This window comes from Vibrio amylolyticus (assembly GCF_023145695.1).
Classification (GTDB): Bacteria; Pseudomonadota; Gammaproteobacteria; order Enterobacterales; family Vibrionaceae; genus Vibrio; species Vibrio amylolyticus.
In genome coordinates this window covers 173,014-230,684 of sequence record NZ_JAJHVV010000003.1, presented here as the reverse complement: position 1 = coordinate 230,684, position 57,671 = coordinate 173,014, and the positions used below count along the sequence as shown (strand labels likewise).

Annotated in this window: 48 protein-coding genes (2 of these 48 only partly in view); 23 read left to right on the top strand and 25 right to left on the bottom strand. The window is 42.8% G+C overall.

All coding sequences use genetic code 11. The annotated features are described in order from the left end of the window. Together KP803_RS06130 and KP803_RS06125 are read right to left on the bottom strand one after the other, a co-directional pair. On the bottom strand, positions 1–1,106 hold the 5' portion of the coding sequence (locus KP803_RS06130; protein ID WP_248007964.1) for an inosine/guanosine kinase. 199 nt of this gene lie to the left of the window's left edge; 1,106 of the gene's 1,305 nt are visible here — the first part of the coding sequence; the start codon lies at positions 1,104–1,106; its stop codon lies beyond the left edge, outside the window. 100 nt (positions 1,107–1,206) lie between these two features. Next, positions 1,207–1,476: a hypothetical protein gene (locus KP803_RS06125; protein WP_248007963.1), complete on the bottom strand. Its 270-nt coding sequence runs from the start codon at positions 1,474–1,476 to the stop codon at positions 1,207–1,209. A gap of 172 nt (positions 1,477–1,648) precedes the next feature. Between KP803_RS06125 and mnmA the strand changes: the two genes are divergently transcribed. From mnmA to purB, 3 genes are all read left to right on the top strand, one after another. Next, entirely contained in the window at positions 1,649–2,758 is a 1,110-nt protein-coding gene (gene mnmA, locus KP803_RS06120; RefSeq protein WP_248007962.1) for a tRNA 2-thiouridine(34) synthase MnmA, read from the top strand. A gap of 26 nt (positions 2,759–2,784) precedes the next feature. Then, positions 2,785–3,402 (top strand): high frequency lysogenization protein HflD, encoded by a 618-nt coding sequence (gene hflD / locus KP803_RS06115; protein WP_248007961.1) that lies wholly within the window; start codon positions 2,785–2,787, stop codon positions 3,400–3,402. A 193-nt stretch (positions 3,403–3,595) separates the two neighbouring features. After that, on the top strand, positions 3,596–4,966 hold the full coding sequence (purB, locus tag KP803_RS06110; RefSeq protein WP_248007960.1) for an adenylosuccinate lyase: 1,371 nt from the start codon (positions 3,596–3,598) through the stop codon (positions 4,964–4,966). 182 nt (positions 4,967–5,148) lie between these two features. On the opposite strand, the gene htpX is transcribed toward purB, so the two are convergent. Beyond that, a complete protein-coding gene (gene htpX / locus KP803_RS06105) occupies positions 5,149–6,024 on the bottom strand; it encodes a protease HtpX (RefSeq protein ID WP_248007959.1) in 876 nt (291 codons plus the stop codon). A 237-nt stretch (positions 6,025–6,261) separates the two neighbouring features. On the opposite strand from htpX, the gene KP803_RS06100 reads away from it, so the two are divergent. Next, positions 6,262–6,429, top strand: a complete 168-nt coding sequence (locus KP803_RS06100) for a hypothetical protein (protein ID WP_248007958.1) — start codon at positions 6,262–6,264, stop codon at positions 6,427–6,429. 82 nt (positions 6,430–6,511) lie between these two features. Here the strand turns inward: KP803_RS06100 and bioD are convergent, their stop codons facing one another. Genes bioD through bioB form a run of 4 tightly spaced genes read right to left on the bottom strand, consistent with a single transcriptional unit; the run spans position 6,512 to position 10,262 of the window. After that, the gene (bioD, locus tag KP803_RS06095; protein WP_248007957.1) at positions 6,512–7,192 is read right to left on the bottom strand and encodes a dethiobiotin synthase; all 681 of its coding nucleotides are present in this window, start codon (positions 7,190–7,192) and stop codon (positions 6,512–6,514) included. After that, positions 7,189–8,010: a malonyl-ACP O-methyltransferase BioC gene (bioC, locus tag KP803_RS06090; RefSeq protein ID WP_248007956.1), complete on the bottom strand. Its 822-nt coding sequence runs from the start codon at positions 8,008–8,010 to the stop codon at positions 7,189–7,191. Before bioC ends, bioD begins: the two co-directional genes overlap by 4 nt. Continuing rightward, a complete protein-coding gene (gene bioF / locus KP803_RS06085) occupies positions 8,004–9,176 on the bottom strand; it encodes an 8-amino-7-oxononanoate synthase (RefSeq protein WP_248007955.1) in 1,173 nt (390 codons plus the stop codon). Before bioF ends, bioC begins: the two co-directional genes overlap by 7 nt. Before the next feature lie 33 nt (positions 9,177–9,209). Next, positions 9,210–10,262: a biotin synthase BioB gene (bioB, locus tag KP803_RS06080; protein WP_248007954.1), complete on the bottom strand. Its 1,053-nt coding sequence runs from the start codon at positions 10,260–10,262 to the stop codon at positions 9,210–9,212. 142 nt (positions 10,263–10,404) lie between these two features. On the opposite strand from bioB, the gene bioA reads away from it, so the two are divergent. After that, positions 10,405–11,682 carry an adenosylmethionine--8-amino-7-oxononanoate transaminase gene (gene bioA / locus KP803_RS06075; RefSeq protein WP_248007953.1) on the top strand — a complete coding sequence of 426 codons (1,278 nt, stop codon included), beginning with the start codon at positions 10,405–10,407 and terminating at the stop codon, positions 11,680–11,682. A gap of 79 nt (positions 11,683–11,761) precedes the next feature. Here the strand turns inward: bioA and KP803_RS06070 are convergent, their stop codons facing one another. The 4 genes from KP803_RS06070 to KP803_RS06055 all read right to left on the bottom strand — a co-directional run bounded on the left by KP803_RS06070 (position 11,762) and on the right by KP803_RS06055 (position 16,099). Next, entirely contained in the window at positions 11,762–12,424 is a 663-nt protein-coding gene (locus tag KP803_RS06070; RefSeq protein WP_248007952.1) for a DUF2057 family protein, read from the bottom strand. Positions 12,425–12,568: 144 nt separating this feature from the next. Then, positions 12,569–13,555: a porin gene (locus tag KP803_RS06065; protein WP_248007951.1), complete on the bottom strand. Its 987-nt coding sequence runs from the start codon at positions 13,553–13,555 to the stop codon at positions 12,569–12,571. Positions 13,556–14,247: 692 nt separating this feature from the next. Next, on the bottom strand, positions 14,248–14,964 hold the full coding sequence (locus KP803_RS06060; RefSeq protein ID WP_248007950.1) for a YccT family protein: 717 nt from the start codon (positions 14,962–14,964) through the stop codon (positions 14,248–14,250). Positions 14,965–15,121: 157 nt separating this feature from the next. After that, the gene (locus KP803_RS06055; RefSeq protein ID WP_248007949.1) at positions 15,122–16,099 is read right to left on the bottom strand and encodes a porin; all 978 of its coding nucleotides are present in this window, start codon (positions 16,097–16,099) and stop codon (positions 15,122–15,124) included. 508 nt (positions 16,100–16,607) lie between these two features. On the opposite strand from KP803_RS06055, the gene dinG reads away from it, so the two are divergent. From dinG to KP803_RS06030, 5 genes are all read left to right on the top strand, one after another. After that, positions 16,608–18,680, top strand: coding sequence for an ATP-dependent DNA helicase DinG (gene dinG / locus KP803_RS06050; protein WP_248007948.1), 2,073 nt, complete (start codon positions 16,608–16,610; stop codon positions 18,678–18,680). Between the two features lie 75 nt (positions 18,681–18,755). Continuing rightward, entirely contained in the window at positions 18,756–19,535 is a 780-nt protein-coding gene (locus KP803_RS06045) for a sulfite exporter TauE/SafE family protein (protein ID WP_248007947.1), read from the top strand. Between the two features lie 51 nt (positions 19,536–19,586). Further along, entirely contained in the window at positions 19,587–20,135 is a 549-nt protein-coding gene (locus tag KP803_RS06040; protein WP_248007946.1) for a primosomal replication protein, read from the top strand. Positions 20,136–20,151: 16 nt separating this feature from the next. Next, positions 20,152–20,319 (top strand): pleiotropic regulatory protein RsmS, encoded by a 168-nt coding sequence (gene rsmS, locus KP803_RS06035; RefSeq protein WP_248007945.1) that lies wholly within the window; start codon positions 20,152–20,154, stop codon positions 20,317–20,319. 65 nt (positions 20,320–20,384) lie between these two features. Continuing rightward, positions 20,385–21,533 (top strand): ribosomal protein uL16 3-hydroxylase, encoded by a 1,149-nt coding sequence (locus tag KP803_RS06030; protein WP_248007944.1) that lies wholly within the window; start codon positions 20,385–20,387, stop codon positions 21,531–21,533. A gap of 98 nt (positions 21,534–21,631) precedes the next feature. On the opposite strand, the gene KP803_RS06025 is transcribed toward KP803_RS06030, so the two are convergent. Continuing rightward, positions 21,632–23,749, bottom strand: a complete 2,118-nt coding sequence (locus tag KP803_RS06025) for a methyl-accepting chemotaxis protein (RefSeq protein ID WP_248007943.1) — start codon at positions 23,747–23,749, stop codon at positions 21,632–21,634. Between the two features lie 233 nt (positions 23,750–23,982). Between KP803_RS06025 and xthA the strand changes: the two genes are divergently transcribed. Continuing rightward, positions 23,983–24,789 (top strand): exodeoxyribonuclease III, encoded by an 807-nt coding sequence (gene xthA / locus KP803_RS06020; RefSeq protein ID WP_248007942.1) that lies wholly within the window; start codon positions 23,983–23,985, stop codon positions 24,787–24,789. Between the two features lie 117 nt (positions 24,790–24,906). On the opposite strand, the gene KP803_RS06015 is transcribed toward xthA, so the two are convergent. From KP803_RS06015 to KP803_RS06000, 4 genes are all read right to left on the bottom strand, one after another. Beyond that, the gene (locus KP803_RS06015) at positions 24,907–25,584 is read right to left on the bottom strand and encodes an ABC transporter permease (RefSeq protein WP_248007941.1); all 678 of its coding nucleotides are present in this window, start codon (positions 25,582–25,584) and stop codon (positions 24,907–24,909) included. A 3-nt stretch (positions 25,585–25,587) separates the two neighbouring features. Continuing rightward, complete coding sequence (locus tag KP803_RS06010; RefSeq protein WP_248007940.1) at positions 25,588–26,328, bottom strand: ABC transporter permease; 741 nt, start codon at positions 26,326–26,328, stop codon at positions 25,588–25,590. Between the two features lie 138 nt (positions 26,329–26,466). Beyond that, the gene (locus tag KP803_RS06005; protein ID WP_248007939.1) at positions 26,467–27,237 is read right to left on the bottom strand and encodes an ABC transporter substrate-binding protein; all 771 of its coding nucleotides are present in this window, start codon (positions 27,235–27,237) and stop codon (positions 26,467–26,469) included. 149 nt (positions 27,238–27,386) lie between these two features. Further along, on the bottom strand, positions 27,387–28,157 hold the full coding sequence (locus KP803_RS06000; RefSeq protein ID WP_248007938.1) for an ABC transporter ATP-binding protein: 771 nt from the start codon (positions 28,155–28,157) through the stop codon (positions 27,387–27,389). Between the two features lie 595 nt (positions 28,158–28,752). Here KP803_RS06000 and KP803_RS05995 point away from each other — a divergent pair. From KP803_RS05995 to KP803_RS05985, 3 genes are all read left to right on the top strand, one after another. After that, positions 28,753–30,300 (top strand): DUF3360 family protein, encoded by a 1,548-nt coding sequence (locus KP803_RS05995; RefSeq protein WP_248007937.1) that lies wholly within the window; start codon positions 28,753–28,755, stop codon positions 30,298–30,300. A gap of 299 nt (positions 30,301–30,599) precedes the next feature. Beyond that, positions 30,600–32,876 carry a formate C-acetyltransferase gene (pflB, locus tag KP803_RS05990; RefSeq protein WP_248007936.1) on the top strand — a complete coding sequence of 759 codons (2,277 nt, stop codon included), beginning with the start codon at positions 30,600–30,602 and terminating at the stop codon, positions 32,874–32,876. Positions 32,877–33,066: 190 nt separating this feature from the next. Next, complete coding sequence (locus KP803_RS05985) at positions 33,067–34,044, top strand: lipid A deacylase LpxR family protein (protein WP_248007935.1); 978 nt, start codon at positions 33,067–33,069, stop codon at positions 34,042–34,044. Positions 34,045–34,099: 55 nt separating this feature from the next. On the opposite strand, the gene KP803_RS05980 is transcribed toward KP803_RS05985, so the two are convergent. Continuing rightward, positions 34,100–35,980: a methyl-accepting chemotaxis protein gene (locus tag KP803_RS05980; protein WP_248007934.1), complete on the bottom strand. Its 1,881-nt coding sequence runs from the start codon at positions 35,978–35,980 to the stop codon at positions 34,100–34,102. A gap of 228 nt (positions 35,981–36,208) precedes the next feature. Between KP803_RS05980 and pflA the strand changes: the two genes are divergently transcribed. From pflA to KP803_RS05955, 5 genes are all read left to right on the top strand, one after another. Further along, on the top strand, positions 36,209–36,949 hold the full coding sequence (gene pflA, locus KP803_RS05975; RefSeq protein WP_248007933.1) for a pyruvate formate lyase 1-activating protein: 741 nt from the start codon (positions 36,209–36,211) through the stop codon (positions 36,947–36,949). A 55-nt stretch (positions 36,950–37,004) separates the two neighbouring features. After that, entirely contained in the window at positions 37,005–37,505 is a 501-nt protein-coding gene (locus KP803_RS05970; RefSeq protein ID WP_248007932.1) for a YfbU family protein, read from the top strand. Positions 37,506–37,730: 225 nt separating this feature from the next. Continuing rightward, the gene (locus KP803_RS05965; RefSeq protein ID WP_248007931.1) at positions 37,731–39,665 is read left to right on the top strand and encodes a PrkA family serine protein kinase; all 1,935 of its coding nucleotides are present in this window, start codon (positions 37,731–37,733) and stop codon (positions 39,663–39,665) included. A gap of 96 nt (positions 39,666–39,761) precedes the next feature. Next, positions 39,762–41,033: a YeaH/YhbH family protein gene (locus KP803_RS05960; protein ID WP_248007930.1), complete on the top strand. Its 1,272-nt coding sequence runs from the start codon at positions 39,762–39,764 to the stop codon at positions 41,031–41,033. A gap of 9 nt (positions 41,034–41,042) precedes the next feature. Beyond that, positions 41,043–42,599, top strand: coding sequence for a SpoVR family protein (locus KP803_RS05955; protein ID WP_248007929.1), 1,557 nt, complete (start codon positions 41,043–41,045; stop codon positions 42,597–42,599). A gap of 84 nt (positions 42,600–42,683) precedes the next feature. Here KP803_RS05955 and kdsB read toward each other — a convergent pair whose 3' ends face one another. From kdsB to KP803_RS05930, 5 genes are read right to left on the bottom strand one after another with little or no spacing between them, the layout of a single operon-like run. Then, positions 42,684–43,436: a 3-deoxy-manno-octulosonate cytidylyltransferase gene (gene kdsB, locus KP803_RS05950; RefSeq protein WP_248007928.1), complete on the bottom strand. Its 753-nt coding sequence runs from the start codon at positions 43,434–43,436 to the stop codon at positions 42,684–42,686. Continuing rightward, positions 43,436–43,615, bottom strand: coding sequence for a Trm112 family protein (locus KP803_RS05945; RefSeq protein WP_248007927.1), 180 nt, complete (start codon positions 43,613–43,615; stop codon positions 43,436–43,438). The genes kdsB and KP803_RS05945 overlap by 1 nt, the downstream gene beginning before the upstream one ends. Position 43,616: 1 nt before the next feature. After that, positions 43,617–44,603, bottom strand: coding sequence for a tetraacyldisaccharide 4'-kinase (lpxK, locus tag KP803_RS05940; protein WP_248007926.1), 987 nt, complete (start codon positions 44,601–44,603; stop codon positions 43,617–43,619). A gap of 3 nt (positions 44,604–44,606) precedes the next feature. Continuing rightward, complete coding sequence (gene msbA / locus KP803_RS05935; RefSeq protein ID WP_248007925.1) at positions 44,607–46,355, bottom strand: lipid A ABC transporter ATP-binding protein/permease MsbA; 1,749 nt, start codon at positions 46,353–46,355, stop codon at positions 44,607–44,609. A 31-nt stretch (positions 46,356–46,386) separates the two neighbouring features. After that, on the bottom strand, positions 46,387–48,501 hold the full coding sequence (locus KP803_RS05930; protein WP_248007924.1) for a DNA internalization-related competence protein ComEC/Rec2: 2,115 nt from the start codon (positions 48,499–48,501) through the stop codon (positions 46,387–46,389). Between the two features lie 188 nt (positions 48,502–48,689). Here KP803_RS05930 and KP803_RS05925 point away from each other — a divergent pair, with 188 nt between their 5' ends. Then, positions 48,690–49,199 carry a DUF2062 domain-containing protein gene (locus KP803_RS05925; protein ID WP_248007923.1) on the top strand — a complete coding sequence of 170 codons (510 nt, stop codon included), beginning with the start codon at positions 48,690–48,692 and terminating at the stop codon, positions 49,197–49,199. A 144-nt stretch (positions 49,200–49,343) separates the two neighbouring features. Here KP803_RS05925 and lolE read toward each other — a convergent pair whose 3' ends face one another. Genes lolE through lolC form a run of 3 tightly spaced genes read right to left on the bottom strand, consistent with a single transcriptional unit; the run spans position 49,344 to position 52,478 of the window. Beyond that, positions 49,344–50,588 (bottom strand): lipoprotein-releasing ABC transporter permease subunit LolE, encoded by a 1,245-nt coding sequence (lolE, locus tag KP803_RS05920; protein ID WP_248007922.1) that lies wholly within the window; start codon positions 50,586–50,588, stop codon positions 49,344–49,346. Further along, positions 50,588–51,277 (bottom strand): lipoprotein-releasing ABC transporter ATP-binding protein LolD, encoded by a 690-nt coding sequence (gene lolD, locus KP803_RS05915; RefSeq protein ID WP_248007921.1) that lies wholly within the window; start codon positions 51,275–51,277, stop codon positions 50,588–50,590. The genes lolE and lolD overlap by 1 nt, the downstream gene beginning before the upstream one ends. Further along, a complete protein-coding gene (gene lolC, locus KP803_RS05910) occupies positions 51,270–52,478 on the bottom strand; it encodes a lipoprotein-releasing ABC transporter permease subunit LolC (RefSeq protein WP_248007920.1) in 1,209 nt (402 codons plus the stop codon). The genes lolD and lolC overlap by 8 nt, the downstream gene beginning before the upstream one ends. Before the next feature lie 229 nt (positions 52,479–52,707). On the opposite strand from lolC, the gene KP803_RS05905 reads away from it, so the two are divergent. The 3 genes from KP803_RS05905 to KP803_RS05895 all read left to right on the top strand — a co-directional run. Continuing rightward, positions 52,708–53,274: a PilZ domain-containing protein gene (locus KP803_RS05905; protein ID WP_248007919.1), complete on the top strand. Its 567-nt coding sequence runs from the start codon at positions 52,708–52,710 to the stop codon at positions 53,272–53,274. A gap of 10 nt (positions 53,275–53,284) precedes the next feature. Then, on the top strand, positions 53,285–56,746 hold the full coding sequence (gene mfd, locus KP803_RS05900; RefSeq protein ID WP_248007918.1) for a transcription-repair coupling factor: 3,462 nt from the start codon (positions 53,285–53,287) through the stop codon (positions 56,744–56,746). 104 nt (positions 56,747–56,850) lie between these two features. Next, positions 56,851–57,671, top strand: the 5' portion of a protein-coding gene (locus KP803_RS05895) for a peptidoglycan binding protein CsiV (RefSeq protein ID WP_248007917.1). The gene runs 37 nt beyond the window's last position; only the first 821 of its 858 coding nucleotides appear in the window; the start codon lies at positions 56,851–56,853; the stop codon falls past the right edge of the window.

Sequence of the window (57,671 nt, the reverse complement as noted above, 5' to 3'; positions counted from 1 at the left end):
GCCATATCATGAAGCAGCGCCGACAGTGCTGCATCCCCTGCCCCATTAGTATTTTTAATTTTCTCAGGGCCGCCCATATAAGGTGCAATATGCGAGTAGACCTTAACTGGATTTTCGCACATGCTTTTTGCTGCAGGACGGCTAAACTCATAGCGATTAAATTCAGCGATAGAGCCTGGTAACAAAGGCAAAGACGTTTCACGTTTTGCAGCGTCTTCAGTATAACCGGCCATATATAAGCCAACAGGGCCCGCAGTACACAAAACCAAATCAACCCAATTTAATGCAATATCAGAAGCAACTAAAGGATCGTGTTCACCTGTTAATGCTTCAGCTTCTTCTTCATTCATAGCAACAACTGATACGTGATCATTTATAAACTCTTGCCAGAACTTCGCATCATCTTGAATAACGAACTTCGTTCCTAACGTTAATACAACAGGTACATTATGCTTTTTAGCAAATTCAATGGCTTTCATCGTAGCTAAAGGCATTGGGTCACCTTCTTTACAGCGAACCAAATAAGCGGTCAATACTAATGCTGATGCATTTTCAAATATAGATTCTGGAATACTTTCTGGCTGAAGTTGGTTCATTTGACCTTCGCTAATAGCAAAAGTACGCTCACCATCTTCAGTAATTAGTGCAAAACATCGGCCAATTGCACCTTCTACACCTTGTAAATGATTAAGATCCATTCGGCTTGACGTATTACATAAGTAACGGTACCCATAACTGCCAATTTTTATATCTTGGCTCATTACACCTAATAACGTAGAACGATCATCGGCTAATACAGAGTAATTATGCAACGTATTTCCGATCGTTCCACCAGCGTGCTCATTCGTTATCAAGCACTCTTCTTTTAACTGCGTATAAAGTGCTTCAGCGGTATTATCATCAATAACTAATGAATGCCCTTTGCTCAGATTATATTTCTCAATAAGTTCTGAAGTTACTTTCGCTTCGATATCTACAAGCGTTTGATCAATGCCGATAATATGCGTTCGTGACATTTTCTTACTTTCTTGAGCTTGGCTCACTAAAGGGTCACGTGTATGAACAGGAAAATAATGCTTCGACTTGCGTTGGCCTGGAAATTTCATAAGCGTTAGTTCGTTATTAGTTGTGGGAAGCGGATTCTACCGCGCTCAATAACGCGCGGCAATCTACCAAACTATAGCAAACGTTTGCAGAGAGGATTTATTATTCACCTTCCATAAAACTAAGGTCTGGAAGCTGCTCTAAGTTCTCTGAATAACGCTTTAAATTAAACTCACCTTCATTTTTCATCACATCAAAAATCTCGATGGACATGCAGCAAGCCATCATAGCTACAGCATCATCTCTTGAAGTGCCCGTCATCATCAGGCGCATTAGGGTCTCTTTTACTTTCTTTGGCTCACCATCTTCTAATTGATTTTCAATCACTTCAATTAGCTCTTGCTCTTGCATAAATTCGTTTTGTTCTGACATGGTTTTCTCTCAATCGTTATCTTGGCTGCACTATGCCACAGGTAAACAAATAACTTCTATATTATTACGACAAAATTTATCAATATGGTTATGTGATTGACTTCTCGGATCTGTATCCATCAACATGTTTCTGGTAGAATCTGCGACCAGTTATAGTGAGTGGTATTAAGTAATGTCAAACAACAGCCAAAAGAAAGTCATTGTCGGTATGTCTGGCGGTGTCGATTCATCAGTTTCAGCCTATCTTCTTAAGCAGCAAGGTTATCAAGTCGAAGGCTTGTTCATGAAGAACTGGGAAGAAGACGATAACGAAGAATATTGTACAGCCGCAGAAGATTTAGCAGATGCTCAAGCTGTATGTGACAAGCTAGGTATCCATCTTCACACAATAAACTTTGCCGCAGAATATTGGGACAATGTATTTGAGTACTTCCTTGCTGAATATAAAGCAGGGAGAACACCAAACCCAGATATTCTCTGTAATAAAGAGATTAAGTTTAAAGCATTCTTAGACTTTGCAGATGATGTATTAGATGCTGATTACATCGCGATGGGACACTATGTAGATCGTACTTTCCCAGAAGGTAATGAGAAGCCTCAAATGCTACGTGGGCTTGATAGCAATAAAGACCAAAGCTACTTTCTGTATACATTAAGCCACGAGCAAGTGGCTCGCAGCCTTTTCCCTGTCGGTAATCTTGAAAAGCCGGAAGTAAGAAAAATCGCTGAAGAGCAAGGTCTGATCACGGCCAAGAAAAAGGATTCAACAGGTATCTGTTTTATCGGCGAACGTAAGTTTACTGATTTCCTTTCTCGCTACTTACCTGCACAACCTGGCAATATTGAAACACCAGAAGGTAATGTTATTGGTAAACACCAAGGTTTGATGTATCACACTTTAGGCCAGCGTAAAGGTTTACAAATTGGCGGCCAAAAAGGCGGCGGCGGTAACGAAGACCCATGGTACGTTGCAGAGAAAGATCTTAAACGAAATGTGCTTATTGCAGTACAAGGCGCTGATCACCCACTATTAAAATCACAAGGCCTTGTTGCCTCACAACTGCATTGGGTTGATAGAACACCAATAACAGAACCGTTAACTTGCACGGTGAAAACACGTTATCGTCAAACGGATATTCCATGTACCATCATCCCCATTGATGATGAAAACATTAAAGTTATCTTTGACCAACCTCAGGTAGCAGTAACACCAGGTCAGTCTGCTGTATTTTATCTTGATAATGTTTGCCTAGGTGGCGGCATTATCGAACAACGCATTTAACAATTCGTAATCAGGAGTACTACTAAGTGGCGAATTCTCTTTATGACCGTACTATCGCTTTTGCTGGTATCTGCCAAGCGGTTGCTTTAGTTCAACAAGTAGCAAAAGATGGTGAATGTGACCATGACGCATTTAAAACATCACTACATGCAGTCCTAAAATTAAGCCCCAATAGTACCTTAGATGTTTTTGGCCAAGAACAAGACCTAAAGCTGGGTCTCGAATGTTTAGTCAAAGGTATTGATAGTACGCCAGCTGGCAGTGAAATAACGCGCTATATCATTAGTCTAATGGCTCTTGAGAAAAAGCTCAGTGCACGTAACGATGCGATGTCTCAACTTGCTGATCGTATACAAATGCTCGATCGTCAACTCGATCATTTTGAACTGCTTGATGAGCAAATGCTGAGTAACCTTGCGAGTGTCTATCTCGATGTTGTGAGCCCTATTGGTCCACGAATCCAAGTATCAGGCACACCTGCTGTGTTACAACACACAACTAATCAACATAAAGTTCGCGCATTACTACTGTCAGGTATCCGTAGCGCGGTGCTGTGGCGTCAAGTTGGCGGTAAACGTCGTCACTTGATTTTCGGTCGAAAGAAGATGGTCGAACAAGCTCAAATTTTATTGGCGAGAATGTAATTGCCAAAGATAACAAAACAGCTCGCGATAAGTCGCGAGCTGTCTCTTTATAGCGATAAATCTATCTTTCATTAAGTAACGTCACTTTCGCGCAAACGATTGCGCAATATTCGTGACAATCATGATAGTTATTGGTATAAAGCTCACCATATTTTGAATATGTAAATTTTGAACCCCATTTCAGGAGAACACCATGAATTTGTCAGCATTAACTGCTGTATCACCAGTAGACGGCCGTTACGGTAGCAAAACGATTGCCTTACGCAGTATCTTTAGTGAGTTTGGCCTACTAAAGTACCGTACTATTGTTGAAGTTCGTTGGTTACAAAAGCTAGCTGCAACTGCAGGTATTGCCGAAGTACCAGCTTTTAGCGCAGAAGCGAACCAAGTTCTAAATGATATCGCAGCAAACTTCAGTGAAGAAGACGCAGCGCGCATCAAAGAAATTGAGCGTACAACTAACCACGACGTTAAAGCGGTAGAGTACTTCCTAAAAGAGAAAGTTGCTGGCAACGCTGAACTTCACGCAGTCAATGAGTTCATTCACTTTGCATGTACTTCTGAAGACATCAACAACACGTCACACGCGCTAATGCTTAAAGAAGCACGTGAAACGGTTATCTTGCCAGAAATCAAAAACATCATTGATGCAATTAAAGCGCTTGCTGTTGAATACCGTGATATTCCACTATTATCACGTACACACGGTCAGCCTGCTTCTCCAAGCACAATGGGTAAAGAGATGGCGAACGTTGCATACCGTATGGAACGTCAATATAAGCAAATCGAACAAGTTGAGATCCTAGGTAAAGTAAACGGTGCTGTAGGTAACTACAACGCACACCTTTCTGCTTACCCAGATCTTGATTGGCACCAATTCAGTGAAGAGTTCATCACAGAATCTCTTGGCGTAACTTGGAACCCATACACAACTCAAATCGAACCTCACGATTACATCGCTGAGCTATTTGATGCGATTGCACGTTTCAACACGATTCTTATCGACTTTGACCGTGACATCTGGGGCTACATTGCACTTGGTCACTTCAAGCAGAAGACAATTGCTGGCGAAATCGGTTCTTCAACCATGCCACACAAAGTAAACCCTATCGATTTTGAAAACTCGGAAGGTAACCTTGGTCTTGCAAACGCAATGTTTAATCACCTGTCACAGAAGCTGCCTATCTCTCGTTGGCAACGTGACCTAACTGACTCAACGGTTCTACGCAACCTAGGTGTTGGTGTTGGTTACGCTATCATTGCTTACACTTCAACGCTTAAAGGTATTAGCAAACTGGAAGTAAACCGTGCTGCACTTCTTGCTGATCTTGACAGCAACTGGGAAGTTCTTGCTGAACCAGTACAGACGGTTATGCGTCGTTACGGTATCGAGAAGCCATACGAGAAACTAAAAGAGTTAACTCGTGGTAAGCGTATTGACGGCGAAGCGATGCGTAACTTCATCGACGGACTTGAGCTACCAGAAGCGGAAAAAGTACGTCTAAAAGAAATGACGCCTGCTAACTACATCGGTCAAGCGATTGAGCTAACGGACAAGCTGTAACTCTAAAGGTATACGTTTTACCCGTTGATAGGTGACTCATTCATCACAGGTCACTTATCAATTGGCAGCAACGATCAATTAGCTGTAAGTAATCTTTGTCAATAAACGACAGACAGCAAAAAGGGCTCATATAGAGCCCTTTTTTAATACCTGGTATTTTACTTAACGATTAGTCCTAGCTATTAATCATAACTATAGCTACGTAGTGCATCGATACGCTTATCTAATGGCGGGTGGCTCATAAGAAGTTCTGTCATTGAACGCTTACCATTAATACCAAATGCCATCATAGAACCTTCCAGCTGAGGCTCATGACTCACCTTCAAACGCTCTAATGCCGCAATCATTTTATGACTACCCACCATTTTGGCAGCGCCATAGTCTGCATGAAACTCACGGTGACGGCTATACCACATGGTCAGGAAGCTCGCTAGGAAACCAAACACGAGTTCAAGTGCCATAGAGACGCCAAAGTAAACCATCATGTTGCTACCTTGCCCTTCTTCATCGCTATTGTTAGAAGCAACAATGTTTGCAATAAAGCGAGACAGGAAGATAACAAACGTGTTCACAACACCCTGCATGAGGGTCATTGTCACCATATCGCCGTTAGCAATGTGGCTAACTTCGTGTGCAAGTACCGCTTCCGCTTCGTCACGGGTCATATTGTGCAACAAACCTGTTGATACTGCTACCAATGAGTCATCTCGTTTAGCACCTGTTGCAAAGGCATTAATATCTGGCGCATCGTATATAGCGACGGTCGGCATGCCAATACCAACTTGCTGTGCTTGACGCTCAACCGTTTCCAGTAACCAATGCTCTGTTTCGTTACGTGGGCTCTCTATTACGACACCACCAACCGACTTTAGCGCTATTTTCTTAGACATCAGCAAAGATATAAAAGAGCCACCAAAGCCAAATACCGCGGCCATCACTAATAAACCAGACAAACTACCTGGTTGCATTCCCGTAACGGCATAAACAATATTAAGCACAACACTTAATACAAGTACCACTGCAAGGTTAGTGGCTAAGAATAACATTATCCGCTTCATTACTTTTCTCCGATGGGAAGCTTACTTAACGTGATGATCAATAGGTTTCATCAAGCGTAGTTCTATACATATAGTTTATAGGTTAATAAAACAAGGTTAAGTGTTAAATTGAAACATTTGTTTTCTATCATCTTGAGTAAGTTACAACTAGATTAGACTTTGGTCTTATTGTACTTAAGTAGTAAAAATATTAGATTTTATAGAGAACAAAGTGGCCCTCCAAAAAAAGGAAGCATTATGGTGGAAGCTAACAACTATCAAATGGCTATCGATTTACTTTGCTGTCATCTAGGGATTTCAGAGGATGAAGCAAAACAACAACTTGGCATAAACGCAGAACAAGAAGCGGCGAGAAAAGTGATCGACACTCAGCAAGCTTTGATGGGTTTAGTTCAAGAAAAGTAACATCGAATAAATAGAATACAAATAAAAGGGGCTACACATTGCAGCCCCTTTCTGGTTCGTATCCGTTTTACTTCAACACCGGTTAAGAAGGTAATAAATCAAGATTGATGTATTTACCTAAATCGGTTCTTTTAGCAGATGGAATATAAGGGATCTCTCCAAGCTTTGGAGCGCCGAGTTGAGATTCCAACGTCTCTATTAGCTCAGGATAGTATTCAGTACCAGGGTTGACACGATTGGCTACCCAACCAACAAGATTCAAACCGTCAGCTCTGATGGTTTCCGCGGTTAATACCGCGTGGCTTAAACAACCTAACTTGATACCAACAACCAAAACCACTGGCAGTTGCTCTTGCTTAACCCATGTTGATAAGTAATCACTATCAGAAACAGGTACACGCCAACCGCCTGCACCTTCAACCAACACAACATCTGCATTTTTCTTATGCTGCGCGAGTTTTTCACTTAGCACCGCATAATCAATGTCAATATTTTCACGTTTAGCTGCAATATGAGGGGAAGACGCTAACTCTAACGCGTAAGGGTTAATATCGTCATAACTTGTTTCAAGTGTCGCCGCTTTTTGTAGATGAAGCGCATCAGAATTACGCATTCCTTCATCAGTTTTGTCACTACCAGCAGCTACGGGTTTGTAGCCGATGGTGTTAAGTCCTTGAGTAGCCAAAGCGTGTAAAATTGCTTTAGATGCTACTGTTTTGCCTACGTCGGTATCCGTACCAGCGATAAAAATTGCATCAATCATCGATGAATAGCCCCTAAACATACCTGATAAGTTACAGGCAGTTGATTTTGATGGTTTTTAAAGACTTGGTACTCTTGTTCTACTTGAATCAAAGTCTTGCGACTTGTTAGTCCTTGTGAGCGCCCGCTTACGTGATTGGCTCCAATGCCTTTAAGATCACGCATCACTGAAAACGCAGAGTCGTACCAAACGGTAATTGCGGCAAAGTCTAGTTGATGGTTGTTAAAATGAGATTGCGCTAACGCAATTTTTAACTGATTAGATGAAATAAACGTGTTGATATGTTGATTTTCATCAACCTTTTCCCATGATTTTTTTAACTCGTGTAACGAACCCTCTAACAACGTTGAGAAATAAGCGCTACTTTCCGTTCGTAATATTCGATTGACCTCTTGCATAGGAACCGAGAGATCTTGACACCACTGCAGAGCGAGGCTTGAGAATACGTAATCTACACTTTGAGAACGAAAAGGTAAGCTCTCGGCATCGGCCATGTAATACTCGACAGATTCATTCCCACACCGAATACGAGCTTGCTCTAGCATAGATGAAGAGATATCGACACAAATAACAGAAGCGCCACGCTCCAATAATTTTTTTGAAAAGTAGCCTGTGCCACACCCTAAATCAACAACAGTCTTGCTACTTAAGTCTAACGGCATGAGCGCAAGTAAACGGTCACCCACCTCTCTTTGAAATGCGGCATGTTTATCATAGCTAGACGCGGCCTTACTAAATGCGGCAGCGATATCTCGTTTATCATCAATCTGTTTGTTTATTAAAGCAGTATCTATTTCTGCCGTTGCACTGTTTAACATCCGTTTATTTCTCCCAGTACATCTTCTAAGCTGGAGGATAATCGTTTGAGCTGTTCAAATGAATGAGCAGCCGTAAGGGTAATACGTAGGCGTGCCATATTCATAGGCACCGTAGGGGGGCGAATTGCCGTCACTCCCAACCCTAAGTGATTTAAGCGCTGAGCGGCCACAGATGCTTTTTCACTTGAACCAATAATAATTGGGCAGATTGGTGTTTGGGTCTCAATGACTTCAGTGTGTTTCTTTAAACTCGAGTTAAACGCTTCTTTCAACTCTGCGAGCTTATCCCTTCGCCATTGCTGACTCTTAATCATGCTTAACGCATGAGACAGCGCATACGCTTGAGAAGGCGGAATCGCAGTAGAATAGACATGATGACGTGCAAACTGAGTTAAATAGTCGCCAGTGTCACGGTCACATAAAATCGCTGCGCCAGATAACCCAAACGCTTTTCCAAACGTCACTACTAAGATATTGGGTTGAACGCCTTGAGCATTACAGCTTCCTCTGCCTTCGCCCCCTAACACCCCTATACCATGAGCGTCATCAACAGCAAGCCAAGCTCGATTTCTAACAGCATCGGATAGAGCACTTAACGGTGCCGTATCACCATCCATACTGAAAACGCCTTCTGTTACCACTAATTGATTCAGTTGGTCTTTACTGTTGGATGCCAGCATCTGGGAAAGCTGATCTACATCGTTATGCTTGAAACGACGCATTATGGCTGGCGATAACATTCCAGCCTCAATTAACGATGCGTGATTCAGTTTATCCTGATAAAGAAGGTCGCCCTTTTCTAGCAACGTAAAGAGAAGTGCTTGGTTCGCACTAAAACCAGAAGAGAATAATATCGCTCTTTCAAAGCCTAGCCATTCACACAGCTCACTCTCAAAGTTTTGATGCGCAGGTGAAAACCCCGTAACTAAAGGCGAAGCTCCGCTGCCACACCCGTAAAGGTCTAAACCTTTTTGCCAGGCTTTAAGTAACGCTTTGTCGTTTGCTAACCCCAAATAATCGTTACTTGAGAAATTAACCAAACGTTGCCCATTACGGATTAACTCACTGGAGTTTCCACTTTCAGCGGCCACTAGTGAGCGAGTTAACTCTTTCGAGCGCCGCTCTTCTAAAGCTTTACTGATTCGATGGCTAAAGCTGTTCGTCATATGAAGCGATACCTACGTAGAAGCTGAGCGTGATTACACTGACGCTTCATAAAATAGGTCGTCTTTGGTTGGACGAGCCGCAACACGTTCTGTTACCTGATCCAAAATTTCACTCTCTTGGATTTCATCTGGTTTTTGAACCACTTGCTGACTGTTGATTCCCAACTTAGCAAATAGCTGCATATCTTTATCTTCACCAGGGTTAGGCGTCGTTAACAGCTTACAACCGTAAAATATTGAGTTAGCACCCGCCATAAAACACAGCGCCTGCATCTGCTCATTCATGCCTTCACGCCCTGCTGATAAACGAACCGCGGATTTAGGCATCATAATGCGGGCAACAGCAATCAAACGAATAAAGTCGAATGGGTCAACATCATCCACATTCTCTAGTGGCGTACCTTTAACTTTAACCAACATATTGATTGGCACACTTTCAGGCTGAACAGGTAAATTAGCCAGCTCTACGAATAAACCTGCACGGTCATTCTTACTCTCACCCAGACCGATAATTCCACCTGAGCAGATTTTCATACCCGCGTCGCGTACATGTGACAGCGTATCTAAACGTTCTTGGTAAGTACGTGTGGTAATGATATTTCCGTAAAATTCTGGGGACGTATCTAGGTTATGGTTGTAGTAATCCAAGCCCGCATCCGCCAACTTTTTAGCTTGCTCTGGCTCAAGCATACCCAAGGTCATACACGTCTCTAGGCCCATATCTTTCACGCCTTTGATCATGTCCGTTAGATGAGGCATGTCTCGCTCTTTCGGGTTTTTCCATGCCGCTCCCATACAAAAACGTGTTGAACCTGCATTTTTGGCTTTTTGAGCAGCATCAAGTACGCGATCAACTTCCATCAAGCGTTCTTTTTCTACGTCAGTGGTGTAACGCGCACTTTGTGGGCAGTACTTACAATCCTCAGGGCAAGCGCCTGTCTTAATCGAAAGTAACGTGCTCACCTGAACGTGGTTGTGCGGTTGGAACTCTCTATGAACCAATTGTGCTTCAAACAACAAGTCCATAAACGGTTTTTGCATTAATTGCTGAACTTCGGCATGAGTCCAATCGTGACGTATTTGCACAGAGCATTCCTTATTAAGTCATTCATCATTATTATTCTGGATACTTGGCTAGTGTACGGATAAGAGATAGACTGTCAACACCACGAAAATCAACAAGTTTACAGTTGATTAAAAAATAAACAAACACACTACGAGCTTGATAATGGATTTAGATTTTGACAAAAATCATATATGGCACCCTTATACCTCAACTATTAACCCACTCACCTGTTATCCCGTTATTGGTGCACAAGGTGTCCATTTAGAGCTAGAGACAGGTGAGCAGCTAATAGACGGCATGTCATCTTGGTGGTCAACGATCCATGGTTATAATCACCCGCATTTAAACGCAGCAGCACATAGCCAAATAGATAAAATGTCGCACGTTATGTTCGGTGGGATCACCCATAATCCAGCCATCGATTTGTGTAAAAAGCTGGTAGATCTCACTCCCTCTAACTTAGAAAAAGTCTTTCTAGCTGATTCAGGCTCAGTGGCTGTAGAAGTCAGTTTGAAAATGGCGCTTCAATACTGGCATGCGAAAGGTGAACAAAGACCTAAGTTCCTAACCTTGAGAGATGGTTATCACGGGGATACGTTTGCGGCAATGTCGGTGACGGATCCTAATAACTCAATGCACAGCTTATATAAAGGCTTTCTTCCTGAGCATATCTTTGCCAATTCACCCCAAGCTGGGTTCTGGGATGAATGGGACGAGAATGATCTTGATGACTTTAAACATCAACTTGAGGTGCACCATAAACAGATAGCAGCCGTCATTATGGAGCCCATCGTACAAGGTGCCGGTGGAATGCGGATTTATCACCCTGAGTACCTAAAAGGTGTACGCCGATTATGTGATCAGTATGGTGTGCTTCTCATTCTAGATGAAATCGCTACCGGATTTGGCCGTACAGGAAAGCTCTTTGCCTGTGAGCACGCCAACGTCCAACCGGATATTCTCTGTGTTGGTAAAGCGCTAACAGGGGGATATATGACCCTCTCAGCAACAGTGGCAACCAAGCATGTCGCAGACACCGTATGTGGTGGCGAAGCTGGCTGTTTTATGCACGGTCCGACCTTTATGGGAAATCCATTAGCATGCGCGGTAGGAGCCGCGAGTCTGGAGCTTATTGAACAAGGAGAGTGGCAACAGCAAACAAAAGCCATAGAAACGCACTTTTCTCACACATTGCCTAGATTACTCGAACATGAATTGGTTAGCGATGTTCGTTGGTTAGGGGCAATTGGTGTGGTGGAGGCTCATAAGAACGTAAATATGGAAGTAATACAGGCACACTTTGTTGAACAAGGGGTATGGATTCGTCCGTTTGGTAAGCTCATTTATATGATGCCACCGTTTATCAGCACTGAAGATGAGATCCAAAAATTGATAGATGCTGTTGAAGGTGCACTGCACAAGGCTGAGTGCTTTATATAACAATACGAAATTTGGAGGAGTATAGACTCCTCCCTACCACGCTTATAACACACTTAGATAAAATCAAAAATGGATGACTTTACCTCTCTTCATCGAGCATCCAATGGTGAAATGCTCTTCTTTCGGTTTTTGAGGCCGCTTTGTACCATACTTTCACTTGCTCTAAGCTGAGCCCACTCCCATTACTTTTTATTGGCAGCTGCTTTGGTGACTGATATGACTTGGTAACCTGACTTTCCTCACCGCCGGCCTGAGTCGAAATAAGAACGTCATTCGAAAAATCAATACCTCTACTTTCATTGTAATCACTCACAATGGCTCCTAAACCAAGAAATGGCATCGCACCCTGCTTTTTAGGCAGCGGTTCTTGGGTATAGTCGATCTTCTCACCGTCTTGTGTCAATTTCCAATCTGGATTTAATTCCCTAAAAGCACGATTAGCTTCTGAGACGCTTCTTGCGACCGGGTGACCAATTTTTATTTCATCACCAGAAACCAAGACAGTAAGTACATAGGGGTCCGAAGTGAATACCTTTCTACTTCCTCCCCTACCCAGCTGTTTATCCATTCGAACGATAAGTTGGGTTTCCCCCTTGGGTATTTCGTTCTTACCTATCTTTGACTTAGCTTCGTGACCATTAATGTAAAGAATAGATACGCCTTGGGCTGGCGTTAATGTCGCTGAACTTGCTGAAAAAGAGACGATACAGGCGAAGAACAGCGCCCAGTTAAACTTAATCATTTTCCCGTAACTCCATAAACTTAAAAATTCATATAGTGTAAAAGTTAAGCTGAATTAGTTTGATATGAATATGTAAATCAACGAATAAAAAAGCCACCTTTCGGTGGCTTACAAACGCATATAATACTAAGTGGACGGCTTAGATTAGAAGCTTGCTGCAATACCTACTGCGAAACCAGTATCGTATTTAGCGCCTTTCTCATCTAGACCACCAACTTCAGCGTAAACTGATGTATTTGGAAGAAGAGCGTAACCTGCGTTTAGGAACCAAGAGTTGATGTCACTAGCGTCGCCATCGAAGCTTGTGTTGCTGTAACCAGCAGCAAACGTAGTGTTGCCCATTGTGTAATCAGCAGCGATTGCAATTGTATCTTCTTCGTCTTTAACACCTTCTACTTTCATCTCTGACATGTAGTAACCAAGTTCGATGTTTAAGTTCTCGATAGCGCCGTAACGTGCTTCTAGAGCGATTACGTTAACGTCAGCTTTAGGAGTATTAGCCTTCAATTCTGCGTCTGCATAGATAGCAGTAAAATCAAAACCAGCTACACGGTAACCCAGTTTCACATCGTATGCACCGCCATCACGACCCATTTTATTGTCGTTGTGCTTGTCTTGCATTAGACCAAAACCACCGTAGAAGCTACCGTTGTCGTAGTCGTAACGAATTGCTTCATTACCGCCGTCTACAGCTGCATCAAAATATGAGCTAATACCGAACTGGTAGTCTGCGCCAATACCTGCATCATCAAGTTGAGTCGCTAGGCTACCTACTTTGATTGAACCGAAATCCGCAGTGTAAAGGCCAACGAAAACATCACCAGCACTTACGTTACCTGGTAGGTCGTAACCATTCTTTTCTTCTAGTGCAGAGATCTCGTAAAACGCACCAATCTGAAACTGGTCATTAAACTGGTAACGAGTATCAAACGCTAGGTTCGCATCGCCAAACGCTTGTTTAAAGTCGTTTTCATTGTCAACACCATCGAATTTTTCAGCGCGGTCATGGATGTAGAAGATTTCTACGTCACCAGCCATGTTAACTGTAACGTTGTCTTGGTTGAAGATTTCGATAGCGTGCGCTGACGTTGCTGTAGCTGCAACAGCAAGAGCTAATAGAGTTTTTTTCATTATAAGTCACTGCCTATTTATTAAATGGGGACACCTTAATTTGGCACCCTTTACTTGTTGCTTGAGGTCTAAGAACTAAATGTCGTTAGAATCCTGCTCGCAAATTTCGAGGCAAGCTTGCAAAAGTTGCTCAAGAGAGTCAAACAACCACCAAAAACCAAACCAGACACAACAAAAATCAAACAGACAACAAGTAATTACTTTAAAATCAATTACTTAAGCACAAGCACCCAAATGAAACTGCAGTGTAAAAAAGTGATATTTACCTTTTTATATATAAAACAAACGAAAACCAACAACACATAAAACCAATATATCCATCACAAAAAGAATATATGGCCATCACTCGAAAAATTAAAGGATATAAATAGTGAATAACACTGCATAATGGAATATCACAAAATGCATTTAAACCTCTAACCTATTTTTGTGCGCAAGATCTACTATCTGTTAATTAAGGTAAAAACAGGGCTTTTAGATTTAAGTTATTCATTTAGCAGGTAAGCACTCATATTCACCTCGATTACCACGTAAATCGCTTATGAAGCGTAAATAGAACGTTAATAAAGTAGTTAAGTTAACTAAACAGTTAAGAAAAGAAGTGGGCTTGTCTTTGCGCGTGGGAGATAAGAGGAGGGGGGGAAAACAAAAAAGGAGCCCATAAGGCTCCTTTTTTGAGAATCTTTAGTGGCTTACTCTTGATCGATCATCCAGCGGCGGAACTCTTTGCGCTCTGATTTCGATGCTTTTAAGTACCACGCTTTAAGCTGATCTAGATTTTGTGTGTCTTCAATCGCGAGCTGTGGCTGTGAGACTGGTTTTGTCTCTTTCGCCATTTGCTTATCGGATTTAACGGTGCTTGTTGTCGACGTGCTTGCTACTGCAACAGTCGTAGCCGCTGCAACAACAGGTGCTACAGTCGCTGAACTCTTTTTACCATCAACAAAGTGAATACCTTTGTCTGCATTGTAATCACTCACGACGGTATCTAAGCCCATGAATGGCAGCATGCCTTTTTTCTTAGGTAATGGTTCTTGTGTGTAGCTGATGTCGCTGCCATCTTGAGAAATTCGCCATTGCGGATCACCAGACCTAAACGCGTTTTCAGCTTCTCCCGCACTTCTCGCCACAGGATGGTTTAGTTTAATTTCCTCGCCAGTGACATTGAGAGTCACGACATAAGGGTCAGAAGTGAATACTTTTTTGCTACTACCTTTGCCTAGCTGCTTGTCCATTCTGATGACAAGTTGAGTCTCACCGTCTAATAGTTCATTTTTACCAATTTTCGCCTCAGCTTCTTGACCATTAATATAGAGAATAGAAACGCCCTTTGACGGAATTAATGTTGCGGCGTTTACAGAAAATGCGGTCATACAAGCTATCGACATAGCCAATCTAAACTTATTCACAATAAGTTAACTCCCTGAAGTAATACTCAAATTTACTGACGATATAACTGTATCACGTAGATGCAAAAACTAAAGTTATATCTATGAATCTATGAAACTATGAAACTAAAAAAGCCACCTTTCGGTGGCTTTTCAATTAAAGCTAAATGGTTAGCTATTAGAAGCTAGCTTTAACACCAACTGCTACGCCAGTTTCGCTATCAGTTTCGTCATTACCACCAACTTCAACATATGCTGTTGTATTTGGAGCAAAACCGTAACCAGCATTTACAAACCAGTTGTTAACGTCATCAACACCAGCAGTGTTAACACCAGAGATGCTGTAACCAGCCGCTAGAGTAACTACGTCGATTGTGTAATCTGCAGCAAATGCGATTGTATCAGCTTTTAGTTTGTCAGAACCAGTTGCTTTAACATCAACTTGATAGTAACCAAGCTCAAGGTTCAAGTTTTCAACACCGCCAAAACGACCTTCAAGACCAAGGATTGACTCATCCGTTTTTGCGTCAACACCAGTAGTTGTTAGCTCTGCATCACCGTAAAATACTGTGAAATCAAAATCAGCAACACGTACACCTGCTTTTAGGTCAAAGTAGCCGCCATCTTTACCCATCTTGTCGACATCATGTTTGTCTTGAGCTAGAGATACTGTACCGTAGAACATACCTTTATCTAGGTCGTAACGAACCATCTCGTCAGCACAGAAAGAGCTGCCATTTTTGAAAAATGAGCTCACACCGAACTGGTAATCAGAACCAACACCAGCGTCATCTAGAGCACCACAAGTACGACCGATCTTAACAGAACCGTAAGATTGCGTGTAGAACGCTACGTAAGTATCACCAACACGCGCTTCTTCGTGGTTTTTACCTTCGTCTTTATTAAAGCTTGCACCGTCAAACTCCCAGTAACCACCGAAAGACACTTCGTCGTTTACTGCGTAACGTACGTCAAAGCCAAAATCTGCATCTTGGATTTCTTGTCTGAATTCAGAGTCTTTTGCTGTGTCTTTTTTGTATACAACTTCGATATCGCCGTGTAGACCAACAGTCACACCTTCGTTGTTGTAAATTTCGATCGCTTGTACTGAAGTTGCTGATGCTGCGATAGCAAGAGCTAATAGAGTCTTTTTCATGATAATCCACTGCCTTTTCATTAGATGGGAAATCCTTGTCCGGTTCCCTTTATTTTGATGGTGGCTCAAGCTCTTATGGCCCAATGTCACCGTCACTAAATTTCGAGGTCTAGAGTGCAAAAGATAATCCTGCGTGTCAAATCTTCTAAAAACAAAGCTAAAAAAACATCTAAACCTTAAGTATCAGATAGTTACATGTTTTTGTGGTGTTTTTTCGAGCCACTTCTTAGGTTTACACCCAACAACATCAAAAAATTAACAAAGCACCCATCCAGAACAAACAACCAAAAATGTCATATCTTTAACCATTAATTAGATGATAACTTCACACTAACCACCCAGATAGAGGTTTATATATTTTTACTTATAAAATTAATCTAACTTTATGAAGGTTCAACTTTTTTTTGTGAACAAGATCCATATTTTGTTCAATAGCATTCAATTTCGTGAACTAAGTACACACTAGAGATTTGTGCTAACATCCCTGAGTCACAATTTAGGTCACAGTATGTCAGCCAGTAAAATCCAACAATCTATTCGTAAAAGTTATCAAAACCTGCAGTTTCAGTTGGATAACTTTGTACCTCGTCGAGCGCAAAACTATCTTGTTGCAGAAATCACCAAGACGCTTTGTGGTGACTATCACAAAAAAAATCGCATTTTAGTCGGCGAAGCTGGGACTGGAATTGGGAAATCGCTTGCTTATTTAATGGCAACCATTCCGATCGCTGTGTACAACAATCGCAAGGTGGTTATTTCAACCGCGACAGTCGCACTTCAAGAACAGCTCATTAATAAAGACTTGCCTCTGTTTCGTCGCATTACCGATAGAGAGTTCTCCTTTATATTGGCAAAAGGGCGCCAACGTTATTGCTGCGCTGAAAAACTGGCTACGGCAAGCGGTGTCGACGGCGGTCAACTCGCCATGTTTGAATCAAAGCCGCAGAAAAACGAAGTCGACTTATTACAAACCATGTATAAATCCTTGGTTGCCGGTAAGTGGGATGGTGATAGAGATTCATGGCCAAAGCCTATTCGTGACGAGTTATGGTTATCGATTGCTAGCGACAAGCACAGTTGTAACAACAGTCTACCTATGCATCGTAATTGTCCGTTCCAAAAAGCGCGTTCCGAACTCGACAAAGCGGATGTCATTATTGCTAACCATAGTTTGGTTATGGCAGACGCAGACCTTGGCGGCGGTGTTATTCTTCCCGAGCCAGAGAATACGATCTACGTTTTTGATGAAGCGCATCATTTGCCTAGAGTCGCACGTGACCACTCATCGGCATCAGCAAGCCTAAAAGGTGCCGCTAGTTGGTTAGAACGTTTGAATAAGCTAGTGAGCAAGTTTGCAAACCTTGCAGACGAGAAACGCGTCGGGCGTTTTCAAAATCAGCTCCAAGATTCAATTCAACAGCTTATACCCTCTTTATCGCAGCTCAGCCAGCGTTTCGAACCATCTGAATTTGAAGAAGGTCGCTATCGCTTTGAGAACGGTGAGTTGCCTACTTGGCTAGAAAAGGAGTCGGCTGAGTTAAAGCAGCTTTCTACGAAAGGCGCACAAGCGTGTGCAAAGATCGCTGATCTGATTGCCGAGCGACTCAAAGATGGAGAAATCTCCAGTAAGTTGGCGGAGCCTGCTTTGGCCGAATTGGGGTTTTATTTACAGCGCCTTGAAAACCTAGCTCAAGTTTGGACGTTAATGGCGGAGCCAAAACGAGAAAAAGGCGCACCCCTTGCGCGCTGGATAGAAACATCGAAAGATAATGACGGCGATTTCACCGTTAACGTCTCGCCACTGGAAGTTGGCTGGCAGTTAGATCAGCAGTTGTGGAGCCGATGTATTGGGGCAATATTAGTGTCCGCCACCATGCGCGCCCTTAATTCGTTTAGTTTCTTCTGTCATCAAACAGGCGTGAGTGATAAACCAGATTCAGGGACACAGTTTTTAGCCCTTGCTTCCCCTTTTGATTATCCGAAACAGGCAGAATTGATTGTCCCTGCGATGAAGTATGAGCCGCAAGCACCTCAATATACTGAATATCTTATTGAAATATTGCCTAAGCTAATTGAAGACAAGCAAGCCAATCTTGTTCTATTCTCCTCTTACTGGCAGATGAATCAGGTTGCCGAAGGGCTAGCGACAAGCTTCACTAAAAAAGGATGGGCACTCCAAGTTCAAGGTGACAGTTCAAGAACTGAAATTCTCAATAAACATAAAATGCTCATCCAATGTGGCAAAACAAGTGTGCTTTTTGGTACGGGTAGCTTTTCTGAAGGGCTCGATCTCCCCGGTGAACTTTTAGAAAACCTAATTATCACTAAGATTCCATTTGGAGTCCCTACTTCGCCTGTTGAACAAGCTCATGCTGAATATATCGAGCAACGCGGTGGCAATGCGTTTATGCAAATAAGTGTTCCAGAAGCGAGTAAAAAGTTGATTCAATCTGTTGGTCGATTACTGCGAAAAGAGAGAGACTCTGGTAAAGTGTATATCCTTGATCGTCGTATCGTGACTAAGCGTTACGGTAAATCACTACTCGATTCGCTGCCCCCTTTTAAAAGAACAATAAAATAGAGTGATTCATTTAAGTTACGTATTAAATCAAAAGCTACGTAATGAATGTTCACCCTATATAAAGAAGATTGATTTATGGAATTACTAGAGCCAACCATGTTGGTTGTGCTGGCGCTTGTCGCTTTTACTGCTGGATTTATCGATGCTGTTGCCGGTGGCGGTGGAATGCTGACCGTTCCTGCTCTTTTATCATTAGGTTTACCTCCTCATATTGCGCTTGGTACCAATAAGCTTGCAGCCACATTCGCATCATCGACTGCAGCGTTTACCTATTACAAAAAGAAACTGTTTAAACCTCGATTTTGGGGGCAAGCTTTCATTGCTACCCTTATTGGCGCCATATTTGGTACGTTAATCGTCGATATGATCAGTACTGAATGGCTAGAGAAAGGGCTGCCTTTAGTTATTCTCGCGGCGGCTATCTATACGATTTTCCATAAAACGCCTCAATCCAATCAAAACGCATTACCTAAGCCTTGCGCTTCTATTCGTAGAAAGCAGATTATTCAAGGATTAACGCTTGGGTTTTACGACGGAGTTGCAGGACCTGGAACAGGCGCATTTTGGACAGTCAGCTCTATGGCGCTTTATCGACTCAATATCTTATTGGCATCTGGCCTAGCCAAGGCAATGAACTTCACCAGTAATTTTACCTCGCTCGTGACATTCGCAATTTTAGGGCATATTGATTGGGTACTTGGTTTAACTATGGGTGTCTGTTTAATGGCTGGCGCTTATGTGGGTGCGCATTCAGCCATTCGATTTGGAGCGAAGTTTATTCGCCCAGTTTTTGTTACCGTTGTCAGCGTATTAGCAGTCAAACTGGCTTATCAAGCTTGGTTTGTCTCTGTATAAGCCCCGATTACCTATTTTTTGCTAGCCAACCGATTTAACACGAGTACAGTAATGAGCAATTTTTCAAATCTCAAACCGATATTAGAACAGCTTGCACATCAAGCCGCTCAGCTCGATAGGCGTCGTGGCGAACATCATCAACCTCTTTTTGATGAAAGACTGTTCCACTGCCACGGAAAGTTATTGACGCCTTGTGTTAACGAAACGCAATCAACGTTTAAAACCATCACTCGAGAAGAGCAAGCCAACAAATTAACCAAAGATCGAGCCGAGTTTTTAACAGAACGATTATTAGCGCAAATAAGCGCGATTCAACGTGAGTTATCGACACAAGGAATACGGAAACAAGAGCCGAAACACTCGAGTTATTACCGCAAACCTATCAATGCACTTTATCAAGAACTGGCAAAACACCAAGAGTGGGAAATACGCCTTCGCGATATGGTGAGAGAAAAAGAGCTCGAATTGGCACAAGCCCCCTCTTTTCATCAGCAGCAAGCTCAAAAAGCGCTGTTGGCTACGGAACAGCGATTACAGCGATGCCAAGAGGCAAAGCTAAAACTTGAAAAACAGATCACTTATAAAGAAAAGAATCAGTAACTAGGTCAAAAAAGATATGTCTAACGAAAACGCATCACCACTTGATAATGCGCCCGATGAAATAAAACTCGCGGTTGATTTAATCTACCTTCTCGAATCTAACGAGGTAGAATTAGAAACGGCATTAAAAGCGATTGAAATCGTTAAGTCCGATCTAGAATCTAAACTCGCAGCGACACCTTAGTTTATCTTAAGGTACACGCTCAATAAAACGTTCTATTAACTTCACCTCTTTCTATTGGTAAATACATGTATCAACTTTCATTCTCTTTGGAATCATTTTTAGCGGAATTCTGGCATAAAAAACCAACCATCATTAAAGGCGGTTTCACTGACTTTGTTGACCCTATCACTCCAGAAGAGGTGGCAGGGCTCACAATGGAAGAGGAAATAGACTCCCGCTTCGTATCAAACCTTAATGATAATTGGACCGCTGAACATGGTCCATTTGAAGAGAGTAAGTTCTCGGAACTCCCGACATCTAACTGGCAGCTGATCGTTCAGGCCGCGAATCATTGGCATGACGGTGTCGCGCAGCTAACCAAGGCCTTTGAAGCGCTACCACAATGGTTATTTGACGATCTTATGATCTGTTATTCAGAGAAAGGTGGCGGAGTTGGCCCACATATCGATCAATACGATGTGTTCATTATTCAAGGCAGTGGCAAACGTCAATGGCGAGTGGGTGATAAAGATGTGGGTCAGTACAAAGAGACTCATCGAACCGAAGCACTGAGACAAATTGAAGGGTTTGATTCCATCATTGATCAGGTTCTAGAGCCCGGCGACATTTTGTATATCCCACCTGGTTTCCCTCATGAGGGCGTCACGCTTGAGCCTTCGATGAGTTATTCAATGGGTTACCGTTCACCGAAAGAGCAAGAGCTTATCAGTAACTTTGCCGATTACATTCTTTCTCACGATATGGGCGATGTACATCAACACAATCCGTTGATGGAGACTCAAGCCCATCATGGAGAGGTTAAATCATCTGACTTAACACAGTTAACAGAGATGATGACCAAAGCCTTCCAAGACCAAGAAAGCATTAAAGACTTTATGGGAACCATGTTAAGCCAGTCTCGCCACCAACTCGCTTTCTATCCACCTGAAGAGGCTTGGAGCGCGGAAGAAGTTGCACAATATTTTGAAACGGACGCGGTATTCCTGAAAGTGTCGGGTTTACGTGCGTTGTATAACGAGTCTGACCCTTGTGTTGCCTATATTGATGGCAACATGTATAAGGTCGATAAAGAGCAACAGCCGTTATTACAGTGGCTATGTAACAATAACTCTATCCATCAAAGTGTCTTGAACAGACCATTTGAAAGCGCGGAAATAGCCCTTTTAACTGAACTAGTGAATAAAGGCTACTGGTTCTGTGATGAGAGCGAATAAGCCTCTGCCAGTCAGTCAGTCAGTCAGTCAACATAGAAACAGCTAAAATAGAAACGCCAGCATAGATTGCTGGCGTTTTTGTTCATCGTCAAAGTACCTTACACCTTAAATTGGCTCACCAAGGCTTGTTGGCGTTCAGAAAGGTTACTGATCTGATGGCCGACAGACTCTGACTCTTCTGCTTGGCTTACTATCTGCCCACTCAAGTCACGAATGTTCGATACACTCAAGTTAACCTCTGCTGAAACGGTTTGCTGCTCCTCTGCTGCTCGTACGATTTGGCTGTTCATGTCATTGATAGCCGCTATCGCTTCAAAAATTTGACTCAGCTCAGCCACGGCGGTGTTAACTTGAGCCGATGAATCATGCGCTAATTGATTACCTTCTTGGATAGCATTAACGACATCTTGAGTGCCGCTCTGTACTTTTCCAATAACTTCACGAATCTCCCCAACCGAGTCCTGAGTTCGACTAGCAAGATTACGTACCTCGTCTGCGACAACCGCAAAACCTCTACCTTGCTCGCCTGCACGAGCGGCTTCAATTGCGGCATTCAGCGCGAGTAAGTTGGTCTGCTCAGAAATTCCCTCGATAACCGTTAAGATTTCTGTAATATTCGAGTTATTCTTCGCTAGCTCTTCGACGATCGGCACCGCTTGAGTCATTTTAGTCACTAATGTACCCATTTCATGCTGTGAGCTTTCTATCACCTTCTGGCCAGATTCAGCAGCTTCGTTAGCATTGGTGGCCGCTTGCACTGCCGTTTCCGCATTTTGCACTACAAGACTTGCGGTTTGAGTCATCTCTTCTGACGCGGTAGCGACTAAATCGACTTCTTTAAATTGAGATTCACTGCTACTGCGCGTCGCCATGGCGGCCGTTTTTGCCTGAATGGTGGTATCAGCGACTTCATTGGTAGTGCTCACCACTTCTCTGATTGTCAGTTGTAGCTTCTCTAAAAACAGATTAAACCCTTCTGCTAACTGCCCGACCTCGTCTTTCGATTTCACCTCTAAGCGCTGAGTTAGATCACCTTCACCAGAAGCAATATCATCTAGACGAGAAACCACCTCTCGAATTGGCTTTACAATTCGTTGTGCTAATAATGCAATCAGTCCCAAACCAATCAGAACAAATACACCGCCCGTTATAAGTTCACTCATAACGCTAGAGGATAAATTGTCTGAGAGTACTTTATCGAGCTCAACGGCATCGGCAATCACAACCGAGCGAGGCATTTCAAATATCACTCCCCACGTTTGGTTCGCTACGTTCATTGGTGCAAATACCGTTAGCCACTGCTCGTCGCTACTCCAACTGGTGTTTAGCTCTTCCCCAAATAAGAGGTCAGTCACTTTATCGTTGCTAATGGTACTGCTTTGGAAGGCGCTACCGATAGGTAGACTAGGGTCATCGCTTGCGATCAACGAACCGCTAAGACTTAAAATATACAGGCGTCCACTTCCATCAAACAAGCTTTGATCAGATTCCATCACGATATTACTCAGCTGATCAAGCTTGAGATCAATGCCATAAAAGCCAATTGGAACTTCATCGATAAGAATAGGAACTGAGATAGAAGCTGCAAGAAACTGGCTTTCATCTTGAATGACTAGCCTTGGTGTTGAAACACAGATCCCACCGCTACCGATTGGGCAATAAAATCGTTCACTGTCACTCGCTTCTGATAATGCTTTTTTGGAAAGCACGTTTGCAATGATATTTTCACCGTTTTCAGCGGTTTTCCAATAGGAAGCAAATTGCCCTATATCGTTAGAACCCACATAATCAGCGTCGATGTAATTGCTGTCCTCACCATCAAGTAAGTTGGGTTGAAAGACAAGATAGGCGCCTTCAATCGAATCAAATTCCGCCACCGATTTTCGAACCATTTCATCTAAGGCCGTACGAAGCTCTTCACTTGAACCAAAATTCTCTTCTGTATTAGTTTTGAAAAATAGCGCGTTAGACGCCAGCATCTCTGCTCGATAAATCGCTTCATTCAAAAACTGAGCAACTTCCGTCGCGTTCAATCGCGCTCGGGTTTCTAATAGTTGTTGCGACTTATCAATAACAGAGGCTGAACTTTGAGTCGTGATGGTCTTTTGGTTTTCAATGGCGTTATAAACTGAAAATCCAACAAGAGAAAGAGAAGTGATAAGTAAGCAGCATCCTGCTAGAAGTGTAATTTTCCACTGCACGGAAAGAGTTCGCATATTACATCCTTATAAGCAAACAGTTTAATTATGGGCGGTTAAAATCTTGATAGGTAGAATTAAAGCATACTGCTTCACTGGGTCAATCATAAGTTTACTTAATTGTTAATAATGTGGTCAATTACAGTAAAATGTTTTATGAATCACACCATTGCCCTCAGATTATTAGGTGTTAGAATTTAACTTCAGCCTTTTAACCTTCTCCTCTAATCTCGAAGGAACACGGAAGATTTATGAAAATCGTAAGTTTCAATATCAATGGGCTACGTGCTCGTTTACATCAACTTCAAGCTTTAATTGAAAAGCACCAACCTGACGTTATCGGCCTTCAGGAGATAAAAGTTCATAACGATGCTTTTCCTATAGAAGACGTTGAAGCAATGGGTTATCACGTTTACTTTCATGGTCAAAAAGCGCATTACGGTGTGGCTATGTTATGTAAGAAAAAGCCTTCGTCAGTACAATACGGTTTTCCTTCCGATAATGATGATCATCAAAAGCGAATGATCATGGTGACCGTTGAGAATGACAAAGGTGAAGCTGTCACGGTTCTAAATGGCTATTTCCCACAAGGCGACAACATAGCTCACGAGACCAAGTTCCCATATAAAGAACAGTTCTATAAAGACTTGATGACTTACCTAGATGAGAATCATACTAACGGTGAAAAATTGGTGGTCATGGGTGATATTAATATCAGCCCAACCGATTTAGATATCGGCATTGGTGAGCCGAACATGAAGCGCTGGTTAAAAACCGGAAAATGTTCATTCCAACCCATTGAACGTGAATGGCTAGCCACACTGCAAAATTGGGGATTAGAAGATACCTTTAGAAATCTTCACCCAGAAATGAATGACCGTTTTTCGTGGTTTGATTATCGCTCAAAAGGATTTCCTGACAATAGAGGCCTTCGCATCGATGTCATTCTTGCTACGCCTTCCCTTGCCGCTGAATGCATTGAGTCAGATGTTGATTACGAACTGCGTGGGATTGAGAAGCCGTCAGACCACGCTCCTATTTGGTCAACCTTTTCTTAGCTAGTGCCCCTTAGCTAAGCTCTCTTAATTAGCGTCGATTGATCCCATCAAAAAAGGCTTCTAAATTAGAAGCCTTTTGTATATTTATTTGGTCACCCGTGTCGAGATGAAACTCAGTTAACTTAATGGTCTTAAGTACGCTAAGAAACGTTTCTCTGCATGCTTAAAGCACCACAAAATGATAAAGGTTAACCCCATATAAAACAGCCCAGCCGCTAAGAACGATTCAAACGGAGCGTAGTAACGAGCATTGACCAAACGTGCCGCACCAGTTAAGTCCATAATGGTGACGATACCCGCAACGGCACTACCATGAAGCATAAATATCACTTCATTACTGTAAGCCGGGAGCGCTCTACGTAGCGCACTTGGTAATATAATACGACGGTAAGTTTTCGCAGGGCTCATTCCATACGCTTTTGCGGCTTCGACTTCCCCTTTAGGTAAGCCATTAATTGCACCACGGATTATCTCTGCGGTATAGGCTGACGTATTAAGTACAAATGCCACCAACGCACAGAACCAAGCATTTTCCCATAGAGTATCTTTAACAGGGAAAAACTGATCCATTCCATAATAAATTAAGTAAAGCTGTATCAGTAGCGGTGTTCCACGGAAAAAGTAAATGAATGCCCATGCAGGTGCATTCCATAGATAATTCGGGCTATTTCTAGCGATCGCTAGTGGAATGGCGACGGTAAGTCCGATTATAAGCGCACACACAACCAACCATGTTGTGGTCCATAAACCGTCAAGGTAGATAGGAAAACTATCGATTAACAAAGAGAAATCCATCAGCTACCTCGCATGAATGCTGAATTTGCGTTCAACAAGCTTAAGTAGACCTGTCGATACACTGGTAAAGAATAAGAAAATGATTGCGACCGTCATATAGAAAGTAAACGGCATTTTCGTCGACCCTGCGGCTAATGAGCTGACACGCACCATATCTTCTAAACCGATAATAGAAACCAATGCTGTCGTTTTAAGCAGCACTAACCAGTTATTACCAAAGCCTGGCAATGCATGACGAATCATTTGAGGAAGCAAAATACGGCGAAACGCAAGAACGCTACTCATACCATACGCTTTAGCGGCTTCTAACTCGCCCTTATCAACGGCCATAATTGCACCGCGGAAGGTTTCCGCCATGTAGGCACCAAAGATAAAACCAATAGTTAGTACGCCTGCAACAAATGGGCTGACATCAATATAATCAGGGAGATAAGCCGTCCACTCATGATCGGGATTGGATGAACTAAACCATTCATTAAGCCATTCATTAGCCGAATAGAGACTGTTATTCAGTAAGATCTGCCCACCAAAGAAGATAAGCATCATTAGGACGAGATCGGGAATACCACGAATGACGGTGGTATATAGCGTTGCTATAGCCCTTGCCCAGCGATATGGTGCTAACTTAGCTAACGCCCCTAACATTCCCAAAACCATTGCGAGGATCAATGACAGGATCGCAACTTCAATGGTCAAAACAGCCCCTTTTAAAATTGAGGCTTCATATCCTTGTAAATCTAACATTCGTTAGTTCCTAGTCCCTAGGTGATAGTGCGAAAGTCTGGTTATTGGGTACATCGATTACTAGGAACCAATAACCAGATATCTTTTTGCTCTTGTAGAAAGCTCTGCAATTAAATGCCAAGCTTACCTATCTAGAGCTTACTCACCGTATACATCATATTTGAAGTACTTAGCAGCGATTTCTTGATACACGCCCTTCTCACGAAGAGATAGAATAGCCGCATCTAGAGTCTTAGTTAGGTCTTTGTCTTGCTTACGAACAGCAATACCAAAGCCATCGCCGAACCACTTAGGGTCTGTTAGAGAAGGACCAACAAACTCGTAAGCTTCACCGCCAGCCTTGTTAAGTACGCCTTCTTCTAGTGCCGATGCATCACCCAGAACTGCTACAACACGGCCATTAGCTAGGTCAAGGTAAGCTTCGTCAAATGAACCGTAACGTACGATCTCGACCGAGCTACCATAGTTGTCAGTTAGGTACTTATCATGAGTAGTTGCACGTTGAACGGCAATTTTCTGACCACTTAGGTCGTCAAAGTTCAGATCTGCACCTTTCTTAGCGATAAATTTGTTAGGAATTAATGCGTATTTGCCAGTGAAATCGATGCGCTTCTTACGTTCTTCTGTAATAGACATTGCTGCAATAATTGCATCGTATTTACGTGCAAGTAGAGAAGGAATAATGCCATCCCAATCTTGCGGTACGATTTGACACTTCACTTTCATCTCTTCACAAAGTGCATTTGCCATATCGACATCAAAGCCCTTTAGAGAACCATCTGCTTCTGTCCAACTAAATGGAGGATAAGCACCTTCGATACCAAAGCGAACTGTTTTCCATTCTTTCGCTTGAGCCATACCTGTTGCAGCTGTTGCAGCAAGTGCTGCTACTAGTAACCACTTTTTCATTTCCATACTCCTGTGATTGAAATTTATTAGTAAACTTCTAATTGTTATTTAAACGATTATTAAACATCTTGTTATTAAGCTGCTCGCTACTGAACGGTTAGTAATTGAACAGCGGTGTTGTGCTTACAAATCTGCCAGATCGATATAGTCTAGTAGATAGAAGATATAAATTGTTGCAGTCGCTCTGATTCAGGATTCTTAAACAAGAATTTAGGGTCACCCTGCTCTTCAACCTTGCCTTGATGTAAAAACATCACATGGTTGGAAACATCACGAGCAAACGCCATTTCATGCGTCACGACTAACATTGTGCGCCCTTCTTCAGCGAGATCACGCATAACACCAAGAACCTCACCAACAAGTTCTGGATCGAGCGCTGATGTAGGCTCATCAAATAGCATGACTTCAGGATCGACCGCGAGAGCACGAGCAATGGCCGCTCGTTGCTGTTGACCACCAGAAAGGTGCCCTGGGTAGTAGTCTTTACGTTCGTAAAGCCCAACTTTCTTCAGCAGGACTTCGGCATTTTCTATCGCTTGAGCTTTAGGAACACCTAATACATGAACAGGCGCTTCGATAACATTTTCTAAAACCGTCATGTGTGACCAAAGATTAAACCCTTGGAAAACCATGGCTAGGCGAGAACGAATACGTTGAACTTGTTTTTCATTGACGGGTACTGCTTCACCTTGACGGTTATTCTTCATTTCGATCAACTCTCCGTTGACCCAAATATCGCCGGCAGTTGGCGTTTCAAGCAGGTTAATACATCGAAGGAATGTACTTTTTCCTGACCCAGAAGAGCCAATAATAGAAATTACATCGCCTTTATGTGCTTCTAACGAAATACCTTTAAGCACTTCATTTTGACCAAAAGTTTTGTGCAGTTCTTTTATATCTAGCGCTGGTACTTCTTTCATGCGCTTTTACTCCCTGTTATCTATGACTGCTGGGCTCCAACCCACATTGCGCTTCAAATTAGCACCCCTTAGAACCAGATGCAACAAATTATTAACCTGCATTATTGGTATATATAACTACTTTATATGAGTATAAATTCAAACATTAGCTAATAAAACTACTAAACACGCATAAAGTAAACAAATGGAATCATTATGTAAGGTTTGTAATTGTTAATGAATTTATAAAAAGTAGATATAGTTCAATTTTTCTATTATCTTATTTCATGCGCTTCAATTCCAACCAACACCTCTAATTGTAATTTAGTTTCAGTATCAATATTTTTTATGTAATTAAATTTCAATATCAATATTACTTTAGTTAACAATCTCTTCATTTACGTAGCTTTATTTCACATTGTTTTATAAAGTGATCAAGATCAATCTCGCTATATAATAAGCGCGTTAAACTCGCAAAAAATCGAAAGTGTAAATAAACACTACATGCTTTATCTTTAAGTAAAACTAAGCACAAAAATCTCGTGCCACTCCTGAGGCAAACTCGCTGCCACAGGACTCGGATTGAATAATTGACTACTTTTAATATGAGGAATCTATGTCAGACGCAGTGAATAAACCGCATTCTGATTCGGATATTGAGAACAAGAGCTACCAAGAGCTCCATCGTCCAGCATCTGAGTTTGCTAACCGTTCGGATTACCTAGATCACGAACTGCAGATCATGAAACCACGCCGTTTTGGCTTAAACTTACCCGGTCGTGATTTTCGATTTGAACTAGAAGACTTAGTACCTGCGCTTGCTGGTACCATTGGTATCATTGCAATGTATTCTGCGGTAATGATGTCTTGGGCAGACGGTCTAACAGCGGCATGGGATCACATTGATCTTGGTAAAGAGTTTGCCATTGAAGTTGCTCGTGTAGAGATGCTGATTCCGGCTCTGCTTTTCTGTGTACTCGCATCGGGTATCTTTAATCCAAGAGCTAACCTTGCCGGTAACCACGGCCCAATGATTCCTCTTATCGGTAGTATTGCACTGGCGGGTGCTCACCCTCTCGCACTAGCAATTTTACTTGGTATTTTCGGTTTGCTACTGAGCTACTTTAAAGGTGGCTCCAAGTTGGTTAACCTCACCTCCCAAGGGACAGCAGGGGGCCTCTTGATCTTCCTCGGTTTCACTGGGGTAATGAGCCAAATCGGTTCAATTCAAGCTTGGGCTACTGGACTACAGTCTTCAACCGTTGAAGCGGGTAGCCTTGGTTATATTGGCCTTGTTGTACTTGGCATCAACATCGTTGTTTATGCGTTCCTTGCAAAAATCAACAAACGTTGGTTAGCAATTCCAGTGTGTGCCTTTACCGGTCTGATTATCGCACTAGGTCTAGGTGCTGGTTTTGACTTAACGTTCGAAACGGAAATGGGGATTCCAAACCTTAACCCAGTTTACTGGTGGGGAAGCACAGAGCAAGGTTGGCAATTAGGTTTACCAAATCTTGAGCACTTTATTGCGTCACTTCCATTTGCCATTCTAGCGGTTGCTATGTGGTCGCCAGATTTCCTTGGTCACCGTATCTTCCAAGAGCTTAACTACCCACGTAAGACTGAAAAAGTTCTTATGGACGTTGATGACACGATGACAATGTGTTCTTTCCGTCAAATGGTCGGTACTGCGGTTGGTGGTGGTAACATCACATCGTCTTGGGGTACATACATGATCCCAGCCGCGATTGCGAAGCGTCCTATTCCAGCAGGTGCAATTTTATTGGGCTCTTTATGTATTATCGTTGCCATCCTAGGCTTCCCAATGGATGTTGCGGTTTGGCCACCAGTAATGCGTGTTGCTCTTTTAGTGGGTGTATTCTTACCACTACTTGAAGCGGGTATGCAGATGGTTAAAGACACGAAGGATTCACAAGCTGCAGGTATCTGTATCTTCGGTTCTGCTGTTGTTAACCCAGTACTAGCATGGGCTCTTACTATGCTACTTGATAATAATGGCCTAATTGGTGATAAAGAACGTGCTTCTAAGCTATCCTTTGTTGATAAGGTCGTTATCCCAGCAGGTGTTCTGGTTATCTGTTTAATCGCAATGCTTGCAGTAGGTATGCTAGAGAGTCAATACGGCTTACAAGCTTGGCTATAGATTAAAAAATAGTTAGGGTGGTGACTGTCACCACCCTTTTTTTTCAACTTTTTTTGACTTTTATTGATTTAGTTTAAGGTTTACAAAAAAATTTTAGTGTATATTACCTCTTAATGGTTAGGGGTTTTTCTAATCTAGAGCATAATTAATATGCAAATGACAATATGTATAGTTTTCGAGATGCTATTTTCTATTACTATAGATATTGTTATTAATGTGAGTACTGTTCTTTCTCGAAGGATAGCTGTGTACACAGCGAAAACAGTACGTGTTTTTACTACTAAAAAGGTAGGTATGTCATGGCAGAGCAATTTGCTAAAGCTTGGGAAGGTTTTGCTGCAGGTGAGTGGCAAAGCGAAGTAAACGTTCGTGATTTTATTCAAAAGAACTACACGCCGTATGAAGGCGACGAATCTTTCCTAGTTTCTGAGGGTACTGAAGCAACTAACGTGCTTTGGGACAAAGTAATGGAAGGTATCAAACAGGAAAACGCGACTAAAGCACCTGTTGATTTCGATACGTCTGTTATCTCTACCATCACTGCTCACGATGCAGGTTACATCAACAAAGATCTTGAGACTATCGTTGGTCTACAAACCGAGAAGCCTCTAAAACGTGCAATCATCCCTAACGGTGGTGTGCGTATGGTTGAAGGTTCTTGTAAAGCTTACGGCGAAACTCTTGACCCAATGGTTTCAAAGATTTACTCAGAATACCGCAAAACACACAACGCGGGTGTTTTCGATATCTACACGCCAGACATTCTAAAATGTCGTAAATCAGGTGTTCTAACGGGTCTTCCTGATGCATACGGCCGTGGTCGTATCATTGGTGATTACCGTCGTGTAGCACTATACGGCGTAGACTTCCTAATGAAAGACAAGCAAGCTCAGTTTGCTTCTCTTCAAGATCGTTTCGAAAATGGCGAAGATCTTTCTGCGACAATGCAACTTCGTGAAGAAATCTCAGAGCAACACCGCGCGCTAGGCCAAATGAAAGTGATGGCTGAAAAATACGGTTACGATATCTCAGGCCCAGCAACGACAGCTCAAGAAGCTATCCAGTGGACTTACTTCGGCTACCTAGCGGCTGTTAAGTCTCAAAACGGTGCTGCAATGTCTCTAGGTCGTACTTCGACTTTCCTAGACGTATTCATCGAGCGTGATATTGCTGCTGGAAACATCACTGAAGTTCAAGCTCAAGAAATGATCGACCACTTCGTAATGAAGCTACGTATGGTTCGTTTCCTACGTACTCCAGAATACGATGAGTTATTCTCTGGTGACCCAATTTGGGCAACAGAATCAATGGGTGGTATGGGTGTTGACGGTCGTACTCTAGTTACGCGTTCAAACTTCCGTTTCCTAAACAGCCTATACACTATGGGTCCTTCTCCAGAGCCAAACATAACTGTTCTTTGGTCTGAGCAACTGCCTGACGGCTTCAAACGTTTCTGTGCGAAGGTATCTATCGATACATCTTCTATCCAGTACGAAAATGATGACCTAATGCGTCCTGACCTTGATTCTGACGACTACGCAATCGCTTGTTGTGTATCTCCAATGATCGTTGGTAAGCAAATGCAGTTCTTCGGCGCTCGTGCAAACCTTGCTAAAACGATGCTTTACGCAATCAACGGTGGCGTTGATGAGAAGCTGAAGATGCAAGTTGGCCCAGTTGGCGACAAGATCACTGATGAAGTACTTAACTACGATGACGTAATGGGTCGCCTAGACACATTTATGGATTGGCTAGCTAAGCAATACGTGACTGCTCTAAACAGCATCCACTTCATGCACGACAAATACAGCTACGAAGCGTCTCTAATGGCCCTTCATGACCGTGACGTTCGTCGTACAATGGCATGTGGTATCGCAGGTCTTTCTGTTGCCGCTGACTCACTGTCTGCTATCAAGTACGCAACAGTTAAACCAGTTCGTGACGAAGACGGCATCGCAACTGATTTTGAAATCGAAGGCGATTACCCTAAATTTGGTAACAACGACGCACGCGTTGATGACATCGCATGTGAACTTGTTTCTACGTTCATGAACAAGATCCGTAAGCTTAAGACTTACCGTGATTCAGTTCCTACACAGTCAGTTCTTACTATTACATCTAACGTTGTATACGGTAAGAAAACGGGTAACACACCTGACGGTCGTCGCGCTGGTGCTCCTTTCGCTCCTGGTGCTAACCCAATGCACGGTCGTGATGAAAAAGGCGCTGTAGCTTCATTGACTTCTGTAGGTAAACTACCGTTTGCTGATGCTCAAGATGGTATCTCTTACACGTTCTCTATCGTGCCAAACGCACTAGGTAAAGAAGAAGATAGCCAACGTGCTAACCTTGCTGGTCTAATGGATGGTTACTTCCACCACGAAACTGGCGTTGAAGGTGGTCAACACCTTAACGTGAACGTTCTTAACCGCGGCACGCTAGAAGACGCAGTTAAGCACCCTGAGAAATACCCTCAGCTAACGATTCGTGTATCAGGTTACGCTGTTCGCTTTAACTCTCTGACTTCAGAGCAACAAGCTGACGTAATCGCACGTACTTTCACTGACTCTCTATAATTTAAAGAACGTCAATGATTGATAAAGCCTCGCTTCTGCGGGGCTTTTTGTTATCTGAATAAAAGATAACCAACTTGAAGCCTTGGTAATTTGAGGATCTGCACAGTTTTAGTTTTCAGTATTTTTCTCGCTCACTCTGGCCTATTTTTTGCTGTACTATCAAGAGTCAATCATTACTTGTAGTACTCGAATGAAATCACGCTTTCTCCTTGCTTTGATCATAGCCTCTTCAGGAGCAGTCGCTTCTGAACGTTCAACTGTCACGTTTTCATTAGATAACGATGGTATTTTTGGGGTTGACGAAGATTATACTAACGGCCTTTTTCTTTCATATACATCCGGTGCAATTAACACACCCTGGATACTAACACCGCTAAGCTTGTCCGCATGGGGAGCTACCTCACTCGACAAATTTGAATTTACTCTCGGCCATAAGATGTGGACGCCTTCTGATATTGAAGATGCTCAGCCCATTGCTAATGATCGACCATACGCCGGTTACTTCCATGGCGAGTTCAATTTCATCAGTCTCCACCCACAACAAGCACAACGTTTTAATCTGACTATCGGAACGGTTGGGGAAAACTCATTTGCGAGTCAAGCACAAAAACTAGTTCACAGTATTACGGGATCGGATGACCCTAATGGCTGGGAATATCAAGTTGATGAAGGAATGGTGGGTAGTGTCGGATATTTGTCACACTTCAACCTCGGAAGACACAACTCTTTTGGAAATACCGAGTTAGAGTTTTCAAATATCAGTGAAGGTAATATTGGCGGGTTTAGAAGTGACCTCTCAACGGGACTAATGCTTCGTTGGGGTACCGATCTCGGTGGCAATATGGGCGCTGCAAACATATCAACGGAAAACCCAGTGAAACCTGGAATGATAGGCGCTTCAAACTCTGCTTGGTTCGTCTTTACGGGTATCGAAGGACGCTATCGATTCAACGACATCACCATCGAGGGGGATAGACCTAATATTGAAAATCAAGAACAGTACCCTGCCACACTTGAAAACTGGCAGTCTAGCGCAGTCTTTGGCGCTGTTTGGTATAACCAATACCTAGGTGCAAGTTTAACCTTCACTGCCAAAACACCTGATTATAAAGAGTCACCAAGCTCCGTTTACGGAACTGGTGGCCTGACTCTATTTACGTTCTTCTAAATAAAACACTTCAATTCGAATAGGCAAATAACTCTTGTTCTTTGCCTTCTTCAACTTAAATATTAAAGCGATCGCAGTCTGAATTCAGGCTGTTTGAGCGCTGTTCAACCAACTGGCTAGTTTGACGAAGCTGTTCATTGTTGTGCTCTAATTCTTTCATCGCCGACGAAATTTCTATCATATTGTTCGCCATCGACTGGCTCGTCGTGGCAAGTTCTCTAATAGAGGCAAAGATCACTTCTGTTTGATGCGCGGCATCATCGGCTTTTTCGGTAATTTGACTAAGCGCCTCCATTGCCTCGTGCCCTTTATCCTGCCCCGCATGTATCGACGATTCAGATTGACCAATATACTGTATCACCTCCGCGCTCTCTTTTTTCATCGTCTCGATCGTTCCGGAAATCTCGCCAACAGCATCAACCGTTCTTACCGCCAGATTCCGTACTTCATCTGCCACGACGGCAAAACCACGCCCCTGTTCCCCGGCTCTAGCCGCCTCTATTGCTGCGTTCAATGCGAGCAAATTGGTTTGTTCCGCTATTCCGTTAATGATTTCCATAACCGAATCCACCTTAGAAGACGCAGCTTCTAGCTGTTGAATGTGTCCAGCGGCTGATTGCAAGATGCCATTCACATCTTCAAGAGAATCAATGGCAGCTTTGATGACCGTGGATCCCTCTTCAGCGGCTAAGGTGGATGACTTACTAATATCCGCAACAAATTCTAACGAGTTAGACACTTCTTGTGTGGTGACGCTCACCTCTTCCGTAGCGGAAGCTAGTAGCTCCGTTTGTCCTAATACTTTTGATTGATTATGAACCAAAGAGTCAATACCAGAGTTAAGTTCAGCGGCATTTTCTGATAACGCGTTACTGCTCTGCTGAACTCCTTGAACGAGCTCGCCGAGATTTTCACAGCTTTGGTTAATGGTCATCGCGAGCTGGTTAAACTCATCATTGGCATTGCCACCAACGACCATTCGCTGAGCCAAATCACCTTTAGCAACCTCTGACAATATCAGGCCTGTCTGCTTCACCGAGCGAGTTAACGTGGTACTGATTGTTATAAAAATAGCGATAGTAAAGATAGCGAGAAGCGCACATGCAATAAGTACTGACCACTGAGTCTGACTTGCGCTGCGCTGCGCATTCCCCTCATATTCAGTCGTTATACCAGCAAGTACGCCAGTAACATCTTTAATGACACTGGTTGTTCGAGATTCACTTTGGAAAAGGCTTTGCTCAATAGAACCCAATTGTTGTGATAGCTCTGCGACTCGCATAAACGTCGCTTTCATCACCTCAATTTCCTTTTCGTACAAATCTAACATAGCGTATGTATTGGACATGTTTACAAAGCCAGCCATAGCGCGATTAAACAATTTAAGGTTTTTCTCATTAGGCTGAAGGAGGTAATTTTGTTGCGCCTTTATCATTGCTTGAAAATCTGAATTGAGGGTCACCATCCCCGTCTCTTCAATCTTCATTTCGATTGTTGCTGCCAGTGATTTGAGTTGCCCTAGCTTCCCTTCATCAACATTAAAACCAAGTTCTGCTTTTACTTCTAACCAAGGTACTAAAGTTTGATAAAATTGCTCGACACTTGCGGTAAGAGTATCCGCCTCCAAAGAGAGATCTAGCTCTTTTAAAAAACGAGAATCGCTCGCCACCAAGCGTTTAATTTCGTCAATCTTATTTTTTACTCTGTCTACTTCGTTTGAAGTCAACGAGTCAAGATCGGCCGCCAAGGCGAGTAATTCACTTTGTGTTTTGTGAATGGAGATAGACCCCGCAGCAACATCACCACTACTTTGATATTGCGAGCTCATTATTGACAAACGATTTGATGTAAATAGCCCTAGGCAAATAAACCCTATGGACAAAACGACTAAAAATAATGTGATTTTTTGCCGTTGAGATAACGCTAAAACTTCCATGACATTCCCTTATTTATCATTTTGATAAATGGATTAAGCGAAAAAAGTAGGCAACTGCGTTCTTATTTATAGTTTTATTAATTATAACAACTTTATAACATACCGCCTTCATAATGCGATATTTTTTTTTCTTGGTTTTTTAAAGGTATAGTTACTGTCACAAGTCCTGTTTATACGTCTCTATTTGTAATAAAATAATGAGTAATCAATCCTTTTCGAGATGAGTTTATGTCAACAACTGGTCGCATTCATTCCTTTGAGTCTTGTGGTACTGTCGATGGCCCAGGCATTCGTTTTATTGTCTTTATGCAAGGGTGCTTAATGCGTTGTAAGTATTGCCATAACCGCGATACATGGGACACGCAAGGCGGAAAAGAAGTTACCGTCGAAGAGATCATAAATGACGCGAAATCCTATCGTCATTTTATGAAAGCCTCTGGTGGAGGAATTACCTGCTCTGGTGGAGAAGCCATGCTTCAACCTGAATTTGTTCGTGATTTTTTCCGCGCGGCTAAAGCAGAAGGTATTCATACTTGCCTAGATACTAATGGTCATGTTCGCAAACACACTGAAGTCATCGACGAAGTTTTAGAGTCTACCGACCTCGTAATGCTTGACCTAAAGCATATGAAAGATGAAATACACCATGATTTTATTGGAGTATCGAACAAACGAACGTTAGATTTTGCTCGATATCTACATACCATTGGTCAAAAAACATGGATCCGTTATGTCGTTGTCCCAGGGTACACCGATGATGAAGAAGCGGTTCATATGCTAGGTGAGTTCATTAAGGATATGGATAATATCGAACAAGTCGAGCTACTTCCGTACCACAAATTAGGTGCTCACAAATGGGAAGCTCTCGGGTTTGAATATGAACTGGAAGGTGTAAACCCGCCATCAAAAGAATCAATGGATTCTATTAAGTCAATTTTGAGTCAGTACAATTCAAATGTAAAGTACTGATACTTAATGATATTATCCTGATTAATTAAACAGTAAAAAACAATAGAGAATTATTATGGAAATGACAAATGCTCAACGTTTGATCCTTTCAAACCAATACTACTTAATGTCACAAATGGACCCTGAGAACAGCGCGAAATATCAGCGTTTTCAAACCATCGTTGAGCGCGGTTATGCGCTACAAATGCAAGAGCTAAATAAAGATTTTGGTTGTATTGAAGAAGCGGAATGTCGTCAGATTGTCGATATTCTGGAAATGTATCACGCGATGCAAGAATCAAACAAAATGCTTAAAGATGATGAGCAAAAAGAGGTTGATCAACGACGTCTTCAATTCTTGGGCTTTGATATTGCAAGTGAGTCTCAGTTAGTAAACTACGTGCGCTTTCTTATCGATTCTGAAGGGTTATACCCTCAATTTGAAAAAGGCGATCACCACTTCAATAGCCAAATGCCAATGCTTGATAAGTATCGTCGCATGCTTGTGACATGGCGTTCTTGTCCACGTCAATACCACCTATGTGCAACAGAGCTTCAACAAATATTCAATGCATAAGATGTAAAATATCAACAAGGGTTAGCGATTAAGCTAACCCTTTTTTTTTGCCTAAATCCCACCTAAGCATCTCATAGAAAAAAACTTTCTCCACATCACCCTTTTGTAATTAAACACATAATTGTTAAGCACAATTGCGAAATTCTACTAATCTTAATTATGAAAGGATTTGTATTTTCCATGCGGGTTGTTTGACAGTTTGATCGGTTCAGAGGGGATTTCAAGATGAGTATTTTCGACCACTTCCAAGCACGCTATGAGGCAGCCAAAGATGAAGAGTTGTCACTTCAAGAGTTTCTGTCACTTTGTAAGGATGACAAAAGTGCCTATGCCAATGCAGCTGAACGTCTGTTGCTTGCCATTGGTGAGCCAGAAGTTATTGACACGGCTTTAGATCCCACACTTAGTAGAATTTTCTCAAATCGTGTTATCTCTAGGTATAAAACATTTGAAGATTTTTATGGCATGGAGGACGCGATTGAACAAATCGTCTCCTATCTAAAACATGCCGCACAAGGCCTTGAGGAACGTAAGCAGATTCTCTATCTATTAGGCCCTGTTGGCGGTGGTAAATCGTCACTGGCGGAGAAACTCAAAGCACTAATGCAGCAAATGCCTATCTATGTGTTGTCTGCAAACGGCGAACGTAGTCCAGTTAATGATCACCCATTCTGCCTGTTTGATGTGAATGAAGATGGCGACGTATTAAAACAAGATTATGGCATTGAGAAGCGTTACCTGCGCTCCATTATGTCTCCTTGGGCAGCAAAGCGTCTAAATGAATTCGGTGGGGACTTGTCTAAGTTTAAAGTCGTCAAGCTTCGTCCTTCGATCCTAGAACAGATAGCTATCGCGAAGACAGAACCTGGTGATGAAAACAACCAAGATATCTCATCACTCGTCGGTAAAGTGGATATTCGACAACTCGAGCACTTCTCTCAAGATGACCCTGATGCTTATAGTTACTCAGGTTCATTGTGTAAGGCAAACCAAGGGTTAATGGAGTTTGTCGAAATGTTTAAAGCTCCAATAAAAGTACTACACCCTCTTTTAACCGCAACACAAGAAGGGAACTTCAACGGTACTGAAGGGCTTTCAGCATTGCCATTCGATGGCATGATCCTCGCTCACTCTAACGAATCCGAGTGGCAGACGTTTAGAAACAACAAAAACAATGAAGCTTTCTTAGATCGTGTTTATATCGTCAAAGTTCCATACTGTTTGCGTGTTTCTGAAGAAGTTAAAATTTATCAAAAACTTCTCGAGCACTCCGAACTGTCAAAAGCACCATGTTCTCCAAGCACGCTGAGCTTGCTGGCTCAATTTAGTATATTGTCCCGCCTAAAAGACCCAGAAAACTCCTCTTTGTTCTCGAAAATGCGCGTCTATGATGGTGAAACCCTCAAAGATACCGATCCGAAAGCGAAGAGCTACCAGGAATACCGTGACTATGCTGGCGTCGATGAAGGCATGTCAGGACTTTCTACTCGTTTTGCCTTCAAGATCTTATCTCGCGTATTTAACTTTGACCAAACAGAAGTCGCGGCAAACCCAGTTCACTTATTCTATGTCATTGAGCAGCAAGTTGAGAGAGAGCAGTTCCCACAAGAGCAGGCTGAAAAGTACCTTGAGTATCTAAAAGGTTACCTCGTCCCTAGATACGTAGAGTTTATCGGTAAAGAGATACAAACCGCTTACTTAGAGTCCTATTCAGAGTACGGACAAAACATCTTTGACCGATACGTTACTTACGCTGATTTTTGGATTCAAGACCAAGAGTATCGAGATCCTGAAACCGGGCAACTGTTCGACCGAGGTTCTCTAAACAGTGAACTTGAGAAAATTGAAAAAACGGCTGGGATTAGTAATCCTAAAGATTTCCGAAACGAGATAGTCAACTTCGTTTTACGTGCTAAAGCACATAACAATGGTAAAAATCCCGTTTGGACGAGCTACGAGAAACTACGTACCGTGATTGAGAAGAAAATGTTCTCTAACACAGAGGAGCTACTACCGGTTATCTCCTTCAACGCGAAAACCTCTTCTGAAGATCAGAAAAAACACGATGATTTCGTCGCTCGTATGATGGAGAAAGGGTATACCGAGAAACAAGTAAGATTGCTATCTGAGTGGTATTTACGTGTTCGTAAATCTTCTTAACCGCAAGCAACGCTAAACCCGTAGGCCTTAGTCACCACAGCAACATCGCTAGGTGACTAAAGGCTAAGTGGTGTGATGTTTAAAGAGGAATTGCTTATGGCACAATTTATCGACAGAAGGCTAAATGGCAAAAATAAAAGCGCTGTTAATCGTCAGCGATTTTTGCGACGCCACAAGGAACAGATAAAAGAGTCGGTAGCGGATGCTGTAAACCGTCGATCGATTACTAATACTGACTCAGGCGAAGATGTTTCGATTCCCCACCGTGATATTAAAGAACCAAGTTTTCATCAAGGTAAAGGCGGAAAACGCGAACGCGTACATCCTGGTAACGATCAGTTCATAAAAGGCGACAAAATAGAGCGGCCTAAAGGCGGAGGGCAAGGAAAGGGGGCAGGAGAAGGTGACGCGAGTAAAGATGGCGAAGGCGAAGACGAATTTGTATTTCAGATTTCTAAAGATGAATATTTAGACCTTCTTTTTGAAGATCTTGAACTGCCAAACCTTGAAAAGAATCAAGTTAACAAAGTAACAGAGTGGAAGTCTCATCGTGCCGGCTTCCAAACGGCCGGAATTCCCTCAAATATCGCAATCGTTCGCTCTTTACAACAATCCCTAGCGCGTCGAACTGCAATGACGGCAGGTAAGAAGCGCTTACTTGCCGAGTTAGAACAAGAACTAGAGCTGATTCAAAATACCGAACCGGCTCAATTATTGGAAGAGAAACGAGTCAAACAAGAGATCGAAGAGTTACGCAACAAACTCAAGTCCGTGCCATTTATCGATACCTTCGACTTACGATTTAAGAACTATGAAAGGCGCCCTATTCCCTCCAGCCAAGCCGTCATGTTTTGTCTTATGGACGTCTCCGGCTCTATGGATCAAGCGACTAAAGACATAGCAAAACGCTTTTATGTATTGCTTTACCTGTTTTTAAATAGAACTTATGAAAATGTCGATGTTGTCTTTATTCGTCATCATACCCAAGCAAAAGAAGTTGATGAACACGAGTTTTTCTACTCCCAAGAAACAGGCGGAACCATTGTTTCTAGTGCTTTAAAACTAATGAATGAAATTGTCGCCGACCGCTATCCGTCAGGAGAGTGGAATATCTATGCAGCTCAAGCATCAGACGGGGATAACTGGGCTGATGACTCTCCTCGCTGTAAGGAGCTATTGGTCAATAAACTACTGCCCACTTGTCAGTACTACTCATATATTGAGATCACACGTCGTTCTCATCAAACCTTATGGCATGAATATGAAAAGCTAGAGCAGCAGTTTAGTAATTTTGCTATGAAGAACATCCGTACTGTTGATGACATTTTCCCGGTATTTAGGGAATTATTCCAGAAAGAGTCGGCTTAGGGAGTGTCTATGACTACTAAATCAAAAAGCACCAAGAAAAAAGCGAGCAAGTCTAAAAGTAAGATGCTTCCAGATGGTCCGGATTGGACATTCAACCTATTAGAGCAGTATCACGTCGAAATAAAACGGGTCGCTCAACACTATCGACTCGACACCTATCCAAATCAAATTGAAGTCATTACTTCAGAACAAATGATGGATGCCTATTCAAGCATCGGTATGCCCATCAACTATAACCACTGGTCATTTGGCAAGAAATTCATTCAAACCGAACAGGGCTATAAACACGGCCAAATGGGCTTAGCCTACGAGATAGTCATTAACTCTGATCCATGTATCGCGTATTTAATGGAAGAGAACACTGTTACGATGCAAGCCTTGGTCATGGCACACGCTTGCTATGGTCATAACTCATTCTTTAAAGGAAATTATCTGTTCCAGACTTGGACTGATGCTAGCTCTATCATCGATTACCTACTTTTTGCGAAGAACTACATTACTGAGTGTGAAGAGAAGTATGGTGTTTCAGAAGTAGAAGAACTCGTCGACTCTTGCCATGCACTAATGAATTATGGGGTCGACCGTTACAAGCGTCCTGAGAAAATATCCATTGCTGAGGAAACCGCGCGTCAGCAAGAGCGTGAGTCTTACCTTCAATCTCAAGTTAACGAGCTTTGGCGTACGGTACCTAAAGCAAAGACGAAAGATGAAGATCTAAAGGTTCGTTTCCCAACAGAGCCTCAAGAAAACATTCTTTACTTTATTGAAAAACATGCTCCTTTATTAGAGCCTTGGCAACGAGAAATCGTTCGAATTGTTAGGAAGATAAGTCAGTATTTCTACCCTCAAAAACAGACTCAAGTGATGAACGAAGGTTGGGCAACGTTCTGGCATTACACCATTTTGAACCACCTTTACGATGAAGAATTAGTATCCGACAAGTTCATTCTAGAGTTTTTGCATAGTCATACCAGCGTTGTGGCGCAACCCGCATACAATAGCCCTCACTTTAGCGGTATCAACCCCTATGCGCTGGGCTTTGCCATGTTCCAAGACATTAAGCGTATCTGTGAAGAGCCTACTGATGAAGACAAGGAGTGGTTCCCAGATCTAGCAGGTAGCGACTGGTTAGATTCACTTCACTTCGCTATGCATAATTTTAAAGATGAGAGCTTTATCAGTCAGTATCTGTCACCGAAATTGATGCGAGACTTTAAGCTTTTCGCCATCAACGACGATGATCGTAAGAACTATATTGAAGTCAGTGCAATCCACAATGACTCAGGGTATCGAGAAATCAGAGAGAAGTTAGCAGCCCAATATAACCTCAGTAATCTCGAACCGAATATTCAAGTCTTTAATGTTGATGTACGGGGTGATCGATCATTGACCCTACAATATGTACCTCAAGATAGAGTTCCATTGGACGACAACTATGATGAAGTTCTCAAACATCTTTATCGAATTTGGGGGTTTGACGTAATACTTGAAGAGGTCAAGGAGACAGGACGAAGAGAGATACTAGCGACCTGCCCTCAAAGAAATGACTATGATGCTAAGATCTAATTCACTCACGTAACCTTGTGTAGATAAAAAAGAAAGGAGCGATATTCGCTCCTTTCTTTTTTTATAACTTATTTAGAGGTCGTACTATCGACTCGCTATAATGCGTCTAACGGTTTCAAGATCTTCAGGTGTATCCACACCAGCCGCTGGCGCTTCTTCCGCTATTTCAACATGAATTTTCTCACCATGCCAAAGCACACGAAGCTGCTCTAGACACTCGATTTTTTCGAGTACTGTAGGCTGCCAATTGATGTAGGTATTAATAAACCCTGCACGATAAGCGTATATGCCAATATGACGTAAAAGCGGTTGCTCGATAGAAGGTGAGTCTTTAGCAAAAGCATCACGATCCCAAGGTATTGACGCTCGGCTAAAGTAAAGGGCATAGCCTTCTTTATCCGTTACCACCTTAACCGCGTTTGGATTGAAGACTTCACTCTCGTCACAAATCTCAACAGCCAATGTCGCCATAGGAGCAACGCTATTGGCTAAGTTATTCGCAACCTGCTTAATAATAGAAGGGGGTATTAGCGGTTCATCACCTTGAACATTCACAACAATATGATCATCTGGAATGTTCATGACCTTTACCACTTCAGCAAGACGTTCAGTACCTGAGTCATGATCTGGAGATGTCATACACACTTCTCCGCCAAATGAGGTCACTGCAGCCGCTACACGGTCATCGTCCGTTGCAATAATGACTTGGTCCGCACCAGCTTGAATAGCCTGCTCATGCACCCACTGAATCATTGGTTTTCCTTCGATATCAGCCAAAGGCTTACCCGGTAAACGAGTTGATTGAAAACGAGCAGGAATAACAACCGTAAAAGACATTAACGACCCTCTTCAGAAGAGATAGTACGAGCCTCTGGCTCAATAAGCACAGGAATACCCTCTTTTACCGGGTAAGCTAACCTATCCACTTTACAAATAAGTTCTTGATTCTCTTTATCAAACGTTAATTTACCCTTACACACTGGGCACGCGACAATCTCAAAAAGACGATGATCCATATTATTCCATTACCTCTTTTATTTTTTCCAAAATGCGTTGCTCATTTGCAGGCTCAAACTCCGCTGAAACAGGCAAATACCACCAGGTTTCTGTCGCAAAGTCTCGGCACTTAACCGCATCTTTTTCAGTCATAATTATATTTGAACCAGCTTGGCTTAATGCATCTAACTCTTGTTGCTGAAAAGCCTGATGATCGGCAAACCCTTTGGTCTTAACCACCTGCGCATCAAGCTCTACTAGTGTATTGAAAAACCTTGGTGGGTGCCCTATTCCAGCGAACGCCACTAAGCGCTCAAGTGATTTCACGGGAACTCGTACACCAGAAACTAAATTGACAGCTTCATCCGGCTTCAGTGTCATTGCAACCTCACCAGAAAAGGCTTGGCCACCATTGGTAATGACAAAATCCACGTCATCTAGGCGAGATGTTTTTTCCCTTAATGGTCCTAATGGTAAAAGCTGCTCACTGCCAAAGCGCCTAACACCATCAACAATAACGAATTCAAGATCACGCTGAAGTGCATAATGCTGAAGCCCATCATCGGTAATAATTACATCGACCCCTTCCGGTAGAAGGGCTTTAACAGCCTCTGAACGGACAGGTGAAACCGCGACAGGAACTTGAGTTCGCTGTTGAATAAGCTTCGGCTCATCACCACAGTGCCCTGTTGGTGTTGAATCATCAACTAGCAAAGGGTAACTCGGCGCTTTTGCACCATAGCCGCGAGAAACCACACCCGGTTTATACCCTTGTTGCGTTAGCTTTTCCACCAGCCAGATCACCACGGGCGTTTTACCATTCCCACCTGCGGTAATATTTCCGACCACGATTACCGGGACTGGAGCCCGATAGCTTTCTTTTTCACCCTCTTCATAAGCGCGTCGTCGTCGAGTCGCTATAAACAAAAAAAGCTGACTCAGTGGCCACAACAGTGGCCACAACAAGTACTTTAGAGGGTGATCTTCAAACCAGATTTTCTCTATCACTGGTTACTCACCAAACTGAATTTTATGCAACTGGGCATAAGCGCCATCTTGCGCGAGTAGTTCGCTGTGCGGCCCACGCTCAATGACTCGACCTTCATCAACAACCAAAATCTCATCCGCTTCTTCAATGGTGGATAGTCGGTGTGCAATAACAAGGACGGTTTTATCTTTTTGAAGCTCATCTAGGGCAGCCTGAATGGCGCGCTCAGATTCTGTATCCAGTGCTGATGTCGCTTCATCTAAAATAAGGACAGGCGCATCACGCAATAGCGCTCGAGCAATAGCAATACGTTGACGCTGGCCACCCGACAAGCTTGCACCGTTTTCGCCAATAACGGTATCTAAACCTTCTTCTAGATTCTCGATAAAGTCCATCGCATGAGCAAGCTTAGCAGCATGTTCTATCTGTTCACGACTGTATTTTTCTGTCGCGGCATAAGAGATGTTATTCGCAATAGTGTCGTTAAAAAGATGAACATTTTGGGAGACCAACGCAAAGTGCGTGCGTAAATTTGTAAGCTCGTAATCACGAACATCGTACCCATCAAGCTTTATTGAACCAGAGTCTACATCGTAGAAACGAGTAAATAGATTAGCGATGGTACTTTTACCTGATCCTGAGCGCCCGACCAAGGCCACCGTCTTTCCTTGGGGAATACTGAAACTTACATCAGATAGTGCGGGGGTCTCTTTACCTGAGTAGGTAAAGCTCACATTTTCAACCTCTACAGAGCCAACTGCTTTTTCTACCTTACGCTTACCATTGTCACGTTCAGTTTCCAAATCCATTAATGAGAATAAAGTCTGACAAGCTGCCATACCTCGCTGAAATTCTGACGTTACATTAGTCAATGACTTCAAAGGTCGCATAAGCGCAAACATCGCAGAGAAAATAACCGTAAATGTACCTGGTGTCAGTTCAGCCCTAATTGAATCAACACTTGCTAGGAATAATACTGTAACCAATGCCACTGACGCGATAAGCTGAATAACTGGGTTGGCGACAGCTTGAGCCGCAACAAGCTTCATCGTCTGCTGGCGCATCTGATTACTAACGCTATCAAAGCGTTTTCGCTCTACCTCTTGCCCACCGTAGCTTAAAACGACTTTGTGACCTTTTAGCATCTGTTCAGCAGAGGAACTAACGCTACCCATGCTAGTTTGCATATTTTTAGAGATTTTTCTAAAGCGTTTGGAAATAATACTGATTCCCCAAGCAACAATAGGAGCAACGAGAAAAAGTACGATTGAAAGTTTCCAGCTATTCCAGAACATGAGCGTAAGCAAACCTATAATGCTCGCTCCCTCTCTCACAATGCTCACTAATGCTCGGCTTGTTGCACCTGCTACTTGTTCTGAGTCATAGGTAATTCTAGAAAGAAGACCACCCGTCGACTCTTTGTCAAAAAAGGCGACTGGCATATGCATAAACTGATGGAAAATCTTGCGACGCATTAACATCACAACGTTACCGGAGACCCAACTCAGACAATACGTTGAAACAAAGCCACTTAAACCACGAATAAACATCATTGCAAAGATGATTAACGGAAGTGTTCTTAAAAAGCTCGACTCAGCTTCACCAAACCCTTCATCCAATAGAGGCTTCAATAACGAGAGCATATAGGTATCAGCTACCGCATTGATTACAAGCGCAACAACAGCGACAGCAAGGCCAGCCTTATATAAACGAATATAAGTCCAAAGTCGCTTGAAAGTATGTAGCGTGGTTTCATCTGTAGTTGTAGACATAGAAGAGCTTTATTTAAGTGCGATATTGTTGCTATTCTACTCCGTTCCGAAGCATCTGCCTATACCAGCGCTCCCCTTCTGCTTGTCGAATTGCAGAAACCTGCCACATATTTTTATCAATCTCGCTTAGATTTTCATCAATATAAATAGTCACTTGACCATATTGACCAGTATCCAACCAAGTAATACCTCTTTGATTGTATCGCTGAACGACTTTTTCATCGGGTAATCTCCAGCGCCCCCCCTTAGATAAAGATGCGATCGCCAACTGCGGATTCACTGATTCAATAAATTGAGGTATAGATGACGTTGCACTACCATGATGTGGCACGATTAAGACATCGCTTTGTAACTCCTTGGGCGTTCGTAGCAATATCCACTCGACCAATGCATCGATATCTCCGGTTAAAAGAAGGCTAAACTGAGCTTTTTCATCGGTTACTCGAATCACACAGGAGTGAGGGTTATAAGCTCTTTCAACTTGCTGCTCTGGCCATAAAATATCAAATTTTAGCCCTTGCCAAATCCAATGCTTTCCTCGAATACAGGGTTGATAGCCGCTCAGTGTTTGGGGAGCAATTTTAAGGCGAGGTGATAACGTATCTTCTATCACACCTCGTCCTCCAGCGTGATCAGCGTCTAAATGGCTCAATATCAGGGCATCAAGTTCATGAATTCCGCGCTTCCTTAATAACGGTAATAATAATGATTCAGCGATTGACCCTTGTTGCCAACGATTCCCAGTATCGTAGACAACTGCGCGACCATTCCTCTCAATGAGGATCGACAGTCCATGGCCTACATCTAAAATATCCACTTTCCACTTTGTTTCATCTTCCTTCTGTATCCAGTTATGCACCACTACCGTAAGTAAAACGACAGCTAACCACACCCGTGCCTGCCAATTTAAGTAATACCCCATAAACATTGCACAACAAACCGTGATAACAAGATAAACCTGATTTATAGACAGCTCTGCCCATGTACCTGACGCATAGCCACTACTCCACTGAACAGGGAGCAGTAAATACTCCACGAGCTGCCAACACAACAAGGAAAAATCAGCATCCAACATCGTCATAAATAACGCAAAAAATATCGAAGGAACAACAAGGAAACTGAACCAAGGAACAAAAATTACGTTATATAACAGACTACTCAAGCTTACCCCATCAAATAGGAAAGCCGTTATTGGGAACATCCAATAGACAATAAGAAGTTGAACCTTTAACCCGGTAAACAGATTGCTTTTCTTTTCTGTTGATTGATGTGTTACTGCGGGTTGGCCCAGTATAAATATCAACATTGAAACCGCATAAAAGGAGAGCCAAAAACTACTCGAAAGCCCTGAGAAAGGATAAATGAGTAATACAATGGATAAGGTAATTAACAATTTCTTAAGTGGTGACTGCCTATTATTCGATAAAACAAATATGCTAGCCAAGATACACATAATGAGTGCGCGACAAGTTGGAATGCTAAACCCGGCTAACCAAGCATAACCACAAGCCAAACCAGTCCCGATTATCCATGGTGCCCAAATAAGAGTGCTCGAACATCGACTGAGTATTTTTCCTAAACAGAAGCCAACGAAAAACATTACACCAATGTGTAAACCAGAGATGGCTATTAAGTGAATAAGCCCACTATCTCGATACTGCTGCCACTGCAAGGGTGTAATGAAGTTTCTCTGACCAAAAACAAGGGCAATGATTGGGCCTTTCACTTCACTGTGATCTAACTTTTTCAGGGTTCGTTCATAAAGTAACTGTCGATAGGAATACTGGCTGGCTACAATAAAGGGGAATCTATGGTTAACGGATGCTTTGGCTAACCAACCTTGAGAAAAATAATACGACTCGATATCAAACCCGACCTCATTGAGCTGTCCATATATCGCCTTAACAAAGACAGTAGCTTCGATTTTGTCGCCAAGCTGAAACGGGTAATCACTGACTAAACGAATCTTGGGCTGTAGAAAATAGGGCAAACTTTGACCATTGATTGATCTAAGTAAAACCGTGCCCTCATAACCATGACGTATTTGCTTAAAAAAGCTGTCAATTTGGGCGGTTATGGTAATATCCGCACCAGATTTGAAAATGATATTCTGCTGTTGTTGTAACTGATGCCCTTTTATAATCACAATGAATATCGCAAGGGAAATGCCAAAAAATCTATGTAAAGCCCTATACTTGATTGAAAGTAAGGCAAAGATAAATAAGATAATAGACCACCAGCTATCCGGTAGTGATGGCCAAAAAGGTGCGGTTAAGACTATTATCGCGAACGAAAGCAACGTCCAGTAATTTATTAAGAGAGTCATATTTCCCGATGCCAAGAAAATTCATCAAACGTTTTATGCCTGACCACTCTGTTATCAAACGTCAGAAGGCATTAAAAATTTTTGGCAATGTGCTGTATAACCCTAATCTATGGTGTCTAAATCGTCGATCCGCTTCCGGTGCGTTTGCTGTCGGTTTGTTCATGGCGTTTGTTCCTCTTCCTAGCCAAATGATCATGGCCGCAGGATTAGCCATTTCCTGTGGCGTTAATCTTCCTCTTTCTGTTGCATTGGTCTGGATAAGTAATCCCATCACCATGCCAGTACTGTTCTATTGTGCTTATAAAGTCGGGGCGTTCGCTATGAATGTTCCAGCGCAAGGTTTTCATTTCGAACTCAGCTGGGAGTTTCTTCTTACCCAAATGAATACCATCGGCCCTCCATTCCTACTTGGCTGCTTAATTTGCGGCATCTTAGCGGCAATGGTGGGATATTTTGGTATCAAAGGTATTTGGCGCTACTCTGTTGTAAGAAGTTGGCAACAACGTCAATCACGCTAATCGACTATTCAAGACATTGAAAGCTCTGCTTTTTAAATTGGAATGTGTCTATTCCTGTCACTGCAAACATCAGTCGACCAGAAATGAAAAAGGACCACCTCGGTCCTTTTTTGTTATCAACTAGCATTAATATATTAAGTAACGTTACTTCGCACTTAACACCTCTGCTGGATTTAGCTTGCTTGCTCTTGATGCTGGGTACCATGTGGCTAATAAGCTAAGAGTAACCGCAGTCAATGACACTAAAAGCACATCATTAAGCATCACCTGGGAAGGAAGGAAATCCACAAAATAAATATCCCCAGAAAGAAATTGGTGATCCAGTAACGACTCTAAGCCTTTAATTAACGAAGTGAGATTTAACGCAACTAATACACCAACCACACTTCCAACAACGCTTCCCATCACGCCAGAAAAAACGCCCTGCCATACAAATATTCGTTTGATCAACCCGTCTGTAGCGCCCATGGTACGTAGGATCGCAATTTCTCCAGCACGATCTTTAACGGCCATCATTAAGGTTGAGACAATATTGAAACTCGCTACTCCAATAACCAGTACCATCACCAAATACATTATGGTTCTAACAAGCTGAATATCTCGATACAAAAAACCAAACTTCTGCTGCCAACTGCGTAGATACACATACTCGTCAAACTTGTTACCCACATTGCGAACAATGAAGGTGGCATTTAGAACATCTGAAACCTTAATCGATACACCAGTAACCTTATCGCCAAGTCGTGCATAACTTTGTGCATCTTGAAGTGGAATCAACGCTAAGTTGTGATCAATTTGACCGTTAAGCGTAAGTAAACCCGCTACCTTGACCCGTACTCTTCGTGGAGCTTGTACCTTCATCGAACCATTGGCGACGGGCAGCATCAAAGTAAATGATTCACCGACTTCTACCCCTATCGATTGAGCAACGCCTTTGCCTAAAATGATCTGCCCTGAACCCGCATGAAAACCATCCCACGCTTGTTCATCAACAAAATCCATTAAACTCGAAACCTCACTTTCTAATTCAGGTTCAATACCGCGAACTTCAATAGCCTTAAGCTGAGAGCCTTTTTCGGCTAAAGCTGTGAGCTTAATAAATGGTGCAGCGGCTAAGACTTGTTCATCGGATGTAGCTTGTTCGACCATTTTTGACCAATCTTGAATCGGTTTTCTGACCCCTTCAAACTCACCATGGGAAACAACCGACAATACACGATCACGCAGTTCACGCTCAAAGCCATTCATCGCCGATAAACCAATGATGATGACCGCCACACCGACAGCGATACCAATGGTCGATGAGAGTGAGATAAACGACACCATTTTATTGCGCTGCTTAGCTCGACTAAAGCGACCGCCAATAAACAGAGAAAGAGATGAGAACATTAGCCTTCCTCAGCGTCATTAATAAGTAGACCATCTTGCATTTTTAACTGACGATCCATTTTACCCGCAAGCTCACCATCATGGGTGACAACCAGAAAAGCGGTCCCCGACTCTTCATTAAGCTGACGCATCAAATCATAGATCGACAGTGCGGTTGCATGATCCAAGTTTCCCGTTGGTTCATCGGCCAAAACCAAGTCTGGTTTATTGACAAGAGCTCGTGCAATAGCGACACGTTGACGCTCACCACCAGAAAGCTCTGAAGGTCTATGCCCTGTTCGGTGAGACAAACCTACTTTATCAAGTAACGCTTTAGCCGCTTCATTGGCTTCACTTCGCTTAGTGCCGCCAATAAGCAGAGGCATTGCCACATTTTCCAATGCACTGAAGTCAGCCAGAAGGTGATGGAACTGGTAAACAAACCCCAAATGACGATTACGTATTTTTGCTTGCTTGTTTGAGCTTAGCTCCGCTAAATTATGGTCTAAAAACGTAACATGTCCCTGCGTACAATCATCCAGCGCACCAAGTAAATGTAATAAGGTACTTTTTCCCGAGCCAGATGTGCCAATAATAGACACCAGTTCACCCTTTTGAAGATCGAAACTCACGCCTTTCAGAACTTGCGTATCTAAAGAGCCGTCATGATACGTTTTACTCACGTTATGACACTGTAGAAGATTATTCATACCTTAAAGCCTCGGCTGGTTTTACTGAAGACGCTCGATAAGAGGGAAACAGCGTCGCTAATAAACTAAGTACCACCGCTAAAATAACGACAATAACAATTTGTGTAGGATTAATTAGAACGGGAAGGTGTCCACCAACAGAAAACAGCGCCACCCCCATGCTTTCCAAAATAGAATTAAGATTGGAAGCGAGTATAACGCCCAAGGTCCCGCCGGTAATCGCGCCTATCACACCACTACTTGCACCCTGAACTATGAAAATGGCAAGTACCTGATGATCAGTCATGCCTTGCGTTTTCAAAATCGCCACTTCGGATTGCTTCTCCATCACCACCATTATGAGGGCTGAAATAATGTTGAAAGCCGCCACACCCACAATAAGCCCCAGCATTAAGCCCATCATGTTCTTTTCCATTCTAACCGCTTGAAACAGTTCACCACGTTGATCACGCCAATCACTCCAATACCAACCTTCTGGTAGCGCTTGTTGTGATAATTCTGCCACGACAAACGGGTCTTCAAAAAACAATCGCCAACCTGAAACCGTGTCTGATGAATAGCGTAATAAACGAGCGGCATCTGAGATATGCGTAATCATCAATTGTGCATCAACATCCGACCCAGTATTGAAAAGCCCGACAACAGTAAAATTACGCTGACTTGGCATGCGCCCAAATGGGGTGTACTGGCTAGCGCTAGTGACCATCAACCTTACTTTGTCGCCCGTAGTGACGTTAAGTGTACGAGCTAGGCTATGCCCAAGAAAGACTTGATACTGACCAGCTTGAAGGTCGGACAATCGACCCGCGATAAGGTGCTGCTCAATCGGGTCATCATCGTCAGGTTGAACACCAAGCATCATGCCTGCCGTCAACTGAGACGGGCTTTGAATCACCGTTTCACTACGCACAATTGGCTCAGGCAGCCTTTGGCTCGACATCTGTTTTATAAACTCAGGCGCTTGATCTACATTTGGTGTCTTGTCCCCCTCTTGAGAGATAACCGCCTGTGGTAACACACCGAGAATGCGGCTCTTAAGCTGAGCTTCAAAACCATTCATAACAGACAAAACCGTGATTAGAGACATCACGCCAATGGTAATCCCAGCCGTGGACATATAGGAAACAAATCGACTGAATCTATCACCGGAACGCCCTCTAAGGTAGCGCAAACCGATATAGAATGAGATGGGAAGGTGCATAGTAAAAACCAAGCTAAAGTGAGCTTTCTACTTTAACGATTTACGAACCCAGGATATAGCTCTATTTTGCTAAATGTAGGTCAATTACACTTAATAACAGCAACATACCTTGATAAGTTCGTCTCTATAGCGATAATCTGATTAACTGCAACACAAAAATTGCGATACAAACTTCCTTCTATTGGTAATAATAAAAGGGCTACTTCATCAATAATAAAGGCGCTCAACCATGTCTAATCAGGAATTCTTTTCCGTTCATCATAATATGACGGCAAATATTGAGCCATTATCGTCTGATTTTGAGTTCCCTAATCAAGAAACTTTTGAATCAGAAATTCCTACCCCTTTTATTGTGGCCAGCGAATTTAGTCAGCTTGATCAACTCAGTGAATCGGCGCGTGTAGAGTTAAAAAACAGCGATTTCAAACACGTCGTGCAGCTATTAGACACTCAAAACTCTAAGCTTAATCTACTGCTAACATTCATGCTTTCTCAGCAAGATGACGAACAGTACCGTAATACAACTCACTCTTTTGGCGCTAGCCAGTTCTCGTATTACAGTGCTATTGAAACGACACTCGACACTAAGGTCAGAGTGAAGCTATTCTTAGACCACCCTGCGGCGGCAATTTATTGTTATGGCGTTGTGAGCCATGTAGAGCAAAATGAAAAAGGATGGGATACGACCATTCAATATGCCTTGCTCCGAGATGAAGATGAAGATCTGCTTATTCGAGCGGCGCTTTACCAACAACAGAAACTTCTTAGACAACGCTCCCTTAATAGAGATAAATAAGTAACCTTTCATGACAACAACAAATATCCTTTCTCTATCGACACCAAAAGGTGCGGGAGACAAAAAATTCATCGGTCACTTAAAAGGCTCTAGCCTTTCTTTAGCGATTGCGGAGCTTGCCGAACAACACTCTAGCCATACTCTTTTAGCCGTAGCCGATCCTCAGACTGCGTTAAAACTTCAGCAAGAAATTGAACAATTCACGAGCCAAGACGTTGCTCTCTTCCCTGATTGGGAAACTCTGCCATACGACAATTTTTCACCACACCAAGAGATAATTTCCGATCGTATCGCTCGTTTATATCAACTGCCATCTCAGAACTCAGGCATCACGATTGTTCCGATCAGTACCCTATTACAAAAACAATCGCCGCGTGAATTTTTGCTCCAACATACGTTGATGGTGAAAACTGGTGACCTTTTCTCATTAGAAAAACTCCGTATCCAATTAGAGCAATCTGGATATCGAAATGTCGATCAAGTCTTTGGGCCTGGTGAATACGCCAGTCGTGGCTCCATACTTGATCTGTTCCCTATGGGCAGCCAAGACCCTTATCGTATCGACTTCTTCGATGATGAAATCGATACGATACGAACCTTTGATCCCGAAAATCAGCGCTCAATCGAAGATATCCAAGAGATACGCTTATTACCCGCGCATGAATTCCCGACGTCTGAATCGGCTATTGAGGACTTTCGTATTCGTTGGCGTCAACGCTTTGATGCGCGTCGCGAGCCTGAATCCGTCTACATGCAGGTTTCTAAAGGCACTTGGCCTTCCGGAATCGAATATTGGCAACCACTGTTTTTTGACCATACAGAGAGCCTTTTTGATTACATAACGCCAGATAGCCAACTCATTGTTGTCGGTGATATCGAGCCTGCCATTGATACTTTCCTTGAGGACGTTGAGCACCGCTATGAACAGCGAAAGATTGATCCATTAAGACCACTGCTGCCACCTGCAGAGCTGTGGCTTAAAAAGGATGAACTCTATAGCCAATTTAAAAAGCTTCCTCAAACTCTTCTCTCTATCGAAGACGTTGAGAAAAAAGCAGGTCGTCATAATTTAGCGATAGACGCTCTGCCTGACCTTGCAGCGCAGCACAAAAATAAAGAACCTCTAGCGGCACTGCGTCAGTTTTCTGAGTCATTCAAAGGGAAAATTATCTTCTCTGTAGAGTCAGAGGGACGACGTGAAGCCCTTCTTGAACTGCTACAAGCGATAAAACTTCGCCCTGTTGAAGCTGAAAGCTTTAGCCAAGCGGTCACTGGCAAAGAGAAATTCTCACTTGTTCTCGGCGCTTGTGAATCAGGTTTTATCGATACCAAGGCAAACATTGCCTTTATTTGTGAAAGCGATCTTCTCGGGGACCGCGTCGTTCAGCGACGTAAAAAAGACCGCAAGACCACCAATAGTGATGCGGTTATTCGTAACCTTGCTGAGCTTAAACCAGGGCAGCCTGTCGTACATATCGATCATGGTATTGGCCGCTATATCGGACTTCAAACTTTAGAAGCCGGAGGAATGACGACCGAGTACGTCACGTTAGAGTATCAAAATGAAGCCAAGCTCTACGTACCTGTTGCCTCACTCAACTTAATCGGCCGCTATTCTGGCGGTGCTGAAGAGAGTGCGCCGCTGCATAAATTGGGTGGCGAAGCTTGGGTCAAAGCGCGTCGCCGTGCGGCTGAAAAAGTACGTGATGTGGCTGCTGAACTTCTGGATGTTTACGCCAAGCGTGAGCTGAAACCTGGCTATAAGTTTGTACTTGATAGAGGGCAATATGCCACATTTAAGGCAGGCTTTCCTTTTGAAGAGACCGATGATCAGGCAACGGCAATCAACGCAGTTATGTCGGACATGTGCCAAGCCAAAGCCATGGATAGACTGGTCTGTGGTGATGTTGGTTTTGGTAAAACTGAAGTCGCTATGCGGGCGGCATTCGTCAGTACTGACAACGATAAACAAGTTGCCGTACTGGTTCCAACAACCCTACTTGCCCAACAACACTTTGAAAACTTCAAAGACCGATTCGCTAATTTACCGATTCGCGTTGAGGTGCTCTCACGCTTTAAATCAGCCAAAGAACAAAAAGCCATCATGCAAGATGTAGCCGATGGTAAAGTTGATATTCTCGTGGGTACCCATAAGCTTCTCTCTAGCGACCTTAAATTCAAGGATTTAGGGTTACTTATTGTCGATGAAGAACACCGCTTCGGTGTCAGACAGAAAGAGAAAGTAAAAGCGATGCGAGCCGATGTTGATATTCTCACACTGACAGCAACGCCTATTCCAAGAACACTGAATATGGCAATGAGTGGCATGCGTGATTTATCTATCATTGCTACACCACCAGCAAGACGTTTAGCCATAAAAACCTTCGTTCGTGAAAGTGATGACAGTGTTATTCGCGAAGCCGTGTTGCGTGAAATCATGCGTGGTGGTCAGGTTTACTTCTTACACAACCAAGTCGATACCATCGACAAGGTAGCAGAAAGCCTAGCCAAACTCATTCCAGAAGCTCGTATTACAACGGCTCACGGTCAAATGAGAGAACGTGAACTAGAAAAAGTGATGAACGATTTCTATCATCAGCGCTTTAACTTACTCGTTTGTACCACCATTATTGAAACGGGTATCGATGTTCCAACAGCGAACACCATTATTATGGATCGCGCGGACAACCTTGGTCTTGCTCAACTTCACCAATTAAGAGGCCGTGTTGGGCGTTCTCATCACCAAGCTTATGCCTATCTGCTCACACCCCACCCTAAAGCAATGAGCAAAGACGCAATCAAGCGACTCGATGCCATCTCCTCTTTAGAAGATTTGGGCGCTGGCTTTACCCTAGCAACACACGATTTAGAGATTCGAGGTGCTGGAGAACTGCTTGGCGACGAGCAAAGTGGTCAGATTCAATCTGTGGGGTTCAACCTTTATATGGAGATGCTTGAGCAAGCTGTTGAAGCACTCAAAGAGGGGAAAGAACCGTCACTCGAAGAACTTCTTCGAGAGCAAACTGAAGTCGAAATGCGCCTTCCTGCTTTACTGCCTGATGACTATATCCCAGATATCAACACGCGTTTATCAATGTATAAACAAATAGCGAGTGTCAGCAGCCCAGACGAGTTAGCCGAACTAAAAGTCGAGTTGATCGATCGATTTGGAACACTCCCTGATGCGGCTAAAAACCTACTCTCTGTTTCACAGCTCAAACTCGATGCCGCTGCAATTAAGGTCAAGAAAATTGAAGCGCACGAAAAAGGCGGATATATTGAGTTCTATCCCGATGCTGACATTAACCCTATGTTTCTGGTTAAACTATTGCAATCTCAGCCACAAAAGTTTGCTATGGAAGGACCAACCAAGCTTAAGTTTACTGTACCATTAGTAGATAGACGTGAACGGGTTCGTTTTGTGGTGAACATGCTAAATGAATTCCAGCAAAACGTTCTTCCTAAAACATAGGCAAGCTAAGCGCTCACAGAGTCGCTAAACAATGAAATGCTATTAAAGTAGATAGCACCTGAATAATTAGTAATTGGTCTTAACCACCAATTGATGGAGTTAAAATGAAGAAACTGGTTCCACTGCTGCTCTTTTTAGTCTCAATGCCAACCATGGCACAAAGACAATTTGATATTGAAGTGATCATTTTTAAACGAGCAGTAGACGCTGAAAAGACCAGTGAGTCATGGCCAATGACGCAAACTGAAATTGACTTAACAAAAACAGGTAGCTTCGCTGATTCTGAATTCCGTGGGTCAAAAGGTGTGTCAATGCTAGGCATGGATGACTACCATCTTTCCGACCAAGTCACCTCTCTCAAAAAACATGCAGGATTTGATGTCTTAGTGCATAAGGCTTGGCGTCAAGGAGACGAAGGAAAGATAGCAGCCCCTGTTTTCCATATTCAAGCTGGGCGTGATTACTCTGAGCTATTTAATTCAGACGGTTCTGAAAAAATTGAATTTACTGACGCGACACCAGTCGAAGGAGTCATTGAGGAGAGCTTTGATCAACCTTTATACGAATTGGACGGGAAACTACAAGTGTACGTTCAGCACTATCTTTATGCTGAAACACAACTCGACCTAAAAAGTCCAAGTATTCGAAAAGTGATATTAGAAGATAAGCAACTTGATAATGACTTTACTGTAGAGCAATTGGAGCTTGAAATGAGCGCTAACGAATCGACAGTAGACGAGTCATTACCCGGGGAAACTCTTCCAGAAGCTGAGGCGGTTAATTCTGATACCACAGTGTTAGCCGGGCATATGAAGGATGTAACTCCGACCGTTGAGGTTGAAGAGTATCTAAAGAACTATAGAATGGACCAAAAGCGCAGAATGCGCAGTACCGAAACTCACTATTTGGACCATCCATTACTGGG

What these genes read in the sequence shown, in the direction of transcription:
- KP803_RS06125 (WP_248007963.1), bottom strand. Translation starts at nt 1,476, where the DNA reads ATGTCAGAACAAAACGAATTTATGCAAGAGCAAGAGCTAATTGAAGTG.
- mnmA (WP_248007962.1), top strand. Translation starts at nt 1,649, where the DNA reads ATGTCAAACAACAGCCAAAAGAAAGTCATTGTCGGTATGTCTGGCGGT.
- purB (WP_248007960.1), top strand. Translation starts at nt 3,596, where the DNA reads ATGAATTTGTCAGCATTAACTGCTGTATCACCAGTAGACGGCCGTTAC.
- htpX (WP_248007959.1), bottom strand. Translation starts at nt 6,024, where the DNA reads ATGAAGCGGATAATGTTATTCTTAGCCACTAACCTTGCAGTGGTACTT.
- KP803_RS06100 (WP_248007958.1), top strand. Translation starts at nt 6,262, where the DNA reads ATGGTGGAAGCTAACAACTATCAAATGGCTATCGATTTACTTTGCTGT.
- bioD (WP_248007957.1), bottom strand. Translation starts at nt 7,192, where the DNA reads ATGATTGATGCAATTTTTATCGCTGGTACGGATACCGACGTAGGCAAA.
- bioC (WP_248007956.1), bottom strand. Translation starts at nt 8,010, where the DNA reads ATGTTAAACAGTGCAACGGCAGAAATAGATACTGCTTTAATAAACAAA.
- bioF (WP_248007955.1), bottom strand. Translation starts at nt 9,176, where the DNA reads ATGACGAACAGCTTTAGCCATCGAATCAGTAAAGCTTTAGAAGAGCGG.
- bioA (WP_248007953.1), top strand. Translation starts at nt 10,405, where the DNA reads ATGGATTTAGATTTTGACAAAAATCATATATGGCACCCTTATACCTCA.
- KP803_RS06070 (WP_248007952.1), bottom strand. Translation starts at nt 12,424, where the DNA reads ATGATTAAGTTTAACTGGGCGCTGTTCTTCGCCTGTATCGTCTCTTTT.
- KP803_RS06065 (WP_248007951.1), bottom strand. Translation starts at nt 13,555, where the DNA reads ATGAAAAAAACTCTATTAGCTCTTGCTGTTGCAGCTACAGCAACGTCA.
- KP803_RS06055 (WP_248007949.1), bottom strand. Translation starts at nt 16,099, where the DNA reads ATGAAAAAGACTCTATTAGCTCTTGCTATCGCAGCATCAGCAACTTCA.
- dinG (WP_248007948.1), top strand. Translation starts at nt 16,608, where the DNA reads ATGTCAGCCAGTAAAATCCAACAATCTATTCGTAAAAGTTATCAAAAC.
- KP803_RS06045 (WP_248007947.1), top strand. Translation starts at nt 18,756, where the DNA reads ATGGAATTACTAGAGCCAACCATGTTGGTTGTGCTGGCGCTTGTCGCT.
- KP803_RS06040 (WP_248007946.1), top strand. Translation starts at nt 19,587, where the DNA reads ATGAGCAATTTTTCAAATCTCAAACCGATATTAGAACAGCTTGCACAT.
- rsmS (WP_248007945.1), top strand. Translation starts at nt 20,152, where the DNA reads ATGTCTAACGAAAACGCATCACCACTTGATAATGCGCCCGATGAAATA.
- KP803_RS06030 (WP_248007944.1), top strand. Translation starts at nt 20,385, where the DNA reads ATGTATCAACTTTCATTCTCTTTGGAATCATTTTTAGCGGAATTCTGG.
- KP803_RS06025 (WP_248007943.1), bottom strand. Translation starts at nt 23,749, where the DNA reads ATGCGAACTCTTTCCGTGCAGTGGAAAATTACACTTCTAGCAGGATGC.
- xthA (WP_248007942.1), top strand. Translation starts at nt 23,983, where the DNA reads ATGAAAATCGTAAGTTTCAATATCAATGGGCTACGTGCTCGTTTACAT.
- KP803_RS06015 (WP_248007941.1), bottom strand. Translation starts at nt 25,584, where the DNA reads ATGGATTTCTCTTTGTTAATCGATAGTTTTCCTATCTACCTTGACGGT.
- KP803_RS06010 (WP_248007940.1), bottom strand. Translation starts at nt 26,328, where the DNA reads ATGTTAGATTTACAAGGATATGAAGCCTCAATTTTAAAAGGGGCTGTT.
- KP803_RS06005 (WP_248007939.1), bottom strand. Translation starts at nt 27,237, where the DNA reads ATGAAAAAGTGGTTACTAGTAGCAGCACTTGCTGCAACAGCTGCAACA.
- KP803_RS06000 (WP_248007938.1), bottom strand. Translation starts at nt 28,157, where the DNA reads ATGAAAGAAGTACCAGCGCTAGATATAAAAGAACTGCACAAAACTTTT.
- KP803_RS05995 (WP_248007937.1), top strand. Translation starts at nt 28,753, where the DNA reads ATGTCAGACGCAGTGAATAAACCGCATTCTGATTCGGATATTGAGAAC.
- pflB (WP_248007936.1), top strand. Translation starts at nt 30,600, where the DNA reads ATGGCAGAGCAATTTGCTAAAGCTTGGGAAGGTTTTGCTGCAGGTGAG.
- KP803_RS05985 (WP_248007935.1), top strand. Translation starts at nt 33,067, where the DNA reads ATGAAATCACGCTTTCTCCTTGCTTTGATCATAGCCTCTTCAGGAGCA.
- KP803_RS05980 (WP_248007934.1), bottom strand. Translation starts at nt 35,980, where the DNA reads ATGGAAGTTTTAGCGTTATCTCAACGGCAAAAAATCACATTATTTTTA.
- pflA (WP_248007933.1), top strand. Translation starts at nt 36,209, where the DNA reads ATGTCAACAACTGGTCGCATTCATTCCTTTGAGTCTTGTGGTACTGTC.
- KP803_RS05970 (WP_248007932.1), top strand. Translation starts at nt 37,005, where the DNA reads ATGGAAATGACAAATGCTCAACGTTTGATCCTTTCAAACCAATACTAC.
- KP803_RS05965 (WP_248007931.1), top strand. Translation starts at nt 37,731, where the DNA reads ATGAGTATTTTCGACCACTTCCAAGCACGCTATGAGGCAGCCAAAGAT.
- KP803_RS05960 (WP_248007930.1), top strand. Translation starts at nt 39,762, where the DNA reads ATGGCACAATTTATCGACAGAAGGCTAAATGGCAAAAATAAAAGCGCT.
- KP803_RS05955 (WP_248007929.1), top strand. Translation starts at nt 41,043, where the DNA reads ATGACTACTAAATCAAAAAGCACCAAGAAAAAAGCGAGCAAGTCTAAA.
- kdsB (WP_248007928.1), bottom strand. Translation starts at nt 43,436, where the DNA reads ATGTCTTTTACGGTTGTTATTCCTGCTCGTTTTCAATCAACTCGTTTA.
- KP803_RS05945 (WP_248007927.1), bottom strand. Translation starts at nt 43,615, where the DNA reads ATGGATCATCGTCTTTTTGAGATTGTCGCGTGCCCAGTGTGTAAGGGT.
- msbA (WP_248007925.1), bottom strand. Translation starts at nt 46,355, where the DNA reads ATGTCTACAACTACAGATGAAACCACGCTACATACTTTCAAGCGACTT.
- KP803_RS05925 (WP_248007923.1), top strand. Translation starts at nt 48,690, where the DNA reads ATGCCAAGAAAATTCATCAAACGTTTTATGCCTGACCACTCTGTTATC.
- lolE (WP_248007922.1), bottom strand. Translation starts at nt 50,588, where the DNA reads ATGTTCTCATCTCTTTCTCTGTTTATTGGCGGTCGCTTTAGTCGAGCT.
- lolD (WP_248007921.1), bottom strand. Translation starts at nt 51,277, where the DNA reads ATGAATAATCTTCTACAGTGTCATAACGTGAGTAAAACGTATCATGAC.
- lolC (WP_248007920.1), bottom strand. Translation starts at nt 52,478, where the DNA reads ATGCACCTTCCCATCTCATTCTATATCGGTTTGCGCTACCTTAGAGGG.
- KP803_RS05905 (WP_248007919.1), top strand. Translation starts at nt 52,708, where the DNA reads ATGTCTAATCAGGAATTCTTTTCCGTTCATCATAATATGACGGCAAAT.
- mfd (WP_248007918.1), top strand. Translation starts at nt 53,285, where the DNA reads ATGACAACAACAAATATCCTTTCTCTATCGACACCAAAAGGTGCGGGA.